57 protein-coding genes (2 of these 57 cut by a window edge) are annotated in these 55,841 nt (G+C 70.3%); 33 read left to right on the top strand and 24 right to left on the bottom strand.

Features of this window, described 5'->3' with window-relative positions; all coding sequences use genetic code 11:
• Positions 1–3,073, bottom strand: partial view of an efflux RND transporter permease subunit gene (locus FHX53_RS09830; protein ID WP_182491182.1) — the 5' portion only. Its footprint begins 17 nt before the window's first position; 3,073 of the gene's 3,090 nt are visible here — the first part of the coding sequence; the start codon lies at positions 3,071–3,073; the stop codon falls past the left edge of the window.
• A 219-nt stretch (positions 3,074–3,292) separates the two neighbouring features.
• Between FHX53_RS09830 and yczE the strand changes: the two genes are divergently transcribed.
• Together yczE and FHX53_RS13670 are read left to right on the top strand one after the other, a co-directional pair.
• The gene (gene yczE / locus FHX53_RS09835; RefSeq protein WP_182491183.1) at positions 3,293–3,976 is read left to right on the top strand and encodes a membrane protein YczE; all 684 of its coding nucleotides are present in this window, start codon (positions 3,293–3,295) and stop codon (positions 3,974–3,976) included.
• 20 nt (positions 3,977–3,996) lie between these two features.
• Positions 3,997–4,899 (top strand): PadR family transcriptional regulator, encoded by a 903-nt coding sequence (locus FHX53_RS13670; RefSeq protein ID WP_246335636.1) that lies wholly within the window; start codon positions 3,997–3,999, stop codon positions 4,897–4,899.
• A gap of 206 nt (positions 4,900–5,105) precedes the next feature.
• Here FHX53_RS13670 and FHX53_RS09845 read toward each other — a convergent pair whose 3' ends face one another.
• Genes FHX53_RS09845 through FHX53_RS09860 form a run of 4 tightly spaced genes read right to left on the bottom strand, consistent with a single transcriptional unit; the run spans position 5,106 to position 9,465 of the window.
• Entirely contained in the window at positions 5,106–6,026 is a 921-nt protein-coding gene (locus FHX53_RS09845) for a carbohydrate ABC transporter permease (protein WP_182491184.1), read from the bottom strand.
• Positions 6,023–7,138, bottom strand: a complete 1,116-nt coding sequence (locus FHX53_RS09850) for an ABC transporter permease subunit (protein WP_182491185.1) — start codon at positions 7,136–7,138, stop codon at positions 6,023–6,025. The genes FHX53_RS09845 and FHX53_RS09850 overlap by 4 nt, the downstream gene beginning before the upstream one ends.
• Positions 7,139–7,143: 5 nt before the next feature.
• Complete coding sequence (locus FHX53_RS09855) at positions 7,144–8,385, bottom strand: extracellular solute-binding protein (RefSeq protein ID WP_182491186.1); 1,242 nt, start codon at positions 8,383–8,385, stop codon at positions 7,144–7,146.
• 33 nt (positions 8,386–8,418) lie between these two features.
• Positions 8,419–9,465 (bottom strand): LacI family DNA-binding transcriptional regulator, encoded by a 1,047-nt coding sequence (locus FHX53_RS09860; protein ID WP_220476365.1) that lies wholly within the window; start codon positions 9,463–9,465, stop codon positions 8,419–8,421.
• A 175-nt stretch (positions 9,466–9,640) separates the two neighbouring features.
• Here FHX53_RS09860 and FHX53_RS09865 point away from each other — a divergent pair, with 175 nt between their 5' ends.
• Entirely contained in the window at positions 9,641–11,638 is a 1,998-nt protein-coding gene (locus tag FHX53_RS09865) for a glycogen debranching N-terminal domain-containing protein (protein ID WP_182491188.1), read from the top strand.
• Positions 11,639–12,170: 532 nt separating this feature from the next.
• On the opposite strand, the gene FHX53_RS13870 is transcribed toward FHX53_RS09865, so the two are convergent.
• The 3 genes from FHX53_RS13870 to FHX53_RS09875 all read right to left on the bottom strand — a co-directional run bounded on the left by FHX53_RS13870 (position 12,171) and on the right by FHX53_RS09875 (position 13,800).
• The gene (locus tag FHX53_RS13870; protein ID WP_281364394.1) at positions 12,171–12,305 is read right to left on the bottom strand and encodes a hypothetical protein; all 135 of its coding nucleotides are present in this window, start codon (positions 12,303–12,305) and stop codon (positions 12,171–12,173) included.
• 62 nt (positions 12,306–12,367) lie between these two features.
• The gene (locus FHX53_RS09870) at positions 12,368–12,664 is read right to left on the bottom strand and encodes a hypothetical protein (RefSeq protein ID WP_182491189.1); all 297 of its coding nucleotides are present in this window, start codon (positions 12,662–12,664) and stop codon (positions 12,368–12,370) included.
• 35 nt (positions 12,665–12,699) lie between these two features.
• On the bottom strand, positions 12,700–13,800 hold the full coding sequence (locus FHX53_RS09875; protein ID WP_182491190.1) for an NAD(P)-binding domain-containing protein: 1,101 nt from the start codon (positions 13,798–13,800) through the stop codon (positions 12,700–12,702).
• 158 nt (positions 13,801–13,958) lie between these two features.
• Between FHX53_RS09875 and FHX53_RS09880 the strand changes: the two genes are divergently transcribed.
• Both FHX53_RS09880 and FHX53_RS09885 read left to right on the top strand, forming a co-directional pair.
• Positions 13,959–14,177: a DUF3073 domain-containing protein gene (locus FHX53_RS09880; protein WP_182491191.1), complete on the top strand. Its 219-nt coding sequence runs from the start codon at positions 13,959–13,961 to the stop codon at positions 14,175–14,177.
• Positions 14,178–14,344: 167 nt separating this feature from the next.
• Positions 14,345–15,565, top strand: a complete 1,221-nt coding sequence (locus tag FHX53_RS09885) for an amidohydrolase (protein WP_182491192.1) — start codon at positions 14,345–14,347, stop codon at positions 15,563–15,565.
• On the opposite strand, the gene purM is transcribed toward FHX53_RS09885, so the two are convergent.
• Entirely contained in the window at positions 15,562–16,665 is a 1,104-nt protein-coding gene (purM, locus tag FHX53_RS09890) for a phosphoribosylformylglycinamidine cyclo-ligase (RefSeq protein ID WP_182491193.1), read from the bottom strand. The two genes, FHX53_RS09885 and purM, sit on opposite strands and share 4 nt — an antisense overlap.
• 103 nt (positions 16,666–16,768) lie before the next feature.
• Here purM and purF point away from each other — a divergent pair, with 103 nt between their 5' ends.
• Positions 16,769–18,226, top strand: coding sequence for an amidophosphoribosyltransferase (gene purF / locus FHX53_RS09895; protein ID WP_182491194.1), 1,458 nt, complete (start codon positions 16,769–16,771; stop codon positions 18,224–18,226).
• Between the two features lie 3 nt (positions 18,227–18,229).
• Here the strand turns inward: purF and FHX53_RS09900 are convergent, their stop codons facing one another.
• Together FHX53_RS09900 and FHX53_RS09905 are read right to left on the bottom strand one after the other, a co-directional pair.
• Positions 18,230–18,622, bottom strand: a complete 393-nt coding sequence (locus tag FHX53_RS09900; protein ID WP_182491195.1) for a hypothetical protein — start codon at positions 18,620–18,622, stop codon at positions 18,230–18,232.
• Between the two features lie 34 nt (positions 18,623–18,656).
• Complete coding sequence (locus tag FHX53_RS09905; RefSeq protein WP_182491196.1) at positions 18,657–19,046, bottom strand: sterol carrier family protein; 390 nt, start codon at positions 19,044–19,046, stop codon at positions 18,657–18,659.
• A gap of 248 nt (positions 19,047–19,294) precedes the next feature.
• On the opposite strand from FHX53_RS09905, the gene purD reads away from it, so the two are divergent.
• The 13 genes from purD to FHX53_RS09970 all read left to right on the top strand — a co-directional run bounded on the left by purD (position 19,295) and on the right by FHX53_RS09970 (position 30,702).
• A complete protein-coding gene (gene purD / locus FHX53_RS09910; RefSeq protein ID WP_182491197.1) occupies positions 19,295–20,548 on the top strand; it encodes a phosphoribosylamine--glycine ligase in 1,254 nt (417 codons plus the stop codon).
• Positions 20,545–21,465 carry a phosphoribosylaminoimidazolesuccinocarboxamide synthase gene (locus tag FHX53_RS09915; protein WP_220476378.1) on the top strand — a complete coding sequence of 307 codons (921 nt, stop codon included), beginning with the start codon at positions 20,545–20,547 and terminating at the stop codon, positions 21,463–21,465. The genes purD and FHX53_RS09915 overlap by 4 nt, the downstream gene beginning before the upstream one ends.
• Positions 21,466–21,505: 40 nt before the next feature.
• Positions 21,506–22,426 (top strand): VOC family protein, encoded by a 921-nt coding sequence (locus FHX53_RS09920; protein WP_246335637.1) that lies wholly within the window; start codon positions 21,506–21,508, stop codon positions 22,424–22,426.
• A 17-nt stretch (positions 22,427–22,443) separates the two neighbouring features.
• Positions 22,444–23,202, top strand: coding sequence for a GDSL-type esterase/lipase family protein (locus FHX53_RS09925; RefSeq protein ID WP_182491199.1), 759 nt, complete (start codon positions 22,444–22,446; stop codon positions 23,200–23,202).
• A complete protein-coding gene (locus FHX53_RS09930; protein WP_182491200.1) occupies positions 23,199–24,074 on the top strand; it encodes an alpha/beta fold hydrolase in 876 nt (291 codons plus the stop codon). Before FHX53_RS09925 ends, FHX53_RS09930 begins: the two co-directional genes overlap by 4 nt.
• A complete protein-coding gene (locus FHX53_RS09935) occupies positions 24,074–24,718 on the top strand; it encodes a nucleoside/nucleotide kinase family protein (protein ID WP_220476366.1) in 645 nt (214 codons plus the stop codon). The genes FHX53_RS09930 and FHX53_RS09935 overlap by 1 nt, the downstream gene beginning before the upstream one ends.
• 99 nt (positions 24,719–24,817) lie before the next feature.
• Positions 24,818–25,090: a phosphoribosylformylglycinamidine synthase subunit PurS gene (gene purS / locus FHX53_RS09940; RefSeq protein ID WP_182491201.1), complete on the top strand. Its 273-nt coding sequence runs from the start codon at positions 24,818–24,820 to the stop codon at positions 25,088–25,090.
• Positions 25,090–25,785, top strand: coding sequence for a phosphoribosylformylglycinamidine synthase subunit PurQ (gene purQ, locus FHX53_RS09945; protein ID WP_182491202.1), 696 nt, complete (start codon positions 25,090–25,092; stop codon positions 25,783–25,785). The genes purS and purQ overlap by 1 nt, the downstream gene beginning before the upstream one ends.
• Before the next feature lie 127 nt (positions 25,786–25,912).
• On the top strand, positions 25,913–27,031 hold the full coding sequence (locus FHX53_RS09950; RefSeq protein WP_220476367.1) for a DNA cytosine methyltransferase: 1,119 nt from the start codon (positions 25,913–25,915) through the stop codon (positions 27,029–27,031).
• Positions 27,028–28,104: a DNA cytosine methyltransferase gene (locus FHX53_RS09955; protein ID WP_182491204.1), complete on the top strand. Its 1,077-nt coding sequence runs from the start codon at positions 27,028–27,030 to the stop codon at positions 28,102–28,104. The genes FHX53_RS09950 and FHX53_RS09955 overlap by 4 nt, the downstream gene beginning before the upstream one ends.
• A 29-nt stretch (positions 28,105–28,133) precedes the next feature.
• Positions 28,134–29,138 (top strand): HNH endonuclease, encoded by a 1,005-nt coding sequence (locus FHX53_RS14070; protein ID WP_182491205.1) that lies wholly within the window; start codon positions 28,134–28,136, stop codon positions 29,136–29,138.
• A gap of 45 nt (positions 29,139–29,183) precedes the next feature.
• A protein-coding gene (locus FHX53_RS09965; RefSeq protein WP_425488290.1) for an IS5 family transposase occupies positions 29,184–30,081 on the top strand; the annotation gives its coding sequence in 2 pieces (ribosomal slippage) (positions 29,184–29,521 and positions 29,520–30,081; 900 coding nt in all).
• Between the two features lie 102 nt (positions 30,082–30,183).
• Positions 30,184–30,702, top strand: coding sequence for a DUF3817 domain-containing protein (locus FHX53_RS09970; RefSeq protein ID WP_343050954.1), 519 nt, complete (start codon positions 30,184–30,186; stop codon positions 30,700–30,702).
• Between the two features lie 226 nt (positions 30,703–30,928).
• On the opposite strand, the gene FHX53_RS09975 is transcribed toward FHX53_RS09970, so the two are convergent.
• Positions 30,929–31,960: an ImmA/IrrE family metallo-endopeptidase gene (locus FHX53_RS09975; protein ID WP_182491206.1), complete on the bottom strand. Its 1,032-nt coding sequence runs from the start codon at positions 31,958–31,960 to the stop codon at positions 30,929–30,931.
• A 105-nt stretch (positions 31,961–32,065) separates the two neighbouring features.
• Complete coding sequence (locus FHX53_RS09980) at positions 32,066–32,401, bottom strand: type II toxin-antitoxin system RelE/ParE family toxin (RefSeq protein WP_182491207.1); 336 nt, start codon at positions 32,399–32,401, stop codon at positions 32,066–32,068.
• A gap of 105 nt (positions 32,402–32,506) precedes the next feature.
• On the opposite strand from FHX53_RS09980, the gene FHX53_RS09985 reads away from it, so the two are divergent.
• The 4 genes from FHX53_RS09985 to purL all read left to right on the top strand — a co-directional run bounded on the left by FHX53_RS09985 (position 32,507) and on the right by purL (position 36,911).
• Complete coding sequence (locus FHX53_RS09985) at positions 32,507–32,806, top strand: multiubiquitin domain-containing protein (RefSeq protein WP_182491208.1); 300 nt, start codon at positions 32,507–32,509, stop codon at positions 32,804–32,806.
• Positions 32,781–33,956 (top strand): ThiF family adenylyltransferase, encoded by a 1,176-nt coding sequence (locus FHX53_RS09990; protein WP_182491209.1) that lies wholly within the window; start codon positions 32,781–32,783, stop codon positions 33,954–33,956. Before FHX53_RS09985 ends, FHX53_RS09990 begins: the two co-directional genes overlap by 26 nt.
• Positions 33,953–34,363 (top strand): ubiquitination-like system serine protease family protein, encoded by a 411-nt coding sequence (locus FHX53_RS09995; RefSeq protein ID WP_182491210.1) that lies wholly within the window; start codon positions 33,953–33,955, stop codon positions 34,361–34,363. Before FHX53_RS09990 ends, FHX53_RS09995 begins: the two co-directional genes overlap by 4 nt.
• Positions 34,364–34,646: 283 nt before the next feature.
• Complete coding sequence (purL, locus tag FHX53_RS10000; protein WP_343050971.1) at positions 34,647–36,911, top strand: phosphoribosylformylglycinamidine synthase subunit PurL; 2,265 nt, start codon at positions 34,647–34,649, stop codon at positions 36,909–36,911.
• 279 nt (positions 36,912–37,190) lie between these two features.
• Here the strand turns inward: purL and FHX53_RS10005 are convergent, their stop codons facing one another.
• Both FHX53_RS10005 and FHX53_RS10010 read right to left on the bottom strand, forming a co-directional pair.
• A complete protein-coding gene (locus FHX53_RS10005; protein WP_182491212.1) occupies positions 37,191–38,801 on the bottom strand; it encodes a solute symporter family protein in 1,611 nt (536 codons plus the stop codon).
• Positions 38,801–39,160 carry a DUF485 domain-containing protein gene (locus FHX53_RS10010; protein ID WP_182491213.1) on the bottom strand — a complete coding sequence of 120 codons (360 nt, stop codon included), beginning with the start codon at positions 39,158–39,160 and terminating at the stop codon, positions 38,801–38,803. Before FHX53_RS10010 ends, FHX53_RS10005 begins: the two co-directional genes overlap by 1 nt.
• A gap of 201 nt (positions 39,161–39,361) precedes the next feature.
• On the opposite strand from FHX53_RS10010, the gene FHX53_RS10015 reads away from it, so the two are divergent.
• The 4 genes from FHX53_RS10015 to FHX53_RS10030 are packed head-to-tail and all read left to right on the top strand — an operon-like array spanning position 39,362 to position 43,280.
• The gene (locus tag FHX53_RS10015; RefSeq protein ID WP_343050955.1) at positions 39,362–40,585 is read left to right on the top strand and encodes a histidine kinase; all 1,224 of its coding nucleotides are present in this window, start codon (positions 39,362–39,364) and stop codon (positions 40,583–40,585) included.
• A 51-nt stretch (positions 40,586–40,636) separates the two neighbouring features.
• On the top strand, positions 40,637–41,431 hold the full coding sequence (locus FHX53_RS10020; RefSeq protein ID WP_182491337.1) for a LytR/AlgR family response regulator transcription factor: 795 nt from the start codon (positions 40,637–40,639) through the stop codon (positions 41,429–41,431).
• Positions 41,428–41,808 carry a hypothetical protein gene (locus FHX53_RS10025; RefSeq protein WP_182491215.1) on the top strand — a complete coding sequence of 127 codons (381 nt, stop codon included), beginning with the start codon at positions 41,428–41,430 and terminating at the stop codon, positions 41,806–41,808. The genes FHX53_RS10020 and FHX53_RS10025 overlap by 4 nt, the downstream gene beginning before the upstream one ends.
• The gene (locus FHX53_RS10030) at positions 41,805–43,280 is read left to right on the top strand and encodes a sodium:solute symporter family transporter (RefSeq protein ID WP_182491216.1); all 1,476 of its coding nucleotides are present in this window, start codon (positions 41,805–41,807) and stop codon (positions 43,278–43,280) included. Before FHX53_RS10025 ends, FHX53_RS10030 begins: the two co-directional genes overlap by 4 nt.
• Positions 43,281–43,605: 325 nt before the next feature.
• Here the strand turns inward: FHX53_RS10030 and FHX53_RS10035 are convergent, their stop codons facing one another.
• Genes FHX53_RS10035 through FHX53_RS10050 form a run of 4 tightly spaced genes read right to left on the bottom strand, consistent with a single transcriptional unit; the run spans position 43,606 to position 46,023 of the window.
• Complete coding sequence (locus FHX53_RS10035) at positions 43,606–44,589, bottom strand: DMT family transporter (protein WP_343050957.1); 984 nt, start codon at positions 44,587–44,589, stop codon at positions 43,606–43,608.
• The gene (locus FHX53_RS10040) at positions 44,567–44,881 is read right to left on the bottom strand and encodes a chorismate mutase (protein WP_182491217.1); all 315 of its coding nucleotides are present in this window, start codon (positions 44,879–44,881) and stop codon (positions 44,567–44,569) included. Before FHX53_RS10040 ends, FHX53_RS10035 begins: the two co-directional genes overlap by 23 nt.
• A gap of 45 nt (positions 44,882–44,926) precedes the next feature.
• On the bottom strand, positions 44,927–45,229 hold the full coding sequence (locus FHX53_RS10045) for a hypothetical protein (protein ID WP_182491218.1): 303 nt from the start codon (positions 45,227–45,229) through the stop codon (positions 44,927–44,929).
• Positions 45,226–46,023: a hypothetical protein gene (locus FHX53_RS10050; RefSeq protein ID WP_182491219.1), complete on the bottom strand. Its 798-nt coding sequence runs from the start codon at positions 46,021–46,023 to the stop codon at positions 45,226–45,228. The genes FHX53_RS10045 and FHX53_RS10050 overlap by 4 nt, the downstream gene beginning before the upstream one ends.
• A 124-nt stretch (positions 46,024–46,147) precedes the next feature.
• On the opposite strand from FHX53_RS10050, the gene FHX53_RS10055 reads away from it, so the two are divergent.
• Entirely contained in the window at positions 46,148–46,591 is a 444-nt protein-coding gene (locus FHX53_RS10055) for a four-helix bundle copper-binding protein (protein WP_182491220.1), read from the top strand.
• A 106-nt stretch (positions 46,592–46,697) separates the two neighbouring features.
• On the opposite strand, the gene FHX53_RS10060 is transcribed toward FHX53_RS10055, so the two are convergent.
• Positions 46,698–47,654, bottom strand: coding sequence for a hypothetical protein (locus FHX53_RS10060; protein WP_182491221.1), 957 nt, complete (start codon positions 47,652–47,654; stop codon positions 46,698–46,700).
• Between the two features lie 125 nt (positions 47,655–47,779).
• On the opposite strand from FHX53_RS10060, the gene FHX53_RS10065 reads away from it, so the two are divergent.
• Positions 47,780–48,553 (top strand): glycosyltransferase family 2 protein, encoded by a 774-nt coding sequence (locus tag FHX53_RS10065; protein ID WP_182491222.1) that lies wholly within the window; start codon positions 47,780–47,782, stop codon positions 48,551–48,553.
• Between the two features lie 17 nt (positions 48,554–48,570).
• Here FHX53_RS10065 and FHX53_RS10070 read toward each other — a convergent pair whose 3' ends face one another.
• Positions 48,571–49,857: an adenylosuccinate synthase gene (locus tag FHX53_RS10070; protein WP_182491223.1), complete on the bottom strand. Its 1,287-nt coding sequence runs from the start codon at positions 49,855–49,857 to the stop codon at positions 48,571–48,573.
• Positions 49,858–49,930: 73 nt separating this feature from the next.
• Positions 49,931–50,557, bottom strand: coding sequence for a TetR family transcriptional regulator C-terminal domain-containing protein (locus FHX53_RS14075; protein WP_182491224.1), 627 nt, complete (start codon positions 50,555–50,557; stop codon positions 49,931–49,933).
• A gap of 91 nt (positions 50,558–50,648) precedes the next feature.
• Here FHX53_RS14075 and FHX53_RS10080 point away from each other — a divergent pair, with 91 nt between their 5' ends.
• A complete protein-coding gene (locus FHX53_RS10080; RefSeq protein WP_182491225.1) occupies positions 50,649–52,019 on the top strand; it encodes an MFS transporter in 1,371 nt (456 codons plus the stop codon).
• A 461-nt stretch (positions 52,020–52,480) separates the two neighbouring features.
• The gene (locus tag FHX53_RS10085; protein WP_182491226.1) at positions 52,481–52,942 is read left to right on the top strand and encodes a DUF3253 domain-containing protein; all 462 of its coding nucleotides are present in this window, start codon (positions 52,481–52,483) and stop codon (positions 52,940–52,942) included.
• 19 nt (positions 52,943–52,961) lie between these two features.
• Here FHX53_RS10085 and FHX53_RS10090 read toward each other — a convergent pair whose 3' ends face one another.
• Both FHX53_RS10090 and FHX53_RS10095 read right to left on the bottom strand, forming a co-directional pair.
• Positions 52,962–53,330 (bottom strand): nuclear transport factor 2 family protein, encoded by a 369-nt coding sequence (locus FHX53_RS10090; protein WP_182491227.1) that lies wholly within the window; start codon positions 53,328–53,330, stop codon positions 52,962–52,964.
• A gap of 9 nt (positions 53,331–53,339) precedes the next feature.
• Complete coding sequence (locus FHX53_RS10095; RefSeq protein ID WP_182491228.1) at positions 53,340–53,996, bottom strand: TrmH family RNA methyltransferase; 657 nt, start codon at positions 53,994–53,996, stop codon at positions 53,340–53,342.
• Positions 53,997–54,138: 142 nt separating this feature from the next.
• Between FHX53_RS10095 and FHX53_RS10100 the strand changes: the two genes are divergently transcribed.
• Both FHX53_RS10100 and FHX53_RS10105 read left to right on the top strand, forming a co-directional pair.
• Positions 54,139–54,396 (top strand): hypothetical protein, encoded by a 258-nt coding sequence (locus tag FHX53_RS10100; RefSeq protein WP_182491229.1) that lies wholly within the window; start codon positions 54,139–54,141, stop codon positions 54,394–54,396.
• A 2-nt stretch (positions 54,397–54,398) separates the two neighbouring features.
• A protein-coding gene (locus tag FHX53_RS10105; protein WP_182491230.1) for a class I SAM-dependent DNA methyltransferase crosses the window boundary here: on the top strand, positions 54,399–55,841 show its 5' portion. It continues 1,266 nt past the right edge of the window; only the first 1,443 of its 2,709 coding nucleotides appear in the window; its start codon is at positions 54,399–54,401; its stop codon lies beyond the right edge, outside the window.

The following is a 55,841-nucleotide window of genomic DNA, read 5'->3' on the forward strand; positions in this document are numbered from 1 at the left end:
TCGCCTCCCGTCGCTCCTTGGCGCCCTCGACCAGGTAGTAGAGCGCGGGCAGCACGACGAGCGTGAGCAGCGTCGACGACACGAGCCCGCCGATCACGATGATCGCGAGCGGCTGCGAGATGAACCCGCCGGAGCCGGTCAGGCCCAGGCCGAGCGGGAGCAGCGCGAAGATCGTCGCGGCGGCCGTCATCAGGATGGGTCGAAGACGTCGCGAGGAGCCCTCGATGACCGCCTCCCTGGCTCGCATCCCCCGCTCGCGGTACTGGTTCACGAGATCGACGAGCACGATCGCGTTCGTCACGACGATTCCGATGAGCATGAGCACGCCGATGAGCGACGGCACCCCCAGCGGGATGTCGGCGATGAGCTGCAGGGCGATCGCGCCCGTCGCGGCGAACGGGATCGAGACGAGCAGCAGCAGCGGCTGACGGAGCGACTTGAACGTCGCGACCATGACGACGTAGACGATGAGGATCGCCGCGAGCAGGGCCAGCCCGAGCTGGCCGAACGCGTCGGCCTGCTGCGAGGTGACGCCCCCGAGCGAGGCGCTGGCACTGTCGGGAAGCTCGAGCTCGTCGATGGCGGCCTGCACGACGGCCGACGCCGAGCCGACGTCGTCCGTGCCGGGCGTGATCGTGATGGTGGCGCTGCGGGTGCCGCGGATCGTCGTGATCGATGCTGGGCCATCCTCCTGCTCGACGCTCGCGAGCTCGCTGAGCGGGAGGGGCCCCTGCGCGGTCGGGATGGGGAAGTCGCGGAGCTCCTGGACGGTGGTCGGGGCATCCGGGTTCGGGATGAAGATCGAGAGGTTGCGCTCGTCGATGACGACCGACCCGACGGACGCGGGGAACATCGCGGCGGTGACGATGCCGCCCACCGCGACCTCGCTCAGGCCGAGCTCGGCGGCGCGCGCCCGGTCGACCTGGATCGCGAGGTACGGCTGGGTGTCGGAGAGGTTGCTGCGCGCCTCGGCGGTGACGTCGAGCTCGCGCACCTCGTCGAGGACGGTCTGGGCGGCCTCCTCGAGATCGCTCTGGCCGACGGCCGTGATATCGACCTCGATGTCGGAGGAGGCGAAGCCGCCGCCGGCCGCCTGCACGCTCAGCTCGCCGGCGCCCTCGAGGCCCTCGATCGCCTCGCGCACGTCGGCCTGCAGCTGCGTCTGGTCGACGTCGGGGTCGGTCGTGATCGAGTAGGTGATGTCGCTGCCGCCGCCGAACACCGCGCGGATCGACGTGCCGTCGGAGCCGATCGACGCCTGCACGGTCTCGACGCCGTCGACGTCGGCGAGCGCGTCCTCCACGAGCGATGCGGCGTCGTCGAGCGTCTCGAGGCTCGCGCCGTTGTCGAGCGCCTGAGTGACGGTGAGCGTGTTCTGGCCCGAGTCGCCGATGAAGTTGGTCTTGAGGCCCGTCGCGAGGGCGCCCGTGCCGACGAGCACGAGGACGGCGAGCAGGAGCGTCGCGACCGGGCGGCGGAGGGTCCATCGGATGACCGGCAGGTAGCCGCGCTGAAGGCGGGTCGGGCGCGCTGACTCCTCCTCGATCGACACGGGCCGGGCATCCGCCCCCTCGGCGACCGCCGCGACGCTCTTCGGGGCCCTCAGGAACCAGTACGCCAGCACCGGGACGATCGTGAGCGAGACGAAGAGCGACGCGGCGAGCGCGATCGCCGTCGTGAGGGCGAACGGGCGGAAGAGCTCGCCCGTGATGTCGCCCACGAGAGCGAGGGGCAGGAAGACGGCGATCGTCGTGACGGTGGATGCCGTGATCGCCGTCGCGACCTCCTTGACGCCGACGAGGATGGCGGTCTTCCTGTCCTCGCCGAGGCCGAGATGCCTCTTGATGTTCTCGACGACCACGATCGAGTCGTCGACGACGCGGCCGATAGAGATCGTGAGCGCGCCGAGCGTGAGGATGTTGAGCGTGTAGCCGGAGGCCTGCATCCCGATGAAGGTCAGCAGGACCGAGGTCGGGATGGAGATCGCCGTCACGAGCGTCGAACGGATCGACAGCAGGAAGACGAGGATGACGATGACGGCGAAGAACAGGCCCAGCAGGCCCTCGGTCGCGAGCGACTCGATCGACTTCTCGATGAACGGGGCCTGGTCGAAGACGATCGTGAACTCGGTGCCGCTGCCGATCGAGTCGGCGAGCGCCGGCAGCGCCCCCTGCACGGCGCGCGAGACGTCGACGGTGTTGCCGGCCGGGGTCTTGGTGACGCCGAGCGTCAGGGCGTCCTCGCCGTTGACGCGCGAGTAGCTCGTCAGGGGGTCGCTCACGATCGCGACATCGGCGACATCAGCGATCGTCGTGATCGCGCCATCGGTGGGGGGCTCCGCGGCGAGGAGGGGGAGGGCGGCGAGCTCATCCGTGCTACCGATGCGGACTCCGGACAGGACGGCGAGCGTGCGGGCGTCCTCGGTGATCGTCCCTGCGGGCAGGAGCACCCCGTTCGCGTCGAGGGCGTCGGTGATGTCGGCGTTCGTGAGCCCGCGCGCGGCAAGAGCAGCGGCATCCGGCGTGATCGTCACGCGATCGCCCACCGCGCCCTGGATCGAGACCTCGCGGACCCCCTCGAGGTCGGTGAGGTCTGTGACCGCCTGCTCTTCGAGCGCCTCGGCGAGCTCACCGGGCTCGAGGTCGCTCGTGACCGCGATCTGGAGGACGGGGAAGTCGTCGATCGTACCGGTGAGCACTTGCGGGTCGACGTCGGCGGGCAGGTCGAGGCGATTGACGGCGAGCTGCACGCGCTGCTCGGCGCGCGAGATGTCGGTGCCGAAGGCGAACTGCGCCGTGACGACGGAGAAGCCCGTGCTCGAGGTGGCGTTGGAGGCCTCGAGCCCCGCGACGCCCTGGATGGCGGTCTCGATGGGCGTCGAGACGTCCTGCTCGACGATCGCGGGCGCGGCGCCCTGGTACTGCGTCAGCACGATGACCTGCGGGAAGCTGACCGAGGGGATGAGCTCCTGCTTCAGGCTCGTCAGCGCGATGCCGCCGAAGAGGCCGACCACGATCGTGATGAGCGCGATGAGGGCTCGGTTGCGAAGGCTGAACACCGACAGCAGATGCACGGAGGACTCCGGTCAGGAAGGTTCGCCGAACGCCGGCGCAGGGTGAGAACGCTGGCCAGCATCCCAGCGTTCTCTGTACGTTGGCAAAGCGAGGGATGCACGCGACCCTCGAATGTGACCGATCGGTCAGGATGCTCGGGCGACATCGCGCGCGATGCTCGAGCGACGCCGCGCGTCCCCCGATTTGTCCCGCAGGGCGCTTCAGGATGGACTGGGCGCATGACCACCGCCCGCCCCGACTCGAGGCGCATCGCCGTCCGCCGCTGGGGTCAGCTGCTGCTCGGGCTCTTTCTGTTCGGCGTGGCCGTCTCGCTCATGATCCGCGCCGAGATCGGCCTCGACCCCTGGACGGTATTCGCGCAGGGCCTGGAGAAGCAGACCGGCGTCTCGATCGGCGTCGTCGTGGTCCTCCTGGGGGCCGGAGTGCTGCTCCTGTGGATCCCGCTGCGGCAGCGCCCCGGCATCGGGACCGTCCTCAACGTGCTGCTCATCGGCCCGGTGATGGATCTCGTGCTGCCGCTCATCGCGACGCCCGAGCCGCTGTGGGGGCGCATCCTGCTCTTCGGCGGCGGACTGCTGCTGCTCTCGATCGCGACGGGCCTCTACATCGGCGCGCGCTTCGGGCCGGGCCCGCGCGACGGCCTCATGACGGGCGCCCACGCGCGGTTCGGCTGGGCGATCTGGAAGGTGCGCACGGGCGTCGAGCTCACCGTGCTCGCGATCGGCTGGCTGCTCGGCGGCACGGTCGGCGTCGGGACGGTCGCGTTCGCGCTGCTCATCGGGCCGATGGTCGGGCAGACGCTTCCGCGCCTGCGCGTGCCGGAGGCGGTCGACCCCGCGGGTGCGGGAACGGCGCCCGGGGCGACGGATGCCGACACGGATGAGGCGCCGACGGGCGGGTAGGCGGGCGAGCAAGACGGGGTTTGGCCTTCGGCGTCGTCACCGCTGATGCCCTCCTCAGCGGCCTGCACGACGACGCGAGCATCAGCACCGTGAGGGGCGACATCGTCGTCGACGGCGTCGTCGGCGACCTCCGGCTGCAGAACGTCAGCGGCGAGATCTCGGTGCGCGGCCACCACGGCGACGTCACCGCGCGCACCGTCGGCGGCGACGTCAGAGCGGCGACCTCACCGTGCGCCTCGACGCGGGCGCCCCCGCGCAGTACACGGTCAGCACCGTCGTCGGCACGCTGCAGCTCGACGACGCGCGCGCCACGGGCATCAAGGGCAGTACTCGAGCCGCTACGGCGAGCTCGCCGGCTCGTTCACCGAGGTGCGCGCGAGCGGCATCGCCGGCGACGTCTCGGTCGTGCACACCGAGCGCGCCGCGGCGGGCGCCTCGTGACGCCCGCCGTCTTCGGCCACGGACACCTCCGTCTCTATCTGCTGCACGTGCTCGCCGTGCAGCCCATGCACGGGTACGAGATCATCCAGGCGCTCAGCGACCGGTTCGGGGGCACCTACGTGCCCTCCGCCGGCACGGTCTACCCGCGCCTCGGCAAGCTCGAGGCCGACGGGCTCGTCTCGCGGCTCCCCGACGGGCGGCGCACGACCTACGCGCTCACCCCGGAGAGGCGCGCCGAGCTCGCCGCCCGGTCGGCCGAGCTGGACGAGATCGAGGCGGGAGTCGGCGACTCGGTGCGCCGGCTCGCGGACGAGGTGCGGGCATCCGTCGGCGAGGCGATGACGTCGCTGCGAGCGGAACTCGCCGCGGCGACGCGGGAGGCCCGCGACGAGGCGCGCGCGACCGGCCGCCGCGTCGACGAGAACGTCTCGGTCGTGCGCGGGGAGGGGCGCGAGCGCCTGCACCGCGCCGATCGGCGCTAGCTGGCGCGCGCCTGGACCTGCGCACCGAGCTGCGGCGGGCGACGCCCGCCTGACCGAGGAGGTCGTGGCTCTGCTCGAGAAGCGGCTGCGCGCGCTCGTCGACGATGTGCGGGCGGAGCTGCAGTGCTAGGTCGAGACCGAGCGCCCACGACAGCGCGTCGCCGAACCGGCGCGCTGCACGCCGATCGTGGCGAGCCGGTCCGGCGCTATCCCTTCTCGGCCCCCGCGGTCGTGTTCATGATGCGGCGCTGGAAGATGAAGAAGAGCACGGCGACCGGGATCGTCATGAGCACCGCGGCGGCGAGCTGCAGCGGGAACTGGTTGCCCGAGCCCAACTGACCGGATACGAGTGAGGCGACACCGGTCGTGAGCGTGTTCAGCTCGGGGCTCTGCCTCGAGACGATGAAGTGACCGAGCTCGTTCCACGAGCCCTGGAACGACAGGATGAACAGCGTCACGAGCGCCGGTCGCGCCATGGGGAGCACGATCGTCCAGAACACCCGGAAGGTGCTCGCGCCGTCGATGCGCGCGGCCTCCTCGATGCTCACGGGGATCGAGTCGAAGAACTGCTTCATGATGAACACCCCGGCCGCGGTCGACAGCAGCGGGATGATCATGCCGCCGTACGTGTCGTAGAGGCCGAGCTGCTGGAGGATCAGGAAGCGCGGGATGAGCAGCACGACGCCCGGCACCGACAGGATCGCGATGAAGGCGACGAAGACGACCGTCCGGCCGCGGAACTGAAGGCGTGACAGCGCGTACCCGGCGAGCGAGTCGAAGAAGACGCGACCCGTCGTCACGACGACCGAGATGAGCAGCGTGTTGCCCGCCCACTGCGGGAAGGGCACGTCGCCGAACAGCCGCTCGTACGCCGCGTAGGTGATCGTGTCCGGGATGAGCGACAGCGCGTTCTGCGTCGCCTCGGCGTCGGTCTTGAGCGAGGCCGAGATCGAGATCAGGAACGGGTAGATGTAGATGAGCGCGAGTCCGATGAGGATCAGGTAGCCGAGCAGGATGTTCGCGCGCGCCCGACCGCCGATCTGCTTCTTGCGGCGGAAGGGGCGCTCGGGGGTGCGGATGCTCGACCCGCTCTTCGTCCCGGTGGCGGGTGTCACGGCGGCGGTCATCGGAGCCCTCCGGAGGTCGAGTCGTTCGCGGCGATCTTCTCGGTCGCCGCGACGCGATTGCGCTTGCGCGGCGTGCGCTCCTTCAGCACCCAGCGCTGCACGAGCGTCAGCAGGATGATGAAGACGAAGAGGATGAAGGCGATGGCCGCGCCCTGGCCCCACTGCAGGTCGACGAACGAGCTGCGGTAGGCGAGGAAGGCCGGGGTCGAGATCGTGCCGCCGGCGCTGCCGCCGCCGATCACGTAGATCTGGTCGAACACCTGCCACGAGCCGATGAGGCCGAGGGTCAGGACGGTGAAGAGCGTCGGGCGGAGCATCGGCACCGTCACGGAGAAGAACTTCCGGAACGGCCCCGCTCCGTCCATGAGGGTCGCCTCGTCGATCTCGGAGCCGATGCTCTGCAGCGCGGCGAGGAAGAGCAGCATGAACGTTCCCGAGGTCGTGAAGATCGCGAGGATGATGAGCGAGGTCATCGCGACCGAGGGGCCGGCGAGCCACTCCCAGCCCGAGATGCCGAGGAATCCGGGCTCGGCGAGGGCCGGCGACGGAGAGTCGATGCCGAACGCCGAGAGCGCGCCATGCACGAGCCCGGTCGAGTCGTTGAACCAGTCGGGCCCGCGGATGCCGAGCGCGCCGATCGCGGCGTTGACCGCGCCGGAGGCGGTGAAGAGGAACTGGAAGACGACGACGATCGCGACGGTGCTCGTGACCGACGGGAAGTAGAAGGCGGTGCGGAAGAACCCGCGCCCGCGGAGGGCCGCCCGGTTCACCTGGATGGCGAGGAGCAGCGAGATGATCGTCTGCAGAGGAACGACGAGCAGAACGTAGTAGAGGTTGTTGCGCACGGCCGTGCCGAAGTTGCGCTGATCGAGGCCGTCCTCGACCGTGATCGCCGCGTAGTTCTCGAGCCCGACGAAGTTGACGCGCGGGTTGAGCGGCGACTGGAAGCCGTTCCAGTCGCTCATGCTGACCCAGAGCGCGAGCGCGATCGGGATCACCAGGAAGACAGCGGTGATGAACACGGCGGGGGCGATGAAGAGCCACCCCGCGCGGGCCTCGCCGCGGCGGATTCCTCCGCCGCGGCGAGGCCGTGGTGCGGCGTTGACGGCCACGGTGGTTATCCGTTCACCTCGTCGTAGGCGGCCTCGAGGTTGCCCTGGAGGGTTCCGAGAAGGCTCGCCGGCTCAGCACTGCCGATCGACTCGAGCTGGGTGTTGAAGTCGGCGAAGGCCGCGGCGGCGCCCTGGAAGGCGACCGGGCTCTCGGCGTACTCGACACCGGCGACGAAGGCCGAGTTGTCCGGGAACTGCTCGGCGTAGGCCGCCGCGCCCGACTCGGTCGACGGGATGACGCCGAAGGCCTCGGCGAACGCGAGCTGCTGCTCGTCGCTCGTCAGGAACTCGATGAGATCCATCGTGGCATCCTTGGTCTCCGAGCCGACCGGCATGCCCCAGCAGTTGCTGAAGGCGTAGGTCGACGGGCCGGCGGGACCGGCGGGCAGCTCGACGGAGACGAAGCGGCGCTCGGGGAAGTCGTTCTTCATGGCGCCGTTGATCCACGGGCCCTCGATGACCATCGCGGCCTTGCCGAGACCGAAGGCCTCACCGCCCCATCCGGCTTCGAGCTCCTGCGGGAACTTGAGCGAACCCGCCTCGATGAGCTCCTGCAGGTAGGCGAGCCCCGCCTGGTTCTCCTCGCTGTCGGCGGCGATCGAGTCGCCGTCGACGAGCGTGCCGCCGGCCTGGTTCATGAACACGCCGACTCGCGCGTACTCGCGGCCCATCGACAGGCCGACCTGCTCACCCGTGGTGAGCGTCTGCGCGACGGACGCGAGCTGGTCCCAGTCGGTGGGGATGTCGGCGTCGGTCAGACCGGCGGCCTCCCACGCGTCGAGGTTGATCTGCAGGCCGAGCGTCGAGAAGTCCTTCGGCGCGCAGTAGAACTCGCCGTCGTAGCTGAACTGCTCGGCGAGCGCCGGCAGGAAGTCGCCGGAGTTCTCGAGCTCGGACGCGTAGGGCTCGATGAAGCCCTGCGCCGCGTAGGTCTGGAACTGGTCCCACGGCATATAGAAGATGTCAGGCGGGTTGTTGCCCGAGAAGCCCTGACCCAGCTGCTGCACCAGGTCGTTCGCGGCGATGACCTCGACGGTGTTGCCGGTCTCCCCGCCCCACGCGTCGGCAGCGGCCTGCACGGCCGACGTCTCGGCGTCACCGGACGAGCCGATGAGCATGGTGAGCTCGAGGCCCTCCTCGACGGCGCCGCCGTCTCCGCCGCCGCCTTCCGAGCCGGCGGAGCAAGCCGTTAGAGTGACGGCGAGCGCGCCGGCCAGCCCGAGCGCACTCCATTGTGATGTCCTCACGATGATTCCTTTCGATGTGTGATTGCCGGAGCCTCAGGCGCCGGGATTGCCGTCGAGCGCGAGGTGGCTAGACCTGCGCTCGACGAGTCGAGGCACGAGGAGCCGGTGACCCGGCTCCTCGTCGCTGTCCGGATTCGGCCGCACGTCGTCGCCGTGCTCGCCGAACAGGAGCGTCAGTGCCGCCGCGACGACCTCGTCGAGGGGCTGCTCGATGCTCGAGAGCCCGACGGCGGCGGCGACCGGGGTGTTGTCGAAGCCCACGATGGGCAGTCGGGCGAGGCCAGCGGCCTGCGCGGCCATCGTCGCGCCGAGGGCGAGCGAGTCGCTCGCGCACACGATCGCGTCGGGCGGCTCGGGCAGCTCGAGCAGGGCCGCGGCGGCACGGCGGCCCTCGCTCACGCCGTCCTCGGTCGCGACGGCGAGGGTGATGCGATCGGCACCCTCGAGCCCGCACGACTCCTCCCACCCGGCGCGGCGCTCGTCGCCGGTTCCCGACGGGCTCGGCCAGCCGATCCAGGCGACCCGGCCGGCGCCGTTGGCGCGCAGGTGCTGCACCGCATCCCGAACGCCGGCTCGCCCGTCGACGTCGACCCACCGGTGATGCGGGTCGGGCGTCTCCGCCCCCCACGGGCGGCCGAACGACACGAAGGGCACGCGGTTCTCGACGAGCCACGCGATGCGTGAATCGCCGTGATCGGTGCCGATGAGAACGAAGGCGTCGACGTCGCTGCCGTCGCGCAGGCGGCGGATGTGCGCGAGCTCGTCCGCGTGGCCGTCCGCGGTGAAGATCATGACGCGCAGGTCGCGCGCATCGGCCTGCTCGGCGAGCTTGTGCACGAAGCGGTCGAGCACTGCTCCGGAGATGCCGTCGCGCAGCGGATCGAGGCGCACGCCGATCGTCGACGACTTGCGAGTGCGCAGTCGCCGGGCGGATGCGTGCGGCCGGTACCCGAGGCGATCGATCGCCTCCTGCACGCGCTGCCGCGTCGTCTCGCGCACGATCTCGGGCGAGTTGATGACGTTCGACACCGTCTGGCGCGAGACCTGGGCGGCGAGGGCGACGTCGTCGACTGTCGGCATCCGTCCCACCCGTGCCTCCTTTGGCCAAGCGTGCTGCGCTGCTCCCCTGCCGTTCGGCGAGGAATTGGATCGTTCATTTTGAACGTTCGAATTATTCGGTAGTGTGTCCGACACCGACAGCGGTGTCAAGCCCCGACGACGCCGCCCAGCACCAGCGACGGGAAGCTCACAGGACATGACCGCACCGCTCCAGCCCCTCCTCCACGACGCGCTCGTCGTGCTGCGCGCGCCGACACAGGTCTGGTCGGGGGCCGACGGCTCGCTCGGCTCCTCCGCGATCCACGGCGTGTACTTCTCCGACGTGCGTCTTGTCCGCGGTCTCCGCGTCCGCATCGGCGGGGCGGATGCCGAGCACCTGTCGACCGCGACGCCCACCGCCGACCGCGCCCTCCTGCACTCCCTGCTCCGGCACCTCGACGACCCGACCCCCGACCCCGGCGTGCGGCTCGAGATCGAGCGCGTCGCGACCACCGCGGGCTGGAGCGAGCGACTCACGGTCGTCAACCGACGCGACGTCGCCCTCGAGACCGCCCTCGAGATCGACATCGACCTCGACGCCCGCTCGCTCGACGAGATCAAGCAGGGCCACGGCGACCCGGTGGCCCTCGAGCCCGAGCTCGGCGACGGCTCCGTGGCCTGGGAGGGCGAGGGCGTGAGCGCGCGCCTGCGCGCCGGCGGGTTCGACGTCGAGCGCACGGCGACCGGCGTCCGCCTGCAGGCGGCGCTCGCGGTGCCCGCGCGCGGCTCGGCCACGCGCACCCTCGGCCTCGAGGCGCACGACAGCATCGGCGTCATCGGCGGAGCCGCTCAGCCCGTGCCGTGGAGCACGCCCGAGGTCGTCGCCCCCGACAGCCGCCTGACGCGCTGGGTCGAGCGGTCGCTCGCCGACCTCGACTGCCTGCGCATGACGACGGCGCAGCATCCCGATCGCCAGTTCCTCGCCGCGGGAGCCCCCTGGTTCTTCACGCTCTTCGGGCGCGACTCGCTGTGGGCCGCGCGCTTCCTCCTGCCGCTCGGCACCGACCTCGCGCGCGACACCCTGCACGTGCTCGCCGGGCTCCAGGGCACGGCGATCGTCGACGACACGGCCGAGGAACCGGGCAAGATCATGCATGAGCTGCGGCGTCAGACGCTCGTGATCGACGACGGCACCTCACTGCCGCCGCTCTACTACGGCACCGTCGACGCGACCGCGCTGTGGGTGTGCCTGCTGCACGACGCGTGGCGCTGGGGCATGGCCGACGACGAGGTGCGCGCGCTGCTGCCGGCCCTTCGCGGCGCCCTCTCCTGGATGCGCGACCACGGCGACGCCGACGGCGACGGGCTGCTCGAGTACGTCGACCGCTCGGGGCACGGCCTCGCCAACCAGGGCTGGAAGGACTCGGGCGATAGCGTGCAGTGGCGCGACGGCTCGCTCGCCGATGGACCGATCGCGCTGTGCGAGGTGCAGGCCTACGCGTATGAGGCGGCCGTGCATGGGGCGGAGCTCCTCGAGGCGCTCGACGAGGGCGCCGACGCCGACGAAGCGACCGAGTGGCGGGCATGGGCCGAGCGGCTCAAGACCCGCTTCCACGAGAGCTTCTGGGTGCACGACCCGGCGGGCGCCTACCCGGCGATCGCCCTCGACGCCGCCAAGCGCCGCGTCGACACGGTGACCTCCAACCTCGGGCACCTGCTCGGCACGGGCCTGCTCGATGCCGAGCAGTCGGAGCTCGTCGCGCGTCGCCTCGGCTCGCCCGCGATGAGCTCGGGCTACGGTCTGCGCACCATGTCGACGGAGTCGAGCGGGTACTGGCCGCTGAGCTACCACGGCGGCTCGGTCTGGACCCACGACACGGCGATCGCCGTGCTCGGCCTCGCCCGCGACGGCCACGAGACCGTCGCCGCCCAGCTCATCGACGGGCTGCTCGCTGCCGCGGAGGGCTTCGACTACCGGGTGCCCGAGCTGCACAGCGGCGACGCGCGCGCCGAGGTCGGAGTGCCGGTGCCGTATCCGGCCGCGTGCCGCCCGCAGGCGTGGTCGGCGGCGTCGGCCGTCGCGGTGCTCTCGGCGGCGCTGCGCCTGAGCCCGGATGCCCGTGGCGGCGCGATCGCGCACGCCCCGCTCCCCGGCTTCGAGGGCCTCCGCGTCGCGGGACTCCGCCTCGGCACGGCCTCCCACGACGTCGGCTGACCGCGCGCTCCCCGCCCGCCGCCCCGCCACCCCGCCACGCGTCCCCCGCTCCCCGCGAAGTTCGTAAGGCGCGGGTTTGGCGACAGGGCGCCACATCGATCTCGCGCCCTGTCAGCGAACCTGCGCCTCCTCAGCGCGCGACACCTCCTCGCGCGGTGTCTCGGCGCACGTCGCTCCGAGGTGCGGCGTGCAATGGGAGTGCGGCTTGCTCCCTGCGGTGTTCACGCCCCGTCTGTCCCGCCCTCGGTGACCTCGACATCGACTTCCGCGGAAGCACGCGGGTCGCGCGTCCGATCGAGGGCGGCCAGGACTGGTCCGCCGCCGGCGGGCTCTCGTTCTGAGTGCGCAGCACGAAGGCCAACCAGCGCATCACGGTCGGCATCGCCGACAACGGTGCGCGGGACGCCGGACCGGACAGCTGGGGCGAGGTCTGGAGCGATGACTTCGACGGCGCCGCCGGCGAGTCCGCCGACCCCGACAACTGGACGTACGAGACCGGCGGTTGGGGCTGGGGCAACGACGAGCTCCAGTACTACACCGACTCGACCGACAACGCCGCGCTCGACGGCGAGGGCAACCTCGTCATCACGGTGAAGGAGATCGACCCGGCCACGACCGACCTCGAGTGCTGGTACGGCCAGTGCGAGTACAGCTCGGCCCGACTCATCGGAGCGGGGCAGCCTTCGGGTCGCCCCGCTTCGCTGTGCGCCTGCGGTGCGGATGCCCGCCTCAGTCGCCGTCGCCGCCGCGCGCGCCGCTCGCGCTGCCGCCCTCGCCTCCGGCACCGTTCGGCGCGTCCGCGTCGGCGTCGGTCGGGGTGGGATGCCCGCCGTCGTCGTCGGCGCCCGTCCAGCTGTCGCGTCCGCCGCTCAGCCGCTCGGCCTCCTGCTGCGCGCGGCGCTGCGCGAGAGCGTCGCGCGTGGGCTTGCGCAGCGCGCGGAAGAACAGCAGGCCGATGACGAGGATGATGACGGCCATCACGATCGGCGTCACGATCAGTACGAGCCACAGCAAGTCGATGTCCACGGCTCCACCCTGGCACCTGCGCGGTCCGTGCGCCGCTATCGACCCATGCGGCTGAGCACCGCGACCACCTGTCGCGCGATGTTGCGGCCGGCGCGCGCGGCGCCGATCGTCGAGGCCGAGGGGCCGTAGCCGGCGAAGAAGATCCGCGGGTCGCGCTCGGAGTGGTGGCTCGCGACCGTCACGCCGCCCTCGCGCTCGCGCAGCCGCAACGGGGCGAGGTGGCGCAGCTCGGGCCGGAATCCGGTCGCCCAGACGATCGCCGAGGCGGGACTGAACGAGTCGTCCTCCCAGCGCACGCCGTCGGGCTCGATGCGCTGGATGACCCCGCGCGAGCTGAGCACCCCGCGATCGAGCGCGGCCTGGATCCGGCGGGTGCGCGGCACGCCCGTTCCCGAGACGATGGAGGGGAGCGCACGGCCCGCCCTCGCGGCCTCGTCCTGCATTGCCACCGCCGCCACGGCATCCTCGAGATTGAGGCTCGGGCCGTCGATGAACTGCGTCTCGCGCCGCGTCGACCAGGCGATCGAGCGGGCGACGTTCTCGAGCTCGATGATGAATCCGATCGCGCTCGTGCCGCCGCCGACGACGATGACGTCCTGGTCGGCGAAGTCGCTCGCTGCCGCATAATCGGCCGTGTGCACGTGCCGACCGGCGAAGTCGCGCAGGCCCGGGTACCAGGGGACGAAGGGCGCGCCCCACGTGCCGGTCGCGTTGACGACGGTCGAGCCGAGCAGCTCGAGGTCGCCGCCCTCCGTGCTGATCCGGACGAGCAGAGGCCCGCCGGTGTCGGTCACGCGGGTGACGGTCGCCGGGCGCACGACCTTGAGGTCGTAGTGCTCCTCGTAGCGGCGGTAGTAATCCATGACGACCTCGCGCGCGGGGGTGTCACGATCGGCGGTGCCGAAGCTGATGCCGAGCTCGTCCATGCCGGGCAGATCGTTGACGCGGTGCGCCGAGCCGAGTCGCAGCGAGGCCCACCGATGCTGCCAGGCGCCGCCCGTCGCGGGGCCGCGATCGAGGAGCACGAACTCCTCGCCGGCCTCGAGCCCGAGCCGCTGCAGATAGTAGGCGGCCGAGAGCCCGGCCTGACCGGCGCCGATGACCACGCACTTCGTCGCGAGGGCGGATTCGGTCACGCATAGAGGCTAGTCGTTCGCTCCCAGCGAGCGGCTCGAGCGACGCTCGCGAAGGGGCCTGCATGGTAGACTGAGCTCCAGTTTTTCCACCGTTCCCGATTCGGCGTTCCCGGGATTTCCGACAGTCCTGAGTCGACACACTTGTGAGGGGGTCACGCATGGGGCGCGGTCGTCAGAAGGCGAAGCACACCAAGGTGGCACGCGAGCTGAAGTACTTCACTCCCGACACCAACCTGAGCGCTCTCGAGCGCGAGCTCGCAGCGAAGGCCGCGGCGGAGGATGCGTACGTCGACAAGTGGGCCGACGACGAGGACGACGACGAGGTGGACGAGGCCGACGCCTACGGTCTGCCGAGCGAGGCTCCGCGCACCGCGTAGCTCCTCCCCACTTCGACCGAGCCCGCCACCGCTGAGCCTGACCTCGCGAGGGCGGGCTCGTCGCATGTCCGGGCGGCGTGCGCCGCGATCGAGGGCCGCGGATGCGCGGTGCGCGCCGGCGCGCCCGCCCCTTCCGGGCATCCGCCCCCGGGTCTAGCGTGGGCGTCATGCCGTTCGATCTCGAGGATCTCTACCGCGACCTGCATTCCCACCCCGAGCTGTCGTTCGCCGAGACCCGCACCGCAGGTCTAGCCGCAGCGCGTCTGCGCGAGCTGGGCCTCGACGTCACGGAGGGCGTGGGCCGCACGGGCGTCGTCGGCGTGCTCGCCAACGGCGCCGGCCCGGTCGTGCATCTGCGCGCCGACATGGACGCGCTGCCCGTGACCGAGGCGACCGGCCTCGACTACGCGAGCACGCAGCGGGCCGTGGGGCCCGACGGCGTCGAGGTCGGCGTCATGCACGCGTGCGGCCACGACATGCACGTCACGTGGCTGCTCGGGGCGCTCGAGCGGCTCGTGGCGACGCGCGATCGGTGGTCGGGCACGGTCGTCGCGGTGTTCCAGCCGGCGGAGGAGACGATCGGCGGCGCGCGCGAGATGGTCGCCGACGGGCTCGTCGACCGGTTCCCGCACGCGGACGTCGTGCTCGGCCAGCACCTCGCGCCGCTGCCGGCGGGCGTCGCGAGCGTCACGAGCGGCCCCGCGATGGCGGGGGCCGACACCCTCACGATCACGATGCACGGTCGCGGCGGGCACGGATCGCGCCCGCAGTCGACGATCGACCCCGTGCTCGCCGCCGCCTCCGCGGTCGTGCGTCTGCAGTCGATCGTCTCGCGCGAGGTCGCGCCCGGCGCGCTCGCCGTCGTCACCGTCGGCTCACTGCACGCGGGTACGAAGAGCAACATCATCCCCGCCGAGGCGACGATGGGCGTGAGCGTGCGCTCGGTCGACGCGGATGTCCGCGCGACGCTGCTGGACGGCATCCGCCGCATCGTGGCGGCCGAGGCGACCGCGAGCGGCATGACGGAGCCTCCGACCGTGGTGGTCGACGAGACCGTCGCCGCGACCGTCAACGACCCCGAGGCGACCGCGCGCGTGCGGGCCGCGCTCGAGACTCGGTTCGGCGCCGAGCGCGTCATCGACATCGGAACGCTCACGGGCAGCGAGGACGTCCACGAGCTCGCGACCGCGGCCGGAGCGCCGCTCGTCTACTGGTTCGTCGGCGGCGTCGACCCGGAGACCTTCTCCCGGGCGGCCGCGGCGGGCCGCGTCGAGCAGGAGATCCCGACGAACCACTCCCCGTTCTTCGCGCCCGTGCTGCACCCGACGATCGAGCACGGCGTGGAGACGCTCGTGACGGCGGCGATGGAGTGGGTCGGGCGGCGCTAGTTCGCGTAGGCGCCGACGAGGCGCACTGCCCCGCCGTCGACGCCCTTTGCGCCCTGCTCGAAGCCTGCGAGATCGCGCGCGTGCGTCGACACCGCACCTGCCACCCACGACGGGATGCCCCGCGATTCGAGGGCGCGGATCACGGTCGACGCGCTGTCGTGCGCGACGACCGCGAGCATCCCGATGCCCAGATTCCACGTGCCCTCGGTCGATTCGAGGGTGTCGCCCGCGAGGTCGGCGAGCACGCGGAAGACGGGCGTCGGGCTCCAGGAGGCGCGATCGAGCTCGACCCAGCTGCCGACGGGGAGGACGCGCGCGAGGTTCGCGGCGATGCCGCCGCCCGTGACGTGGCTGAGGGCGTGGACGGCTCCGGGCAGCTCGGCGAGCACGTCGAGCAGGGGCGCGGTGTAGAGGCGGGTCGGCTCGAGCAGGGTCTTGCCGACTGTGCCGCCGAGCTCGGCGAGGTCGTCGTGGTAGCCGATGCCGCGCTTCGCGAGGATGTGCCGCACGAGCGAGAATCCGTTGGAGTGCAGGCCCGAGCTCGCCATCGCGATGACGAGGTCGCCGTGCTGCACGCGCTCCGGGCCGAGGACCTCGTCGGCCTCGACGACGCCCACCGCGGCGCCCGCCACGTCGTAGTCGTCGACGCCCAGAAGTCCCGGGTGCTCGGCGGTCTCGCCGCCGACGAGCGCGGTGCCGGTCGCGGTGCAGGCCTCGGCGATGCCGCGCACGATGTCAGCGATGCGCTGCGGGTGCACCTTGCCGCACGCGATGTAGTCGGTCATGAACAGGGGCTTCGCGCCGACGACGATGATGTCGTCGACGACCATCGCGACGAGATCCTGACCGATCGTGTCGTGGATGTCGAGGGCCTGCGCGATCGCGACCTTCGTCCCGACGCCGTCGGTGCTCGTCGCGAGCAGCGGCTTGCGGTAGGCGGTGAGGGCGGAGGCATCCCACAGGCCGGCGAATCCGCCGACACCGCCGAGCACCTGGGGCCCGTGGGTCGCGCCGACGGCGGACTTCATGAGCTCGACCGCCAGGTCGCCCGCGGCGGTGTCGACTCCGGCAGCGGCGTAGCTCGATGCGTTCCCTGTCACCCGCTCAGGCTACCGGCCGCGGCGCGCGCGGATGAGCACGTATGTCAGACTGGAACCGGCCCGATCGGGCCGTTCCACCACCCCTTTGGGAGCTCGCTCGCGCATGTGCGGCATCGTCGGAGTCGTCTCGTCCAGCCCCGTCAACCAGCAGGTCTACGACGCGCTGTCGCTGCTGCAGCACCGCGGACAGGACTCGACCGGCATCGCCACCGCCGAGGGCCGCGTGATGCACATCCAGAAGGCGAAGGGGCAGGTGCGCGAGGCGTACCGCACGCGCGACATGCGCTCGCTGCTCGGCACGATGGGCCTCGGCCACGTGCGCTACGCGACCCGCGGCTCGGCCTCGAGCGAGGAGGAGGCGCAGCCGTTCTACGTGAACGCGCCGTACGGCATCATCCTCGTCCACAACGGCAACCTCACGAACACGCGCGAGCTCACGCGCGAGCTGCACGAGATCGACCGCCGCCACCTCAACACGAACTCCGACACCGAGCTGCTCGTCAACGTGCTCGCCCACGAGCTGCAGCAGCAGGTCACGGGCGACGACCTCGACCCCGACCAGCTATTCGCGGCGATCACGCGCCTGCACGAGCGCGTCGAGGGCTCGTACGCGGCGATCGCCCTCATCGCCGGCCACGGCCTGCTGGCCTTCCGCGATCCGTTCGGCATCCGGCCGCTCGTGCTCGGCCGCCGATCGACGGGGCTCGTGGGCGACGAGTGGGTCGTCGCGAGCGAGTCGCTCGTGCTCGAGCACGGCGGCTACGAGATCGTCCGCGACCTCGCCCCCGGCGAGGCGGTCTTCATCTCGATGAGCGGCGAGATGGTCTCGAAGCAGTGCGCGGCGAACCCGCGCCTGATCCCGTGCTCGTTCGAGTACGTCTATCTCGCGCGCCCCGACTCGATCATGAACGGCATCTCGGTGTACGAGGCGCGACTGCGGCTCGGCGACCGGCTCGCGACGACCATCCAGCGTCACGCCCCCGCGGGCGACATCGACGTCGTCATGCCGATCCCCGACTCCTCCCGCCCCGCGGCGATGCAAGTCGCGCAGAAGCTCGGAATCGAGTACCGCGAGGGCTTCTACAAGAACCGTTACATCGGCCGGACGTTCATCATGCCGGGGCAGGCGGAGCGCAAGAAGAGCGTCAAGCAGAAGCTCAACGCGATGTCGAGCGAGTTCCAGGGCAAGAGCATCCTGATCGTCGACGACTCGATCGTGCGCGGCACAACGTCGAAGGAGATCGTCGAGATGGCGCGGCAGGCGGGCGCGGCGAAGGTCACGTTCACGTCGGCCGCTCCGCCGGTGCGCTACCCGCACGTGTACGGCATCAACATGCCGACCTCGCGCGAGCTCATCGCGCACGGTCGCAAGATCCCCGAGATCGCGCAGGAGCTCGCGGCGGACGCCCTCATCTACCAGGAGGTCGCCGACATGGAGTCGGCAATCCTCGAGGGCACCGACATCGAGGGGCTCGAGATGAGCTGCTTCACGGGCGAGTACGTCACCGGCACCGTGTCACCCGAGTACCTCGACTGGGTCGAGCGGAACCAGAACAGCTGAGCGCTACTGCTCGAGCTCGCCCTCTACGGGGGCCGGGTCGACCGTCTCGCGCTCGGCCTGCAGGGTGCGGGCGCGCTTGCGGGAGCGTCGGTCGAGCACGACGCCGAGGATCGCGCCGATCAGCACGCCGATCGTGATGCCGTAGATCGAGAAGTAGGCGACGAGAGTGGCGAAGCCGACGTTCTCGTCCGAGGGGAAGAGCCCCGTGACGATGAGGGTGGCGAAGAAGCCGAGCACGGCGCCAACGGCGATGAAGGCGGGGATCTTCGGCGCACGGCGCACGGTCACCTGCTCGGGCTGCGGTCGCGGTCGCGGCTGCTCGGGCTGGCGCGGGGCCGGGCGCTGCGCGGCGGGGCGCTGCGGGGCCGCGTCGCCGGCGGGGGTGCTGTCGCTCACGGTGCCATTCTCGCGCACGAGGGTGAGCGTCGGCTCACCACGCGACGGGCAGGAGCGACGACAGGTCGGAGCGCGCACCCGAGGCCTGGATGCGCCCCTCGGCGAGGGCCTCCCCCCACCGGCCGCCGCCCGTCGCGAGAGCGAGGAAGGTGGGCGCGTCGAGCTCGACGACGTTCGGCGGAGTGCCCCGCGTGTGCCGTGGGCCCTCGACGATCTGCACGGCCCCGAACGGCGGAACGCGCACCTCGACGCTCTTCCCGGGAGCCGCGTCGCTCAGGCATTGGAGCAGATAGCGTACGGCCGTCGCGAGCTCGTGGCGCGCCGGGGGCGGAGAGCTCGGGTCGTCGCCGCGGGCGGCGAGCGCCGCGGTCGCGGACCGCACGGCCGCTCGGCCGGCGGTCTCGTCTATGCGGGCGCGGGGCATCCCCCGAGCGTACGCCGACCGCCCCGGGACCGGCCCTCCGGTGCGCCCGCCTGGCAGGGTTCACGAGCGCCGCGCTCAGGATGCGGAGGAGTGACGTAATCCACTTTCGTCACTCCTCCACATCGCGAGTGCCGCGGGAGAGAGAAGGGAGCGCGCGCAGGGCAGGCAGGGCGGGCGGCCCACGCAGGGAGCGCGGGCGAGCGGGATGCCCGGACTGCGCATCCGCGCACGCTGGGTAGGCTGTGCGGGTGAGAATCCTCGTCCTCGGATCGGGCGCGCGCGAGCACGCCATCATCACGGCGCTCCTTCGCGAGAACGCGGGCCACGAGATCACCGCCGCCCCCGGCAACGCGGGAATCGCGCAGGCCGTCGAGACCGTCGCGCTCGACCCTACCAAGGCCGCGGTCGTCGCCGACTACGCCGTCGACAACGACATCGAGCTCGTCGTCATCGGCCCCGAGGCTCCGCTCGTCGAGGGCGTCGCCGACGCCCTGCGCTCGCGCGGCATCGCGACTTTCGGGCCGGGCAAGGCGGCCGCGCAGCTCGAGGGCTCGAAGACCTTCGCCAAGCGCATCATGGACGCAGCCTCGGTTCCGACCGGTCGCGCGGTGCGCGCCGGCACCCTCGCCGAGGCGGATGCCGCCCTCGACGACATGGGCGCCCCCTACGTCGTGAAGGCCGACGGCCTCGCCGCCGGCAAGGGCGTCATCGTCACCGACGACCGCGCCGCCGCTCGCGCGCACGCCGAGCACTACCTCCAGCAGGGCGGCGTGCTCATCGAGGAGTTCCTCGCCGGTCAGGAGGTCAGTCTCTTCCTGCTGAGCGACGGTCACACCGTCGTGCCGCTCAGCCCCGCGCAGGACTACAAGCGCATCGGCGACGGCGACACCGGCCCCAACACCGGCGGCATGGGCGCCTACTCGCCCCTCCCGTGGGCCCCGGTCGGCTTCGTCGACGAGGTCATCGAGACCATCGCGCAGCCGACCGTGCGTCAGCTCGCCGAGGAGGGCACGCCCTTCATCGGCCTCCTCTACTGCGGGCTCATCGTGACCGACGCGGGCATCCGCGTCATCGAGTTCAACGCGCGCTTCGGCGACCCCGAGACGCAGGTCGTGCTGCCGCGCCTCACCACTCCGCTCAGCGGCCTCCTCTTCGCCGCGTCGACCGGGCAGCTCGGCGGCGTCCCGCGCCCCGAGTTCAGCGACGAGGTCGCCGTGACCGTCGTCCTCGCGAGCGAGGGCTACCCCGACACCCCGCACACCGGCCGCGCGCTCACGGGCCTCGCCGAGGCCGAGCAGGTCGAGGGCGTCCACCTCTGCCACGCCGCGACCGCGCGCACGGGCGACGGCTTCGTGGCCACCGGCGGGCGCGTGCTCAGCGTCGTCGCGACGGGCGCCGACTTCACCGAGGCCCGCGCCCGCGCCTACGATGCGATCGGCCGCATCGGGCTCGAGGGCGGCCAGTACCGCTCCGACATCGCCGCGCGCGTCGTCGAGGCCTGAGCGACGTGAGCGAGCAGGCCGCCGGGCTCGACGTCGACGCGCAGCACCTGCCGGGATGGCGGCGCGCGTACTCGGGAAAGGTGCGCGACCTCTACGTCCCGCAGGACGCATCCGACCTCGCGAGCGCCCACAGCGTGCTCATGGTCGCGAGCGACCGCGTGAGCGCGTTCGACCATGTTCTCGAGCCGGGTATCCCGGGCAAGGGGGCCCTCCTCACGCAGCTCACGCGCTGGTGGTTCGACCGGCTCGGGTTCCCGACGCACCTCGACCCCGTGCAGGACGTCCCCGCCGAGGTCGCCGACCGCGCGGTCATCGCCCGCCGGCTCGACATGCACCCGATCGAGTGCGTCGTGCGCGGGTACCTCTCCGGCTCCGGCTGGGCCGAGTACCAGCAGTCGCAGAGCGTGTGCGGCATCCCGCTGCCCGCCGGCCTCACCGACGGCGACCGGCTCCCCGAGCCGATCTACACGCCCGCGTACAAGGCTCCGCTCGGCGAGCACGACGAGAACGTCACCTTCGAGCGGACCGTCGAGCTCGTCGGCGAGCCGACCGCGACGGCGCTGCGGGATGCTTCGCTCGACCTCTTCCGCCGCGCGAGCGCGATCGCCGAGGAGCGCGGGGTGATCCTCGCCGACACCAAGTTCGAGTTCGGCGACGACCCTGCCACGGGCGTGCTGACCCTCGCCGACGAGGTGCTCACCTCCGACAGCTCGCGATACTGGGATGCGGAGCTCTACGCCGCGGGCGGCCCCGACCGGCTCGCGAGCTTCGACAAGCAGATCGTGCGCGACTGGCTCGCCGCGCACTGGGACAGGCACGGCACGCCCCCGTCCCTGCCGGACGAGATCGTCGAGCGCACCGCGGCGCGCTACCGCGAGCTCATCGAGCGGCTGACCGGCGGCGCCGGCGGCGCCTGAGCCGCGGAATGCCGCCCGGCCCGTGTCGGTTGAGAGTCGCATGACCGCCGCCCCGCGCCTCGCCCCCGACACATCGATGGGGGCCGTGACGCTCGACGTCGCCGACCTCGACGCGATGACCGCGTACTACCGCGACGGCGTCGGCCTCGAGGTGCTCACGACCCAGCACGCGCGCGACGGCGAGCCCCCGATGGCGACGCTCGGGCGCACGCGGCGCGACGCCGACGGCGGAGCGGCCGCGGGCATCCCCCTCGTCGTTCTGCGGCACGCGCCGACACTGCGCCATGCCGGGCCGCGCGAGGCGGGGCTGTTCCACACGGCGATCCTGTTCGAGACGCAGGCGGCGCTCGCCGCCGCCGTCGCGACCGTCGCCCAACGGCACCCGGGCACCTTCACCGGATCGAGCGACCACCTCGTGAGCCAGGCGTTCTACTTCGACGACCCCGAGGGCAACGGCGTCGAGCTGTACTGGGATCGCGACCGCACCGAGTGGAGCTGGACCCACGGCCAGGTCGAGATGTCGACCCTCTACCTCGACCCGAACGCGTTCCTGCAGCAGCACCTCACCGAGGCCGCGCTCGCCGAGCACTCCTCCGCCCCCGCCGTCATCGGGCACGTGCACCTCTCGGTCGGCGATGTCGCCACCGCGAGGCGCTTCTACGTCGACGAGCTCGGCTTCGACCTCACGACGAGCTACGGCGGGCAGGCGATCTTCGTGAGCGCGGGCGGCTACCACCACCACATGGCGATGAACGTGTGGCGCAGCCAGGGCGCGGGCCGCCGGCAGCCGGCGCTCGGGCTCGGGCGCGTCGACATCGTGCTGCCGCACGCCGACGAGATCGGCGCACTCGGCGAGCGCCTCGGGCACTTCGGTCACGAGGTGCGCGACGACGGGCGGACGGTGCACGTCGACGACCCGTGGGGGAACCTGCTGCGGGTGACCGTGGCCCCCACGGCGTAGCGACCTAGGCTGAACGGGTGACCGAGACCCGCCGCCCGCGCGCGCTGCGGCTGAGTCGCGCGATCGCGGTCGCGCAGGCGCCGGTCATCCTGCGTCAGGGGCGGCGTCTGCGCCGCGAGACGCCGCGCCTGCCCGACGCGCCGACGCCGTGGGAGGGCGTGACCGGCGACGGCGAGCGCCCCCTGCACCTGCTCGTCCTGGGCGACTCGACCGCCGCGGGCGTCGGGGTCGACCATGCCGAGCTCGGGCTCGCTGGCCGACTGGCCGAGGCGCTCTCCGCTCGCACGGGCCGCCCGGTGCACTGGCGCGCCCGCGGTCGCAACGGCGCGACGGCGCGCGATGTGGTCCGCCACCACCTCGGCGAGGCGCTCGACGCCGAAGTCGATCTCCTCTTCCTCACCGTAGGAGCGAACGATGCGCTCGCCCTGCGGTCGGCGAGAGCCTTCGAACGGGATGTCCGGCGCATCCTCGATCGCACCGAGCGCGCTCATCCGCACGCGGTCGTGCTCATGTCGTCCCTTCCGGCGTTCTTCCGGTTCCGACTGCTGCCCGAGCCCCTGCGCGGGACCCTCTACCGTCACTCGCAGGCGCTCGAGTCGGCGGCCCGCCAGCACGTGCTCCGTCGCGAGCGGGCCCACATGTCGCCGCCCCCGCCCCCGTACACGGAGGGCTTCTTCGCGAGCGACGACTTCCACCCCAGTGCGCTCGGATACCGCGATTGGGCCGACTTCGCCATCGAGGATGCCGCGCTCGCGGGCATGATGGAGCTCCTATGACGTCCTCCGCCCCCTCCGCTCCGGCCCCGGGCGACGCCGTCCCCGCCGGAAAGCTCCACGTCGACGAGTCCGGCCCGCGCGGCGCGGAGACGGTCGTGTTCCTGCACGGCGGGAACGTCTCCGGGTGGATGTGGGGCCCGCAGCGCGACGCGATGCCCGACCACCACCAGCTCGTGCCCGACATGCCGGGCTTCGGACTCTCGAACGCCGTGCCGTGGCGCTCCATGGCCGAGACGGCCGACCGCATCGCGAGCATCATCCGCGAGCGCGCGCACGGCGGCCACGCTCACGTCGTCGGCCTCTCTCTGGGCGCGCTCGTCGGAGCGATGCTCGTCGCCCGCCACCCCGGCGTCGTGCGCAGCGCGGTGCTCAGCGGCGCCCCGCTGCGCGGCCTCGGGCCGTTCATGTCGTGGCTCGCGCGCGTGCAGCTGAAGCTCTGGCAGAGCGCCGCGTACTGGTCGACGATGGGCAGGGGCTACCACCTCGACCCCGACGCGTTGAAGGCGTTCGTGGAGGGCGGCGTCGGCATCAACCCGCGCAGCGCACGCCGCATGACCGAGCAGGTCAACGCCGGCATCCTCGGCGAGCTGGGCGGCTTCGACGGCAACCCCGTCGCCATCCTCGGCGTCGCGGGAGGCGCCGAGTCGCGCGTCGTGACGGGCGCGCTCCGCCACTTCCTCCGCGCGCCGAACGCCGAGGTGCGCCTCGCCCCCGGTATGCACCACGTGTGGAACGTCGAGAATCCGGACCTGTTCACCGACATGGTGCGGGCGTGGATCGTCGAGGGCCGCGCGCACGAGGAGCTCGAAGCCGTGCCGCCTCACCTGCTCGCCGCGCCTCGTCGTGAGCGCCGGCAGGAGCAGCGCGGCTGATGCCTCGCCCCACCGTCACCGATATCGAGGCTCTCGCCGAGACGATCGGGGGGATGCGCGGGGCGGCGACCGCCGCATCCGGTCGCCTTCTCGTCGGCATCGCCGGCGCTCCCGGCGCGGGCAAGTCGACGGTCGCCGCCGCGCTAACCGCCTCGCTGCCCGGGTCGGTCGTGCTGCCGATGGACGGATTCCACCTGCCGCAGGCGCAGCTCGTCGCGCTCGGCCGACGCGGCCGCATGGGCGCGCCCGACACGTTCGACGTCGACGGGTTCGTCGCTCTGCTGCGGCGGCTGCGCGAGCCCGCGAGCGCCGGGGAGGTCGTGCTCGCCCCCGGGTTCGATCGCACGATCGAGGAGCCGATCCCCGACGCGATCGCGCTCGCGCCCGAGCACCCGATCGTGATCGTCGAGGGCAACTACCTCCTGCTCGAGAGCGACGGCTGGGCGCCGATCGTCGGTCTGCTCGACCTGCGCGTCGGTCTCGTGGTCGACGACGCCGTCCGCCGGGAGCGGCTCATCGCTCGACACATCGCCTTCGGCAAGAGCGCGGATGCGGCGACGGCTTGGACCCTCGGGCCCGACGAGCGCAACGCCGTCGCGATCGCGGCGACGCTCGATCGCGCCGACGTGGTGCTCGTCCTCTGAGAGCGGCGCTCCCTCCGCTGCGGCTCGCCCGAGGCCGGGTGCGCGCATGAGCACGCGTAGACTGGAGGCAATCCACCCCTGAGCCGAACGGGAGTCGCCGTGCCCACCATCGTCGTCGAGGTCATGCCCAAGGCTGAGCTGCTCGACCCTGCGGGCAAGGCCGTCGCGGGCGCCCTGCACCGTCTGGGCCACACCCGCATCAGCGACGTCCGCCTCGGCAAGCGCTTCGAGCTGCACGTGGACGGCGACGTCGACGCCGAGCTGCTCGCCGACGTCGAGAAGGTCGCCTCCGACATGCTCGCCAACACCGTCATCGAGGACGTTGTGACGGTCGAAGTGCAGGGCTCGAGCGTCGCGGGCGAGACCCACTGATGCGCGTCGGCGTCATCACCTTCCCCGGCTCGCTCGACGACCGGGACGCCATGCGGGCGATCCGCCTCGCGGGCGCCGAGCCCGTCGCCCTCTGGCACGGCGAGCACGACCTCCACGGTGTCGACGCGATCGTGCTGCCGGGCGGCTTCAGCTACGGCGACTACCTGCGGTGCGGCGCGATCGCGGCCCGCTCGCCGATCATGGCTGAGGTGGTCGACGCCGCGAACGGCGGGATGCCCGTGCTCGGCATCTGCAACGGCTTCCAGATCCTCGTCGAGACGCACCTGCTGCCGGGCGGGCTGATCCGCAACGATCACGGCGACTTCATCCGCCGCGACCAGCGCCTGCGCGTGGAATCGACCGATTCCGCCTGGACGAACGGCTTCACCGCCGGCCAGGAGATCACCATCCCGCTGAAGAACGGCGAGGGCGGGTACATCGCCGACGAGTCCACGCTCGACCGCCTCGAGGGCGAGGGCCTCGTCGCCTTCCGCTACCTCGACGTGAACCCCAACGGCTCGCTGCGCGACATCGCGGGTCTGCGCAACGAGCGCGGCAACGTCGTCGGCCTCATGCCGCACCCCGAGCACGCCGTCGAGCCGGGCTTCGGCCCCGACACCCGCGACGCGATGCGCTCGGGCGTGGACGGCCTGACGTTCTTCACATCGGTGCTGAAGTCGAGCGTGCTGAGCTAGCTCACTGGGCCGGCAGCGCGTGGGCTAACCCGAATGTCTGTTCGAGCTGTTAGCCTCGCCTCGTGGTCGCTACCGTGACCGTCAGATCTCGACTCGTTGCACCCGCGGCGCTGAAATGGATGGAACCTTGGGCAGCCAGATCCCCATCATTGACCTTTTTTCCGGGGCAGGAGGCCTCGGACTCGGTGCCAAGCAGGCGGGCGGAAGCCTCGTCCTCTCCATGGACAATGACCGGTTCGCGCATTCCACGATGGTCGCGAATCCATCACTTCATGGTGGGATCGCGACGCTTGCCGACGTGACCGCCGTCCGCGGCAGCGACCTCCGGGCTATGGCCGGTATCGGTCGAGGGGACGATCTGATTGTGGTGGGCGGTGCCCCCTGCCAACCCTTCAGCAAGGCGGCCTACTGGCTCGATGAGGGAAAGGATGCCGCTTACCGTCGCGCCAGGGCTCGGGGAGAAGTAGCCGCCCGGCCGGACGAGCCCACTGAGGCTCGTCCAGACGAGCGCCGCACTCTCGTGTCGGAGTACTGGAGGCTCGTTTCTGAGTCCAACGCGAGTGGATTTATTTTCGAGAATGTCCCGAGCATTCTCCATCCCAGAAATCGTCCGGTTTTCGACGCACTGTATGCGCAAGCACAGGCCTCCGGCTATCACCTCACGCGCGTAGTTGCGAAAGCAACTGAGTTCGGGGTCGCCCAGTCAAGACAGCGGGTTTTCCTGCTCGGTTCGCGGTACGCGCAGCCAGTCCCCCCGTCTCCAACTCACTCGAACACTGATCCAACTCTCCCGAGTTTCGTAACGGCGGGACAGGCCATCGGCCATCTGGACACAATCGATCGACACGAGCCAGAAGAGGTGGTCAAGGGGACCTGGGCAGAACATCTTGCAGAAATCCCGCCGGGGATGAACTACAAGCATCACACCGCCTGGGCTGGCCACCCGCACCCGACCTTCGTGACCGAAACGCGGTACTGGAACTTTCTTCTCAAGCTGTCGCCCGATAAGCCGTCCTGGACCATTCCAGCGAGCCCCGGCCCCTGGACCGGACCCTTCCACTGGACAGGACGGCGACTGCGTACCGTCGAATTAGCTGTATTACAGGGCTTCCCCGAAGACTACGTATTCAGCGGTTCTCGTCGGGAACGCGTTCGGCAGATTGGAAACGCCGTGCCCGCACCAATGGCACGTGCAATGGCGCAGTCAGTGTTGCGTACGTTCACGACTAGCGCCCTCGCAGCATGACGCCGCGACTGAAGGCCGTCAGCCTCTTCTCTGGTTGCGGCGGTCTCGACCTCGGTATCGAAGACGCGGGCTTTGAGATGGCGCTTGGAACCGACTCCGATCCCTGGGCCGCGAAGAGTCACCAGGCGAACTTTCCGGGCAGCAAGTTCTTCACTGGATCGATAGAAGACTTCAGTCAGGAACGAGCAGCCGAGACCGCTGGCCAGGACCTGAAAGACATTGATCTGCTTGTTGGTGGTCCTCCCTGTCCGCCATTCTCGAAAAGCCGTTTCTATCGGACCGAGATGCCCAGAGCGATGGAAGATCCAGTCGGGGAAGTGACGATCAACGGCTACCTTCGCACTCTTTCTTGGCTCCTGCCCCGGGCTTTTCTTCTGGAGAACGTTGCAGGGATGGCCTTCAATGTGCACCGTCCAACGCTGGATTACATCAAATCCACAGCGGAGGGTCTTGGTTACACATGCGAGTGGCGCGTGCTTAATGCCGCAGATTTTGGTGTTCCGCAGATTCGCCAGCGCTTCTTCCTAGTTGGTATCCGGGACGGCTCGTTCAGTTGGCCCGAACCTACCCATGTCGATCCGAAGAAGGAGGCCGACGGCCTTTTGCCCTGGGCGACAGCTGGAGAGGCCATCAGCGATCTGGACACGGAAGAGAACGCAAACGACGCAGGGCATGTTGCTGGAGGAAAATACAACCACCTCCTCCGACAAATCCCCCCGGGCGACAATTACCTGTTCTTCACCAAGGAAAGAGGCCACCCGAGCCCTGAGTTTGGCTGGCGCAAGAGGTACTGGTCGTTCCTTCTGAAGCTCAGCCCCGATCTTCCGTCATGGACCATCCAAGCTCGCCGCTCCAACAACATGGGTCCTTTGCATTGGCGAAGCCGGATTCTTCGCATCGACGAGGTCAAACGTCTCCAGACTTTCCCTGACGATTGGCATCTCGAAGGCACGATCGAGAGGCAGTGGAGGCAAATCGGCAACGCGGTCCCGCCTCGGCTGGCGCTCGCTCTCGGCTCTCAGTTGCGCGACGCCCTAGCAATACGTGAAGATGACTTAAGTCGGGTCGCATAGGCGCATCCGGCTTCCGACGGAAGGCGCATGTGGTTGACCGATTGAGCTCACGCGAGCTGCGCGAAAGATTCTTCTCGGCCCTAGAGAATTCCGGCGTTGAGATCGTGCATCTCACTGCTCCCTCGGAAAAGCCCATCCGCGTCGCACTCTCCGCTGGAACCTTCGGGGAGCCCGTTGTCTTTCGCGTCTTCCTGTGGAATATCACACATGGCGGAGCGACCCGCAGCGAAGATGAGTTCCGAATTCAGTTGACAGGCAGCCTTCCAGATGACGTCGCCGGCGAGACGACGATCGTACTCGGCTGGAGTCCAGCATTTGAGGTTTTTGCGGGTTGGTCGGCCAGGGATCATCAAAACCGCGTCTCGCGGTCTCCTTCCTTGCAGGTTAAGAAGACCACCCTTGTGGCGGCGTACGACCTGGGCCTAGCAGCGGCCTCACGGGGCGGAGGCGACGTCGTTGTTGCTTTGAAACCTGAGCTCCTCGCGGCCTACCTCGTGAACGCAGACAAACTGCACATGGCCGATCCAGAGGAAGTCTTGGCCGAGATCGAACTCATCACGCCGGCTTCCAATGTGCCTGAGCCAGGTGCGCCGATGACTCCGTCGCCGTGGGTCCGGCCGACACACGTGCGGGAGATAGCCGTCCAACTGAGGGCATGGGATTTCTCGAAGCGAGTGCTAGACGCCTACGATCACGGCTGCTGTATCTGCGGTATCGAACTGATGGTCATCGAAGCTGCTCACATTGTGCCCGTCGCCTGGCCGGGAAGCACCGATGAGACTTCGAATGGCCTGGCACTTTGCGCCGTTCACCACAAGGCGTACGACAAGAAGTTAATCAGCGTGAATCCTGACTACACCGTTGCCGTCTCTGCTAACCGCCTTTCCCAATTACGGGCGCTCAACAGATCCGCAGGGGAAGACGAGTTGATACAACTCGACGGCGCTCCGTTGCTTCGCATTCCCGCCGCAACCGAGGATCGGCCAACTCCTGCAAACCTTCTGCTAGGTCAGGTGGCGCGGAACTGGGACTAGGGCGTGTCTCGTAACCTCTGCGGGATGTTGCGGCAGGCTGGGAGCGTGACGCGTACTCGTACTTTGTCGGATTCTGCTTGGGCTCGGATCGAGCCTTTGATGCCGATCGCTTCCCGCAAGGGCGGGCGACCGTTTCAGGAGCATCGTCGGGTGCTGGAGGGGATCGTGTGGCGGTATCGGACGGGTTCGCCGTGGCGTGATCTGCCCGCCGAGTTCGGGCCGTGGCAGACCGCGTGGAAGCGTCATCGCCGGTTCAGCGGAGACGGCACTTGGGATCGTATCTACGCCGAGATCCTCGCTGACGCGGACGCAGCGGGCGAGATCGAATGGGCCGTCAGCGTGGACTCCACCATCAACCGTGCGCATCAGCACGCAACGAACCTCCCGCGCGACACAGGGGGCTCTATCGAGTTACAAGAATTTGCGGGAGGAGCCGCCTGACCACGCGATTGGCAGGTCACGCGGAGGGTTGAGCACGAAGATCCACCACCTCGTCGACGGCCGCGGGCTACCGCTGGTCGTGCTGGTCGGCCCCGGGCAGGCCGGCGATGCCCCGATGTTCCCCGTGCTCATGGACCACCTCAAAGTTGGCCGGCGTGGCCCGGGCAGGCCCCGCTCGAGACCGGACCGCGTCCGCGGCGACAAGGCGTATTCCTCGCGTGCCATCCGCACCCGCCTGCGCGAACGCGGGATCGTCGCCGTGATCCCCGAGCCCTCCGACCAGCAGGGACACCGGCAGCGTCGCGGCTCCCGTGGCGGGCGACCAGTCAGCTACGACGTCGAGGACTACAAGGGTCGCAACGTTGTCGAACGCGGCTTCAACGAAGACAAGCAATGGCGTGGGCTCGCCACCAGATACGACAAACTCGCGCTCACCTACCGCGGCGGCGCGGTCCTGCGAGCCATCACACTCTGGCTCAAACGCTTAGGAGACACGCCCTAGCTCCAACTTCTCACCGATTTCGGCACGACGCGATGCGCTCGGGCGTGGACGGCCTGACCTTCTTCACATCGGTGCTGAAGGCGAGCGTGCTGAGCTAGCCGCGTGACCGCACAACCCGAGACGCCGAACTCCGCCGCCGCTCCCGCCCGAACCGTGACCCCGAAGCGACTCTACCGCGTCGTCGCGATCGCTGAGGCGATCACCTGGACTCTCCTGATCGGCGGCCTCATCACGCGCGCCGTCGTCGGCGGCGAGACCGGCGACCTCGCCGTGCGGGTCGGCGGGAGCATCCACGGATTCGTTTTCCTCGCCTACGGGGCGACTGCCGTGCTGACGGCGATTAATCAGCGCTGGGGAGTCGACCTCGGCCTCCTCGCGGTCGTCACCGCGGTCATCCCCTACGCGACCGTGCCCTTCGACATCTGGGCGCACCGCTCGGGCCGCCTCGAGGGCGACTGGCGTCGCGAGGCGACGGACGACCCGAGGGACGCCGTCTGGTTCGACCGCCTGGTGCGGTGGATGCTTCGCCACCCGTACCTCCTGGGTGCACTGCTGCTCGCCGCCGTCGTCGTGATTTTCGTCGTGCTGCTGCAGCTCGGCCCGCCGGTGCCGAAGGGCTGAGGCTCTGACTCAGACGCCGCCGTCGACGGCGAAGCCCAGGAGGGCCGCCCCGGCGAAGACCAGCAGGGCGAAGCCGAGGAATAGGAGGAGCTGCCGCTTGGCCATGCTGCGAGCCTCAACGAGCAGTGACTCGGGGCAGTTTCGGGCCCGCGCTCTCCCGATCGGGGGCGGGGAGTTGGCGCGTCGAAGGTTCGGCGCGCGCCTTACCGCTCCTCCCGCGTATCGGCTAACTCTCGGTTTCGTTGACTCGAAGCGATACAAAGAGGTCGGGTACGCCAAAGGTGTGCTGTGCCCGGTCATGTTGGATTCGCCCAGCGATGATCCCAGGGTGCACACCCAATTCCGTAGCTAGCTTCTTCGCGTCCGAATAGTTGCTCACCGCTTCCAGCTTCGAGTGAGCGGACGGAGGGATCAGCGTGTTCCCTGCGAAGTCGTTTGCTTCTTTTTCCTGTTTCGCTCTACCACCGTCGGCGCCGAGCCTATTCTCAACGAAAACTTCCTTCTTCCCGTGGAGCAGAACGTGTCCAAGCTCGTGGAACAGCGCAAACCACAGGTGGTCGTTGCGCTTATGCCGAACACTCAATTGAACAAGGGCTTTCGTGGGAGACAGCCAGCGTGTTGCTCCGTGCGCTCGAGCCCCTGTAACTTCCGGCACGAGCACGACCGCCACACCAGCGTTGGCGCAGATCTCCACAACTCTTGGCCAGAATTCCACTGGGGCTAGCACAGTGAGTTCTCGGAGCTCCGGGATCGCAGCCCTCAGTCGCGCCTTGTCGAAGGGCGCGGTTTCTACTTCCTTTGCAGCTTGCTCGCCAAGACGCAACCAGGCCGCAACCGCGCCTGGATCTGCCTTGAAAGCTGATGATTGCAAGAACGCCGCCGAGGGCTTCGCCCAAGCTTCCTCCCATGCATCGATCGAGGACACACCGAAGAATTGGAGAATCTCCTGAAGCAGCGTGCCGGGATCGTGCAGAGTCGCGGTCACTACCCCCCTCTTTCGGAGTGCTGCGACGGGCATGTGTCGCAGCCATTCCTTGGAAGCAGACAGCGACTCGCGTTCGGAGGTTCGCGAGAGGGCATCACGGTAGTTCGCTTCGAGCGTGTTCCACACTTTCGCGGGTACGCCAGTTGCCCGCTCGAGTTTGATGGCGGTTTCATGGGTCAACGCGGCGGCGCCGCTGACAATCTGGTTTATGTGCTTGATCGATAGTCCTGTCCGCGTGGCGAGATCGGTCTGTGACAGGGGGAGGGCGTCCAAGGTTTCTCGCAACGTGGCCCCTGGTGAGCTCACCTGGTCTGGCGCGTATGGCGTCCAATTTGCGTCGGTTCGAGATGCGGTAGTCATCGTGTATCCCAGCTCCGTCTAGTGGGTGTCTGCGATCTCGAGCACGCGTACGCGCGTGACGAGGGTGAGGTCAATGCCGCCGTCGGCTAGACGAGGCATCGGGGTTGTGGCTGCTTCAAAGATCAGCCGGTACGGGCCGTCGAGGTCAGCCGAGAACTGTTCATCCCTGTCTCCGGTGAGTTGGTGACATCGGGCCTGCGGCAGCTTGTGGAACTCCGCGAGATTGTCCGAGGCGACCAGCTGATCCAGTCGCATCAGAACCTTGTCGGCTCGTTCCTGCCCAAGCTTCCGGGCTCGCAAGGAGGCGCTGTTGCACATGCGTGCGAGTCGTGAGTTGGCGAAGCCGACGTCCATGTCGACCTCCAATAATCATACACCAAGTAGGTGTGCTAGAATGTTTGATGTACCAAGTCGGTCTGAAAAATACTTCCGGCTTCGCCCGGAGAAGGGTTGCACCTCATGAGTAACACTATTTCAGCAGACCAGGCTGACTCCCGCGCCGCGTCGGCGGGCAAGCCTCAGAGGAGCTACGAGATCGCTGTCAACGGAGAGCTGTCCGAGGTTCAGAACGAGCGCATGACTTTCGATCAGGTCGTGGCGATCGCCTACCCGGTTCCGCCTGGCCCTGACACCGTCTACACCGTCACCTTCCGTGGCGCTAAGGGGCGCCATCACGAAGGAGAACTGGCGGCCGGCGAATCCGTGATCGTGAAGAAGAAGGGCACGGCGTTCGATGTCACGCCTACGGGAAAGTCCTAGCCCCGATCTCGCGAGGCTCGTCGCGGACGGATACGAAGTATCGATTCGCCATGGGCACCTCGTGATCAGCAATGTTCCCTACCTGACTGCAGCGGGCGATATCGCGAAGGGTGAGGTGGTTTCCGAGCTCAACGTCAGCGGTGACACCACCGTGCCGCCCGAACCTCATACCGTCTACTTCACCGGAGTGCCACACAAGGCAGCAAGCGTTCCGGTGGACGAAATACTCGCCGGTACGGGCACCCAGGAGCCAATCCCGGGGCTCTTCGCCGAATCATATTTATCGACGAAGCCGGCCAGTGGCCATTATGCCGACTACTACGAGAAGATCTCTCAGTATGTTCGGGTGATCGCCGGGTATGCCAGAACGGTAGATCCCCGAGCTACCGCCCGCACATTTCGCCCTATCGAGACGGAAGACGACGAGTCCCCGTTCGTGTACCTGGACTCGGCCTCAGCACGCGCCGGCATCAGCGCGCTCAGCATGCGACTGGCCGCTGGGCCGATCGGCATCATCGGCCTCGGGGGGAGTGGTTCCTACATCCTCGACCTCGTGTCCAAGACACCCGTCCCAGAAATCCACCTCTGGGATCCCGACGACTTCCTCACGCACAACGCATTCAGGGCGCCGGGTGCCGCTAGCCTGGCTCAGTTGAGCGAGAGGCCGACCAAGGTTGAGTACTTTGCCTCGCAATACTCCGCCGTGCACCGCGGAATCGTGGCTCACCCGGAGATGATCGATAACAGCACGCTGGAGCGCCTCGACGGACTGCACTTCGTATTCGTAGCGATCGATACAAGCCCTCTCAAGCGGGAGATCATTCTGTGGCTGACGAAACACGGCATCCCGATCATCGACGTGGGAATGGGTGTCATTCGGCAGCAGGACGCGCTCGGCGGGATCGTGCGCACCACCACTGTCACCCCGGCCGACCACGCGCACGTGGAGCGAAGGATTTCATTCACTGACGAACGCGAAGACGAGTACGAGCGGAACATCCAGCTGGCTGATCTGAACGCACTGAATGCTGCCATCGCCGTGATCAAGTGGAAGAAGCTCATGGGGTTCTACCGCGACGACCTCAAGGAGCTTCACACGACCTATACGATCGCCACCGGACAGCTGATCCATTCGGAAAAACCCTCATGAGTCAGCATCACTTCGACGCGGAAATCGTCGAGACGATCCCGGCAGTCCGCGACCCCGGCGTGTTGTACATCTCGTTCGCACATCGAACGGCTGTGCACACCTGCGCCTGCGGGTGCGGGAATAAGGTCGTGACCCCATTGAATCCATCCGCATGGAGTGTCCGGATGGCCGGCTCCGCAGCAACACTTCACCCTTCGATCGGCAACTGGGGATTCACCTGCCGCTCTCACTACTTGATTCAGAACGGTCAAGTTGTGTGGGCAAAGGACTGGACGAGCGATGAGGTGAGCCACGGCGCAAACCGTGACCAGCGCGACCGACGCGAATACTTCACCTCCCGGACGTTGCGCGGGCGGGTCTCAAAGTTCCTCCGAGCTATGCGCGACCTGATTTGGCTGCGTAGGTGACCTAACAGCAGTCATCTTTCAGCGCTCGATCATCCGATTCTGTTGGGCTCTGTCGTGCACAGATCGAGCGCCGCAGGCCAGCGCGTACGACTCCACGCCGCGGCTCGCTCATCCGCGCGGGTAGGCTGAGAGCATCCGGCACGCCCTCGACACAGGAGCCCTCGCCACCGTGACCCACCCCGCCCCGCACGCCGCCGCGACCGACGACTCCGGGGAGCAGCACCCCGCGCACGACGAGGTCGATCACGACCGCCGGCACCTCCCTGACACCGTCGAGAACGCCATCGCGACGCCCGACAGGCACCAGCCGTTCGAGGCGCTCGGCCTCAAGGCCGACGAGTACGAGGCCATCACGCAGCTGCTCGGCCGCCGCCCCACGAGCGGCGAGCTCGCCATGTACTCGGTCATGTGGAGCGAGCACTGCTCGTACAAGTCGAGCAAGGTGCACCTGCGCCAGTTCGGCCAGAAGGTCTCGGATGAGATGCGGAAGCACCTCATGGTGGGCATGGGCGAGAACGCGGGCGTCGTCGACATCGGCGAGGGCTGGGCGGTCACCTTCAAGATCGAGAGCCACAACCACCCGAGCTACATCGAGCCGTTCCAGGGCGCCGCGACGGGCGTCGGCGGCATCGTGCGCGACATCATCTCGATGGGCGCGCGCCCCGTCGCCGTCATGGATGCTCTGCGCTTCGGCGCCATCGATCACCCCGACACGGCGCGCGTCGTCCCCGGCGTCGTCAGCGGCATCAGCCACTACGGCAACTGCCTCGGCCTTCCCAACATCGGCGGCGAGACCGTCTTCGACGCGGTTTATCAGGCCAACCCGCTCGTCAACGCGCTCGCCGTCGGCGTGCTGCGGCACGAGGATCTGCACCTCGCGAACGCCCGCGGCGTCGGCAACAAGGTCGTGCTGTTCGGCGCGCGCACCGGCGGCGACGGCATCGGCGGCGCATCCATCCTCGCCTCCGACACGTTCAGCGAGGGCGGGCCGACCAAGCGCCCCGCCGTGCAGGTCGGCGACCCGTTCGCCGAGAAGGTGCTCATCGAGTGCTGCCTCGAGCTGTACCGCGGCGACCTCGTGGAGGGCATCCAGGATCTCGGCGCCGCCGGCATCTCGTGCGCGACCTCCGAGCTCGCGAGCAACGGCGACGGCGGCATGGTCATCGACCTCGACGCCGTGCTGCTGCGCGACCCGTCGCTCACGGCTGAGGAGATCCTCATGTCGGAGAGCCAGGAGCGCATGATGGCGATCGTGCAGCCGTCGAAGCTCGACGCGTTCCTCGCCGTGACCGCCAAGTGGGATGTCGAAACGAGCGTGCTCGGCGAGGTCACCGACACCGGGCGGCTGGTCATCCACTGGCGCGGCGAGACCATCGTCGACGTCGACCCGACCACCGTCGCCGTCGACGGCCCCGTCTACAACCGGCCGTACCACCGCCCCGAATGGCTGGATGCCCTGCAGGCCGACAGCGCCGCCCGGCTCGCCCGCCCCGCCGACGACGCCGAGCTGCGCGCGCAGGCGCTGCAGGTGCTCGGCGGCCCGAACCTCGCCGACACGGCCTGGATCACCAACCAGTACGACTACTACGTCATGGGCAACACCGCCCTGGCGACACCCGACGACGCGGGCATGATCCGCGTCGACGAGGAGAGCGGCCTCGGCGTCGCCCTCGCGACCGACGCGAACGGCCGCTACTGCCAGCTCGACCCGTACGTGGGCGCGCAGCTCGCGCTCGCCGAGGCGTACCGGAACGTCGCGACCTCGGGCGCTACTCCGCTCGCCGTCTCCGACTGCCTCAACTTCGGCAGCCCCGAGAACCCCGAGGTGATGTGGCAGTTCGAGCGGGCCGTCACGGGTCTCGCCGACGCGTGCCTCGAGCTGGGCATCCCCGTCACCGGCGGAAACGTGTCGTTCTACAACCAGACCGGCGACGTCCCCATCCACCCGACGCCCGTCGTCGCCGTCCTGGGCGTCATCGACCACGTCGACCGCCGCCTGCCGTCGGGCTGGCAGGACGAGGGCGAGAACCTCTACCTGCTCGGCATCACGCGCGACGAGCTCGACGGATCGGTGTGGGCCGACGTCGTGCACGGCCACCTCGGCGGCGTGCCGCCGCGCGTCGACCTTCCCGCCGAGAAGAACCTCGCCGGCCTCATGTCGGCCGCCGCCGAGGAGGGGCTCGTCACGTCGGCGCACGACCTCTCGGAGGGCGGCCTGCTCGCGACCCTCGCCGAGGGCGTTCTGCGCTTCGGCGTCGGCGCGCGCGTCTGGCTCACCGAGCTCATCGAGCGCGATGGGGTGGATGCTCTCGCCGCTCTGCTATCGGAGTCGCAGGCCCGCGTGCTCGTGTCGGTGGCTCGCGAGGACGACGTGAAGTTCCGCGGCCTGTGCGAGGGGCGCGACGTGCCCGTGCTGCGCATCGGCGTCACGGATGCCGAGGTCGACGGTCTCGAGATCCAGGACCGTTTCACGCTCACGCACGCCGAGTTGCGGCACGCGCACCGCGCGACGCTGCCGGAGCGCTTCGGAGCCGTCGTCGGCGGGTAGGTCTTCCGACCCTTCAGGGCGCCAGTTCAATGTCATGGCGTCACATTGATGTGCCGCCCTCACACCAAACCGCAGCCCCAGCGACGCGCGACCCGCTCCGCCGGCCGCACGAACCGCGCCGAGCATCCGCGCATGACGGACGGCCCCCGCCTCCACCCGACGAGGGCCGTCCGTGTCGTTCCGGGGCGGGCGGACCAGGCTTCCGTCCGCCCCGAACCTTCAGCCGGGATGCCGCGCGGCGGGCGACGAGCCCGGCGCGCGGCCATCCGATGCCGCGTTCTAGTGCGCGACCGACTTCTCGGCGCCGACGCCCGTGAGCGACCGCACCTCCATCTCGGTCTGCTTCTCGAGGCTCTCCTTCTGCCTGTCGAGCACCGACCCGAGCCAGCCGAGGAAGAACGCGAGCGGGATCGAGACGATGCCGGGGTTCGACAGCGGGAAGATGGCGAAGTCGACCCCCTGCAGCATCGACTTCTCGCCTCCCGAGACGACGGGCGAGAGCGAGATGAGGATGATCGCCGAGATGAGACCGCCGTACATGCTCCACAGCGCGCCCTGGGTGGTGAAGTTGCGCCAGAACAGCGAGTAGACGATCGTCGGCAGGTTCGCCGACGCCGCGACCGCGAAGGCGAGCGCCACGAGGAAGGCGACGTTCTGCCCGTTCGCGCCGATGCCGCCGAGGATCGCGACGATGCCGATGACGAGCACCGTGCGGCGCGCGACCTTGACCTCGGCCCCGGGAGCCGGGTTCCCCTTCTTGACGACGCTCGCGTAGATGTCGTGCGAGAAGGATGCCGCGGCCGTGATCGTGAGGCCGGCGACGACCGCGAGGATCGTCGCGAACGCGACCGCCGCGATGATGCCGAGAAGCACCGACCCGCCGAGCTCGAACGCGAGCAGCGGGGCCGCCGAGTTCGCGCCCCCGGGCGCCGCGGCGATGCGCTCGGCGCCGATGAGCGCGGCCGCTCCGTAGCCGAGCACGAGCGTGAAGACGTAGAAGATTCCGATGAGCCAGATCGCCCAGACGACGCTCTTCCGGGCCTCCTTCGCGGTCGGCACCGTGTAGAAGCGCATGAGCACGTGCGGCAGAGCCGCCGTTCCGAGCACGAGCGCGAGGCCGAGCGACAGGAAGTCGAGGCGCGTGATGTCGCTCAAGCCGTACTGCAGGCCGGGGGCGAGGATCGCGGGGTTGCCCGAGGTTTCGACCGCGCTGTCGAGCAGCGTCGAGAGGTTGAAGCCGTTGATCGCGAGCACCCAGACCGTCATGACGCCGGCTCCGGCGATGAGCAGGCCGGCCTTGATGATCTGCACCCACGTGGTGCCCTTCATGCCGCCGACGAGCACGTAGAGGATCATGAGGGCGCCCACGACGGCGATGACGATCGACTGGCCGACGCGGTCGTTGATGCCGAGGAGCAGCGCGACGAGGCCGCCCGCTCCCGCCATCTGCGCGAGCAGGTAGAAGAAGCAGACCACGAGCGTCGAGATCGCCGCGGCGATCCGCACGGGGCGCTGCTTCAAGCGGAAGGCCAGCACGTCGGCCATCGTGAACTTGCCCGTGTTGCGCAGCAGCTCGGCGACGAGCAGCAGGGCGACGACCCACGCGACGAGGAAGCCGATCGAGAACAGGAAGCCGTCGTAGCCGTTGATCGCGATCGCGCCGACGATGCCGAGGAAGGACGCGGCTGAGAGATAGTCTCCGGCGATCGCCGCGCCGTTCTGCCCGCCCGAGAACGAGCGGCCGGCGGCGTAGTAGTCGGCGGCGGTCTTGTTGTTCCGCGAGGCGCGGAACACGATCACCATCGTGATGGCGACGAAGATGCCGAAGATCGCGATGTTGAGGATGGGGTCACCCGGGGCGGCCGGGGCGGTGACAGCGAGGTGCAGCATCAGCGCACGCCCTCCTTGGTCTCGAGACGGTCGCGGATGGCCGCCGCGTCGGGGTCGAGGTGCTTATTGGCGTACGAGACGTAGCTCATCGTCACCGCGAAGGTCGTGACGACCTGCGACAGCCCGAGAAGGATCCCGACGTTGACGCTGCCGAACACGGGCGTGGCCATGAACTCGGGCGCGTAGCCGGCGAGGAGCACGTAGGTGAAGTACCAGAGCAGGCAGGCCGCGGTCACGGGGAGCACGAAGCTGCGGTGCTTGCGCTTGAGCCGACGGAACTGCTCCGACTCCTGTGTCTCTCGGAACACCGCGGCCGAATGGCCGGACGAGTGCTCCACGTTCAGGGCGTCATTGCCCATGGGATCTCCTCGGGAGGTCGCGGCAGCGACGACGGCGACGCTGCCGATTGGTGGCGGAACGCCCGCCAGCATCCCCCGTTCCAGGGGGCGCGTCACGAGGATGCGCGCTCATCGTCGGCGGGCGGCGTCGCCCGTGCGACGAACGGCGATCCCGTGCCGCTGAGCGCGCTCGCCGGGCCCCGCATCGCCTACCGTGGTGCCGTGACCGAGTCCGTGCTGCTCGCCCTCGCCATCGGCGTGCTCGTCGGCGTCGCCGCCGCGGTGCTGCTCGTCGTCGCCTGGCGCGTCGTCCGGCTCTCGCGCGAGATGGGCACGGCAGCCGAGCGCGCGACCTACTCGACCCTCCACCTCGCGAGCCAGGCCGCGACGCACGTGCGCGGCGGACTCGACACGGGCGACCCGCAGCGCGCCGTCCGCCCCCTCCGCCAGCTGCTCGACTGCCGCGTGCTCGCGCTCGCCGACGACCACGGAATCCTCGCGATCGACGCCGGCCCCGCCGACCAGCGCCTCGCCGACCAGCTGCGCGCGACGGCCGAGCGGCTCGCCGCCGAGGTGCGCGCGGGCGACCGGCCGCAGGTGTTCCGCGGCATCGACCCGACCGGCCGCGGCACCCAGGCGACGGATGCCGTGGCCGCCCCGATCATCGCGGGCGACCGCACCGCGGGCGCGATCGTCGCCTTCTCTCCCACGGTCCGTCCGGGGCTCGTGCGCGCGACGGGCGAGGTGGCCGAGTGGCTCGCGGCGCAGCTCGAGCTCGCCGAGCTCGACGCGAGCCGCGCCGCGCTCGCCGAGGCCGAGGTGAAGGCGCTGCGCAGCCAGATCAGCCCGCACTTCATCTACAACGCCCTCACGGCGATCGCGTCGACGATCACGACGAACCCGCCGCGGGCGCGCGACCTCGTGCTCGAGTTCGCCGACTTCACACGGTACTCCTTCCGCCGGCAGGGCGACTTCACGACCCTCGCCGACGAGCTCCGCAGCGTCGACAGCTACCTGCAGCTCGAGCGGGCGCGCTTCGGCGAGCGCCTGACCCTCACGCTGCAGGTCGCGCCCGAGGTGCTCAGCACGGTCATCCCGTTCCTCAGCGTGCAGCCGCTCGTCGAGAACGCCGTGCGGCACGGGCTCGAGCCCAAGCCCGACGGCGGGCGCATCACCATTCGCGCGAGCGACGCGGGCGCGTTCGCGCTCATCGAGGTCGAGGATGACGGGGTCGGCATCGATCCCGAGCGCCTGCGGGGCATCCTCGCCGGGCGGCCGTCGGCCGATCACGTGGGGGTGCGCAACGTGGATGCCCGCCTCAGGCAGCTCTACGGCGACGAGCACGGCCTCGTGGTCGAGACGAACCTCGATGCGGGCACGCTCGTGCGCATGCGCGTGCCGAAGTCGCAGCCCCAGAACACGACCGCCCCGCTCTCGAGGAATTGACGCCGTGCGTCGACCCGCCGCAGTGCGAGGATGTGACCCGTGACCGACCCGATGACCGTGCTCGTCGCGGACGACGAGCAGCCGGCGCTCGACGAGCTCGCGTTCCTGCTCGGGCACGACGAGCGCATCGGCACGATCCATCGCGCGTCGAACGGGGCCGATGCGCTGCGCATCCTCACGCAGGAGGCGATCGACGCCGTCTTCCTCGACATCCACATGCCGGGCCTCAGCGGCATCGACCTCGCCCGGGCGCTCGGCCACTTCGACCGTCGCCCCCCGTTCGTCTTCGTCACCGCCGACGAGGAGCGCGCCATCGAGGCCTTCGACCTCTCGGCGGTCGACTACGTGCTCAAACCCGTCCGGGCCGAGCGGCTCGCCCGCGCGGTGGGGCGCCTGCTCGAGGCACGGGCGGCCGGCGGCGCCGACGCCACGAGCGCACCGCCGGTCGCCGCGGCGCCCGCCGCCGCTCCGGCCGCGTCAGCCGCACCGCCCACCGCGAGCACCCCCGCGCTCGTCGCCGTGAGCCTCGGCGGCACGACGCGCATGATCCGGCAGGACTCGATCCAGTTCGTGCAGGCGCAGGGCGATTACGCGCGCCTGCACACCGAGGACGGCAGCTACCTCGTGCGCGTGCCGATGAGCGACCTCGAGCGGCAGTGGTCGGCCGCCGGCTTCGTCCGCATCCACCGCTCGTACCTCGTCTCGCTCGCGCACGTGTCGCGCCTGCGCCTGAGCGCGAGCAGCCCCACCGTGCTCGTCGGCGCGACGGAGCTGCCCGTGAGCCGCCGCCTCCTCCCCGCGCTGCGCGACCGCGTCGCCGCCAACCGCATCCGGCCCCGGGCGTGAGCGAGGAGGCTCGCCCGCAGCGCGTGCGGGTGACGGCGCCGAGACCCGGTGAGCCCATCGCGGCCCCGGCCGAGCATCCGTCCATCGAGCGCACCGACACCGCGACCGTCTACGTGCGGTCGCTCATCCGATCGCAGCTGCGTCTCGCGATCATCTGCGCGAGCGGCTTCGTCGTGAGCCTCGGGATGCTCTGGCTCGTCCTCGCCGCCGCCCCCGACCTCGACGCCATCGTCATCGCCGGCGCACCCGTGTCGTGGTTGCTGCTCGCGTTCGGCGCCTACCCGGCGATCCTCGCGTTCGCGGTCATCTTCGTCGTCGCGAGCAGGCGGAACGAAGCCGGCTACCGCTCGCTCATGAGCGCTGGGGGCGAGTCGTGAACCCCGTGCTCGGGTACATCGCGATCGCCGCGGTCACCCTCGCGACGGCGCTCATCGGCTTCTTCGGCCTGCGGATCTCACGCACCACGCAGGACTTCTACGTCGCCTCGCGCACCGTCCGCCCGTGGTGGAACGCCTCGGCGATCGGCGGCGAGTACCTGTCGGCGGCGAGCGTGCTCGGCATCGCGGGGCTGATCCTGCTGCAGGGGGCGGGCGGGCTGTGGTTCCCGATCGGGTACACGGCCGGGTACCTCATGCTGCTGCTGTTCGTCGCGGCGCCGCTGCGGCGATCGGGCGCCTACACGATCCCCGACTTCACGGGGGCGCGTCTCGAGTCGCGGCTCGTGCGGCGGCTCACGACCGTGCTCGTCATCCTCATCGGCTGGTTCTACATCGTCCCGCAGCTGCAGGGCGCGGCGCTCACGATCCGCATCACGACGGGGCTGCCGTCGTGGATGGGCGCCGCCGCCGTGTCGATCATCGTCGGCCTCATCGTCGCCGCGGGCGGCATGCGCTCCATCACGTTCGTGCAGGCGTTCCAGTTCTGGCTCAAGCTCACGGCGATCGCCGTGCCGGCCGTCCTGCTGCTCATCACCGTGGGGCGCGATGGCGGGCCGAGCGTCGACCCGGCGGTCGCGTTCCCGGCGGCGCTGGGCCCCGCATCCCTCGACGTGTACTCGACCGTGTCGCTCGTCATCGCACTGCTGCTCGGAACGATGGGCCTGCCGCACGTGCTCGTGCGCTTCTACACGAACCCCGACGGCGCGGCCGCGCGGCGCACGACGCTCATCGTGCTCGGGCTGCTGTCGGTGTTCTACATCTTCCCGACGGTCATCGGGCTCCTCGGCCGGGCGCTCGCCCCCGAGCTCGCGAGCCCCGGCGAGGCCGACGCGCTCGTGCTGCTGCTGCCCGGCATGGTCATCGGCGGGCTGCTCGGCGACGTGCTCACCGCCCTCGTCATCGCCGGAGCCTTCGGCGCCTTCCTCTCGACCTCCTCCGGCCTCGTCGTCTCGCTCGCTGGCGTCATCTCGCAGGAGCTCGCCGGCGGCTCGGTGCGCGGATTCCGCATCGCGGCGATCGCCTCCTCGCTCGTGCCGCTCGCCGTCGCGCTCGTGCTCGAGCCGGGCGGGCTGGCCGGCAGCGTCGGGCTCGTGTTCGCCTTCACGGCGTCGACCCTGTGCCCGGTCCTCGTGCTCGGCATCTGGTGGCGGGGGCTGACGGCGCGCGGGGCGGTGGCGGGGATGCTCGGCGGCGGCCTCTTCTGCGGAGCGGCCATCCTGCTCGGGCCGCTCCTGGCGGCCGCCGGGGGCTGGCCGTCCTGGCTGCAGGCCGCGCTCGCTCAGCCCGCGGCGTGGACGGTGCCTCTCGCGTTCGCCCTCACCGTGGTCGTGTCGCGCCTCGACCGGCGCCGCGCGCCCCGCGGAGCCGACCGCGTGCTCGCGCGCCTGCACGCGCCCGAGGCTCGCGCCTAGTCGGTGCACCGCACGCCTGCACGCGCCCGAGACTCGCGCGTAGTCGGTGCACCGCACGCCCCGGCCTGTCACACTCAGCTCCGCCCTCCCCCGTCCGGCCGCGCGCGGCGCCCACGTCGAGCCGTTTCGGGCGCGGGCGGCTGGCGGGGGATCGGGCGCTCGAGTCGCCCGGAAGGATGCGAGTCGACGGTGGAACGCGAGCCGCGGCGCCCCCCGAGCGGCAACTCGTCCTGTTCGGGGCAGCCCGGATGCCCCCGGGCGCACGGATTGCCCGGATCAGTGCGGAGTGCGAGGCAACGCGGCTCGGCGACGCCGCTCGGCCCCCTCAGCCGGTGCGGCTCAGGTGGTGCGGCTCCGCCTGCGCGGCTCCGCCTGCGCGGCGCGGCCAGCGCAGGCGCCGCTGCGCGAGCAGCACGCCCACGATGACGAGCGCAGCCCCGACCGGCTCGTTCCAGACGAGCACCTCTCCGAGCACGAGAATGCCGAGCACGACACCGACGACCGGCGTGATGTAGGTGACCGTGGCGGCCCTGGTCGCCCCCCACGCGCGCACGACGTTCTGGTTCCAGACGTAGGCGAAGCCCGTGCCGAAGGCGCCGAGCAACACGACCGCGACGATCACCGTCGCGTCGAGCCGCAGCGGCGTCGGGCTCGCGAGCGGCGCGAGCACGAGCAGCAGCACGGCCGCGATGGCGATGTAGACGAACGTGAACGACACCGCCGAAACGCCCGAGCTCGCGAGGAAGCGACGCATGTACGACAGGCTGAACCCGTAGCAGGCGGTCGCGCCGAGCATCGCGAACTGCGGCACGAGGTCGCCGCCGAGCTCGACGCCCTGCCACGGCCCGATGATGACGATCACCCCGACGATGCCGATCGCGATGCCGACCACCTGCGCGCGCGTGAGCCTCTCGACCCGCAGCACGAGCGCGGCGATGATCGCCGTCATGATCGGCGTCGTCGCGTTGTAGACGCTCGCGAGCCCCGAGGCGACGTGCTGCTGCGCCCACGCGAATAGCAGGTACGGCAGCACGCAGAAGGTTACGCCGACGACGGCGAGGTGCGCGTAGATGCGGCCCCACGCTGGCAGCCGGTCGCGCGTGACGAGCACGATGAGGCCGAGCGTGACGGCCCCGAGCGTCGCGCGGCCCGCGGCGACCTGCACAGGAGTCATCCCCGTGAGCGCGATCGCGATGAACAGGAAGCTCGCACCCCACACGAGCCCGCTGAGTGCGAACTGCGTCGCGACCCAGCCGTCGCGCGACGTCGTCCCGGCGGATGCGGCCTCAGGCGTCACGGTCGCGAGCACACCCCGTCGAGGCGATCTGCTCGTGGTGGTGGATCACCTCGGCGACGATGAAGGTCAGGAACTTCTCCGCGAACGCCGGATCGAGCTCGGCCTCCTCCGCGAGGGTCCGCAGTCGCGCGATCTGGATGCGCTCGCGGTCGGGGTCGGACGCCGGCAGCCCGACGGCGGCCTTGAGGCGTCCGACGGTCTGCGTGCATTTGAACCGCTCGGCGAGCAGATGCACGAGCGCCGCGTCGATGTTGTCGATGCTCTTGCGCAGCGAGTTCAGCTCGTCGAGTGCCGCATCATCCATGCTCCGAGCGTAACCCGCGAGACGCGCGACCGCGCCAGCGGGGGCTCAGTCGTCGGCGAGCTCACGCTCGGAGCGCTGCACCCACACATCGAGCTCGTCGCGCTCGATCGCTCGGATCGCCTCGTCGACCTCTGCCGGCGTGACGAGCCCGTCAGCGACGCCGCGCTCGACGTCGCCCTCGCTCAGCAGCACGGCGGCGATCAGCACGCCGCGCGCCGTCAGATCGCTCGGCAGCTCGCGCTCGAGCGTCGGGTGGGGGCTGGGCGCGGCCTCGGTCGCGCTCGCGCAGCCGGCGAGAGCGACGAGCAGCGCGATCGGTGCGGCGAAGGATGCCCTCGCCCGCATCACCGTCCGCCGGGCTTGCCGGCGTGGTCGGGCTTGCCTCCCCCGCCGCCGTTGCCCGATCCGAGGGGCTTCCCGGCCGTGTCCGGCTTGCCGATGCCCTCGGGCTTGCCGGCCTTCTCGGGCTTGCCGTCGTCCGTCGGCTCGACGTCGGCCGACTCCTCGTCGCCGCCCTCGAGCTTCGCCATAGCGCGCTCCAGTCGGCCCGCGTCGCGGGTGGCGACGCGCTCCTCCGTGCGCTCGAGCTGGTCGAGCGCCTTCTCCAGGCGCCGGTCGAGCTCCTCCTGGGCTGCCGCGCGCTCCTCCTCGGGAAGCGCGGCGACGGCCTCGCTCTGCGACTCGAGGAACTCCACGAGCGTCTCGGCGAAGGCGACCTGCAGTCGGCCGGAGAACGCGACGGCGCAGTCGCCCTTCCCGCCCTCGGTCTCGGCCCGGCACGCGTCGAACTCCGTCTTGACCTCGGCGAACGCGGTGCGCCACAGGTCGGCGCGCTCGTTCCAGGCGAGGAAGGACTCCTCGAGCACCTCGTCGGTCGCTCCTTCGACGTCGTCGGCTGCGGACTCGTCCTCGGCGCCATCCTCCGAGCCGTCGTCGTCGGGCTGCTCGAGGGCGTCGTCGAGGAGCTCGTCCTCGACCAGGTCATCGACGAGCTCGTCGCTCGCGTCGACGCCCAACGATTCGAGTGCGGTCGCGACGGTGGTCCGCACGTCGGATGCGAATGCAGCGGTGCCGATGCCGCCGATGACGAGCACGGCCGCAGCGGTGCCCGCGGCGAGCGCAGTGAGTCCCCGATTCCCCATGGCCGAACTGTACGCCCGTCGGTGCGAGGCGCGCGGTCCCGCGAACGGGGGGGCACGGTAGTCGCGGGTGGCGGCTTCGGCAACGGGGTGGGGGCGGCGGATGCCCGGGGTTACGGTTCCGCGCATGACTGATCACGCCGAATCCCCCGACCCGTCCACCGGCTCGACCCTCATCGAGCGCATCTCCCTCAGCCACCCGCGCTCCGGCGCAGAAGGACGCCTCTACGCCGAGGCGTTGCAGGCCCTCGCCGACTGCGCGACCGCGTGCACGGTGTGCGCCGACGCGTGCCTGAGCGAGGAGGATCCGCGCACGATGCTCGAGTGCGTGCGCGTCGACCTGCTGTGCGCGGCCGTGTGCGTCGCGACGACGCAGGCGGTCGCGGGCGCGCCGGAGTCGCACTCCTCGATCATGCGCGCGCAGCTGCAGGCCTGCATCGAGGCCTGTCGCTCGTGCGCGGAGGAGTGCGAGCAGCACGCCGGGCACCACGAGCACTGCAAGCTGTGCGCCGAGGCGTGCCGCCGCTGCGAGCAGGCCTGCGAGGCGCTGCTCGCCGTCATCGGGCGTTGACCGACCTCGGCGCGCGGCACGATGACGTCGGCCGCCGCCTCCCGCAGCACAAACGGCGCGGACCCCGGGCGATCGGGGTCCGCGCCGTTCGCGGTGGGGGCCGGTCTCAGTGGGCGTTCTCGAGCTCGCGCGCGCCGGTCGGGGCGACAGCCTCGGCCTCCGAGCGCGCGCCGCGCTCGTCCTCCTGCACGTCGACGTCGCGCAGAGCGAGGGCCGCGGCGCTCAGCACGCGGTCCTGCTCGATCACGTCGCACGCCCGCAGCGCGCTCTCGGCGTGCATCCACGCATCGAGCGTTTGGGCAGCCGCGAGGTGGTCGACGAGGCGCCGGGCGTCGCGGGCGAAGCGGCGGGCATCGGTGCGCACGGGACCGCTCGCGTCATCGAGGGGAACCTCGACGTCGAAGCGGGCGGCCGCGGAGGCGATGCACCCCGCGAGCGGAGGTAGCTGCGCGACGACGGCCGCGCGGCCGCGAGGCGCCGTGGCGGCGAGCATCGTGGCGGTCGTCCGCGCCGTGATGACACGGACGTCGACGGCGTCGAGGTAGTGGCCGGGTGCGCAGTCGAGGCCCGCGCGCTCGAGCGCGGTCGCGAGCTCCGGGGTCGAGGCGCAGCTCGCGGAGACCGCGGAGATCGCGAGGAACTCGTCGAGCTCGGCGGTCGTCGCCTCCTCGGCCAGGAAGGCCGCGAGCCGGTCCGTTGCGTCGGAGACGATGGGCGCCCGCGAGAGCCGCTCGCGCAGCGCCTCATCCAGAGCGGTCTCGAGCGTTCGCCGCACCTCGGCGAGGATGCCGTCGGCGGCCCAGCGCGAGTCGACGCCGACGATGCCGCCGTCGGCGAGGGCGTGCAGGAAGAACAGCGCGAGCTGCAGATCGTCGTCGGTGAGGATGTCGCGGCTGTTGATCACGGCGCGCTCGACCTGGGCATCCAGCGACGAGACGATCGGGGGGAGGTCGATCGGTCCGGTGACGACGGCGACGACCGCGGCGCTCACGGGACCGCGAGGAGTGGGGATGGCCATAGGGGCGCGCTCGGAGCGAGCGGTGGTGGCGATGCGGGTGGTCATGTTAGCGACCGTAGGCGCGAGCAGGAATCGCGGACAGGGGATTGACAGGCATGCACCGGTTCGATGAGGTCGTGGGTGCGCGCGAGCGAGAACCGACGCCCGCGCCCCGATTGGAAGGACGCTGGATGCCCGAGCCCGCCGCGCGAGCGGAGCCCACCGTCTCGGTCGTCATCCCCGTCCGCGACGACGCCGAGTACCTCGAGCGATGCCTGCGGGCGCTCGACGAGCAGTCGTCGCCTCCGCTCGAGGTGATCGTCGTCGACAACGGCAGCTCCGATGCGAGCGCGGCCGTCGCGCGCCGGTACGGGGCGCGCGTCGTCGAGCAGCACGAGGTGGGCATCCCCATCGCGAGCGCGACCGGCTACGACGCGGCGCGCGGCGACATCATCGCGCGCCTCGACTCCGACAGTCGGCCAGGGCCGGAATGGGTCGCCACGGTGCAGCGGCTCTTCGCCGAGCATCCGGAGGCGGATGCGCTCACCGGCAGCGGGCTCCTCGAGACCGACGACGGCGAGACGCAGCCCGTCAGGTCGCGCCTCTACCTCGGGCCGTACTTCACGCTCGTGCGGTGGGCGCTCGCGAACCGCCCCGTCTTCGGGTCGGCGATGGCGCTGCGGCGCTCGACGTGGGAGCGCGTCGGCGACGATGTATGCCGCCACGACCCCGACGTGCACGACGACATGGATCTCAGCGTGCACCTCGGGCCCGACGCGGTCGTGCTGTTCGACGACCGGCTCACGCTACCGGTGTCGGCGCGGCCCCTGCAGCACGTGCCGTCGATGCTGCGCCGCGGCTGGCGCGGCATGTACACGCTCGCCCGCCACTGGCCGCGCGAGCACCCCCTCGGTCGGCACGCCCGGCGCCTGCGGGCGCGACGGATCGCGGCCCGTTCGGACTGAGCCGGCGGCTCGCCGCTCTAGTCGAGCAGGTCGTGCCGCGCGATGATCGCGTCGCGGCCGGGCCCGACGCCGATCGCCGAGATGCGCGCGCCGCTCATCGCCTCGATCGCGAGCACGTACTCCCGAGCGGTCCTCGGCAGCTCCTCGAACGTGCGGGCGCCCGAGATGTCCTCCGACCAGCCGGGGAACTCCTCGTAGATCGGCGTCGCGTGGTGGAAGTCGCTCTGCGACACCGGCACCTCGTCGACCCGCACGCCCTCGATGTCGTAAGCGACGCAGACCGGGATCGTCTCGAGGCCCGTGAGCACGTCGAGCTTCGTCATGACGTAGTCGGTGACGCCGTTGATGCGCGCCGAGTATCGCGCGATCGGCGCGTCGTACCAGCCGCACCGGCGCGGGCGCCCCGTGGTCGTGCCGAACTCGTGGCCGTTCTCGCGCAGGAAGTCGCCCGAGGCGTCGAAGAGCTCGGTCGGGAAGGGGCCGGAGCCGACGCGCGTCGTGTACGCCTTGACGATGCCGATCACACGGTCGATGCGGTTCGGCGCGATGCCCGAGCCGGTCGCGGCGCCGCCGGAGGTCGAGCTCGACGACGTCACGAAGGGGTACGTGCCGTGATCGACGTCGAGCATGGTCGCCTGCCCGCCCTCGAAGAGCACTGTCTCGCCCCGCTCGAGCGCCTCGTGCAGCTCGAGGGCCGTGTCGACGACCATCGGGCGCAGGCGGTCGGCGTACGACAGCAGCTCGGTGACGATCTCGTCGACGGCGATCGCACGGCGGTTGTAGACCTTCACGAGCAGGTGGTTCTTCTGGTCGAGGGCGCCCTCGACCTTCTGCCGCAGGATGTTCTCGTCGAAGAGATCCTGCATGCGGATGCCCACGCGGTTGATCTTGTCGGCGTACGTCGGGCCGATTCCGCGCCCGGTGGTGCCGATCTGCCGCTTGCCGAGGAAGCGCTCGGTCACCTTGTCGAGCGTGCGGTGATACGCGGTGATGACGTGCGCATTGGCGCTGATGCGCAGCCGCGACACGTCGACGCCGCGCGCCGAGAGCGCGTCGAGCTCCTGGAAGAGCACCTCGATGTCGATGACGACGCCGTTGGAGATGACGGGCGTGACGCCGGGGGTCAGGATCCCGCTCGGGAGGAGGTGCAGCGCGTACTTCTCGTCGCCGATGACGACCGTGTGGCCGGCGTTGTTGCCGCCGTTGAACTTCACGACGTAGTCGATGCGGCCGGCGAGGAGGTCGGTCGCCTTGCCCTTGCCCTCGTCGCCCCACTGGGCGCCGATGATGACGGCGGCTGGCATGCTGGTCCCTTCGATGGAATGGGGATTACACCCCACCCTATCGGGCGGGCGCGAGGTGCGGAGGGGGCGCGGCTCAGCCGAGCCACTGGCCGCGCGCGGGCGCGCGGTCGGCCGCCGCGAGCGTGCCCGGCGCGATCGCGAGGCGGGCCTCGACGGCGCCGAAGACGACCTCGTCGGCGGCCGCGGCATCCACCATGCCCATCGCGTGGTGCTGCACCGCCATGCCGTCGGCGAGCGCCGTGAGCATGCGCGAGTCGGCGTCGACGTCGACGCTGGATGCGGCTCCCGCGGCGACCGCGCGCCGGATCACGGCGGCGAGGATCCGCTCGCAATCGCGATGGTGACGCGCCACGGCCGCGGCGAGCGCCGGGTTGCGCGGAGCCTCGCTCCACGCGTCGATCCAGACGAGGTAGTGATCCTCCGGCGTGGTCTTGAACCAGGCGGCGAGGGCGGCGATCGGGTCGACGCCGGAGAGCATCGCCTCGTCGCTCGCGAGCTCGGCGGTCACGGCGTGGTCGAAGGCCGCGGCGACGAGCTCGTCGCGGCTCACGAAGTAGTGGCGGATGAGCCCGTGCACGATACCCACCTCGGCCGCGACGTCGCGTAGCGTCACGCTCGCGAAGCCCTTACGGGCGACGAGGCGCATCGTCGCGCCGATGATCTGCTCGCGACGCTCCTCGGAACTCTTCCGTTCGGCCACGCGACGAGCATAGGCGGTCGTTGTCCGCGCGGATAAGGCGTGCTAGCGTCGTTGTCCAGTTGGATAACATTGGAGCGGGAGAATGGCGACCATGGAGCGGGCACGCGGAGGAGCGAGCGTGAGCGGCGACGCCGGCGGCGACCCCGACCGGCGCCTCGTGCCGAGCGTCGTCGCGGCGATGGCGCTGCTGTCGTCGGCGTCGTTCGTGATCTTCCCGCTCATCCCCGAGCTGCAGGGCTCGCTCGGCGTCAGCACCGCCGAGATCGGCTACCTCGCCGCGGCCGGATTCGCCGCGGCCCTCGTCGCCGAGCTGCTCGTCGCGCCCGCCGCCGATCGCGGGCACGCGCGCCTCATGGCCGTCGTCGGCGTCTTGCTGGTCGCCGGGTCGCTCGGGCTCAGCGCCGCCGCCACCGACGGCTGGCAGCTCATCGCGGGTCGCGCCGTCGGCGGATTCGGCTTCGGCATCTTCGTCATCGCCGCGAGCGCCCTCATCGTGCGCCACGACCATCGCCGAAGCGGCGAGCTGCTCGGCCGCCTCGGTGCCGCCGAGCTCGCCGGCATCGCCATCGGGCCGCTCGGCTCGGGCCTCGCGCTGTCGTTCGCCGGGCCGTCGGCGATCCTCGCCGTGTCGGCCGCCGTCGTGCTCGTCGCCCTCGTGCCGGTTCTGGTCGGGTTCCGCGAGGCGACCGCCTCAGGGGGCGGCGCTCGCGGCCTCGGGGCGGGCGGACATCCACGCGCCATCGACGCTGACGGCGACGCGATCGGCTCAGACGGTGACGACGCATCGCTCGGCGACGACCCGCACCCGCGCACCGGCGGCATCGCCGCGGGCGTGCTCGGCTTCGACGGCACCGACGCCGACCGGTCGCTGCGGTTCGGTTCGAGTGCCCCGCGCACGAGCATCGACCTGCTGCGCAGCCCCCGCATCGTCGGAATCGTGCTGCTATACGCGGCCGTCATGGTGCCGACCGGCGCCTACGACGGCGTCTGGCCCCGCTTCATGGCCGACATCGGTGCGGGCCCCGTGCTGACGGCGCTCAGCTACGCGCTCTTCGCCGTGCCCTACGTGCTCGTCGCCGGCTGGGCCGGACGCCTTGCCGACCGCCGCGGAGGCGTCTCGGCGTACGCGCGCGGGATGCTGATCCTCCTGCCGATCGTGACCCTCTACGGGTTCGTGACGAACCCCTTCATCGCCACCGGAATGGGCTTCGTCGAGTCGACGGGGCAGGCGCTCGCCTTCATCGGAGCCGCCGCCGCGATGGCGCACGCCGTCGACCCGGCCCGTGCGGGCTCGGCGCAGGGGCTGCTGCGCGGCATCGGCCTCGCGGCAGCGACCGTGGCAGCCGCCGTGTCCGGGCTCGCGTACGAGGCGGGCGGGGCGCTGCTACTCTTCGGCGGCACGGCCGTAGCCGTGTCGGCGATCGCCGCGGTCGGGCTGCTGCTCGCACGTACGCGTCGCTGAGTGCCGCTGCTCGCCCGCCGCCGCCACTGAGCCGCGCAGCTGTGAGCTGGAGGGCGCGGGCGGTTGCGGCGCCCTCGGCCGGCACCCGCGGCTCCAGCATGCGCAACTCAGGAACATCGCCCGTGGACGCCGTCCGCAGTCCTCCTGCGGCCGGCGATTCCGGGGAGCACGCGCTGCGGGCGGCGGCTGCTCACTGAGTTGCGGACGTCGCCGTCGAGCGATCGCCGCCCGCGCGCTCCGACGACGACCGGCAAGGCCCTCGGCGCAGCCGTCCGTTGCCAAATGCAGGCACCAGCCGGCCCCGGCGACGTTTTACCGGTCGCAGCGCGGGAGATCCGGCCGTGCTGCCTGCATTTGGCACAGCCCTCGGCCGAGAGACGGGCAGCGGGCAGCGGGCAGCGGGCAGCGGGCAGCGGCGGATGCTGGGCGCGCGTTCGGCCGCGCCGCCGAGAATGGCGGGCATGGGCCGACAGCGCGAGCCGCGCGACTCCGGGCACGACCCGCGCCACCCCGGCGGGCGGCGCCACCCCGCCCGCGAGCGCGCCGACAAGGTGTGCCGCTCGTGCGGGCGCCGCATCGAGTGGCGCGCGGCGTGGGCGAGGAACTGGGACGACGTGGCCCACTGCAGCGACGCCTGCCGGGCTCGCAAGGTGCGACCGGTCGATCGCGAGCTTGAGGAGAGCATCCGAAGCCTGCTCGGAGAGCGCACAGCGACCGCGACGATCTGCCCGAGCGAGGCGGCGCGTGCCGTCGCCGCGCAGCGAGGCGACGCGGGCGACGACGGGTGGCGCGCGCTCATGGAGCCCGCCCGCCGCGCCGCCCGACGACTCGTCGCCGGGGGCGAGGTCGAGATCACGCAGGGCGGTCGGGTCGTCGATCCGTCGACGGCGAAGGGGCCGGTCCGCATCCGGCGCGCGCGCTGAACGCGCGGCTGGGAACCGTCTACCGGATGCGCGTCTGCTGGTGCGCCGCGACCCGCCAGCGGCCCTCGACGTACGTGTAGGTCGTCGCCATGCGCCGCTCGAAGACCTGGCTGCCGCGGTGCGCGACGACCCGGTAGACGAGCACCGCGGCGCGCTCGCCGAGGCGCACGATGCGGTGCTCGCTCATCGTGTACGAATCCCATGTCTGGCCCTCGAGAGCGGCGATCGCGGCGTCGCGCTCGATGATGCCGTCCTCGACGATGAGCACGCCGTCGGGGGTCATCGCGTGGTGGTAGAAGGTTCCGCCGTCGCCTCGACAGACTGCATCCCACCCCTCGTGCTCCTGGTGGATGAGCTGGGCGGGCAGATCGTCGGTGATCGCGGTCATGCCGACAGGCTACGGCTCGACGCGACCCGCGTGCTCCCCAACCGCCGCGTGCACCCGCACCCACTCGTGCATGACGACCGCGGCGGCGGCGCTCGCGTTGATCGACCGCGTCGACCCGAACTGCCGAATCTCGATGACTCGGTCGGCGGCCGCCAGCGCCTCGACGCTGAGTCCCGGGCCCTCCTGCCCGAACAGCAGCACGCACGCTCGCGGCAGGGGCGCGGCATCCACCGGATGCGAACCGGCCACGTTGTCGACCGCGACGATCGGCAGAGAGGATGCCCGGGCGAAGGCCACGAGGTCGGCGATCGTCTCGTGGTGGGTCACGTGCTGGTAGCGGTCGGTGACCATCGCGCCGCGCTTGTTCCAGCGGCGGCGTCCGACGATGTGCACCTCCGCGGCGAGGAACGCGTTGGCGCTCCGCACGATCGAGCCGATGTTCATGTCGTGCTGCCAGTTCTCGATCGCGACGTGGAAGGGGTGCCGGCGGGCGTCGAGGTCGGCGACGATCGCGGCCATGCTCCAGTAGCGGTAGCGGTCGATGACGTTGCGTGTATCGCCGTCGCGCAGGAGCTCGGGGTCGAACTCGGGGCCGGTCGGCCACGGCTCGGGGTGCGGGCCGACGCCGTGCGTCGTGCGCTCGGGGTGCGGCTCGGGGTCGGTCACGGCTCCAGGCTAGAGCCGTGCGAGCCGCACGCTCGCTCCTCCCCATCTCGAAGCGGGAGCAGGTTGTAAGTGGGTCGCGCCGGTCCAGGGGCAGTGTCGCCGCTCAGCCGTACACTGACAGCACGTCGATCGAGGAGTGGGCATGAGCACGTCGGCAGCAGATGACCGTTCAGAAGCTGAGGTCTCGCGCGAACGCGCTCTCGGCGAGATCAGCGACGTTCTTCTGAACCTCGAGCACACCCTCGCTCGCGCCAAGAAGGCACTCGTGCGTGTGAAGAAGTCCGGTGGCGACCACAACGTCGAGCTCGCCCTTACCGAGCTGATCGCCGACCTCGAGCGCAACCACAAGCGGTTCATGCACGACACCTACTACGCCGGCGACACGCTGCGACTCATCTGACCGTGCGCAGCGGTCTCGAGATTCAGGCGGCTCTCGCTGCCTTCGTGAAGAAGTGGTCGGGGTTCTCCGGCACAGAGAAGGCCGAAGCGCAGACCTTCCTCAACGAGCTCTTCGCCTGCTACGGCAGCGACCGCGGTGAGGTCGGTGCGCTGTTCGAAGACTTCGCCACGTCGGCCGGCTTCATGGATCTGCACTGGCCCGGGGTGCTGATCGTCGAGATGAAGGCGCCGACGGTCGACCTCGAGAAAGCTCGAGACCAGCGCCAGCGCTACTGGCTCGAGTCGTCCAATCCCGCGACTGACACGCCCGCCGCTCGGTGGGTGATCGCCTGCAACTTCCGTGAGTTCGAGATCTGGGAACCGGGGCGCTACCCCGGTGAAGCCCGTGCACGATTCGCCCTGCACGAGTTGCCCGACCGCTACGACGCTCTGCTCTTCCTGCAGAGCGAGACGATCGAACCCGTCTTCGCCGAGCACCGGCGAGAGCTCACGACCGACGCCGCTCGTCATATCGCCGACCTCTACACCGCGCTGGCCGACCGCGCCGCGGCACCGATCGACGAGATTCAGCGCTTCACGATGCAGCTCGTCTGGTGCCTCTTCGCCGAAGACCTCGGCATGCTCGAGGGCTACCCCCTGCAGGCGACGATCCTCGACCTTCTCGCGTCGCCCGACCCCGATAGCGCTCGCGACATCGGGTATCTGTTCGAACTGCTCAATCAGAAGGGAAACCACAACCGCCACGGACGCTACGAGGGCACGCGGTATGTGAACGGCGAGCTCTTCGCGCGCCCGGCGAAGGTCTACATGACCAAGCCCGAGCTCGAGCACCTGCGGCGGGCGTCGGAGTTCGACTGGCGCGCCGTCGACCCGACCATCTTCGGCTCGTTGATGGAGGGCATTCTCGGCGACGAGCGCCGTGAGCGACTGGGAGCGCACTACACGCACGAGGCCGACATCATGAAGATCGTCGCGCCGACGATCGTGCGTCCGTGGCGCGAGCGCATCGATGCGACTTCGACCCCCGCCGAGGTGCGCGCCCTGCTCGACGAGCTCGTAGCCTTCCGCGTGCTCGACCCTGCGTGCGGGTGTGGCAACTTCCTCTACGTCTCGTACCGCGAGCTCCGCGGTCTCGAGCACGAGCTCAAGCAGCGCTACGCGCGCCTCTGCGCCGAGCACGGCGAACCTGCGACCTCCGACCTGCCCTACTACCCGCTGAGCAACATCAAGGGCATCGACATCGAGCAGGTCGCGGTCATGGTGGCTCGCGTCACGCTGTGGATGGGCCATCGGCAAATGGTGGAGCGCTACGGGCCCGCCGAGCCGGTGCTGCCCCTCACCGACCTGTCGGGAGTTCGCGCCGCCGATGCGCTCCAGGCGGCGTGGCCAGAGGTCGACGCGATCGTCGGCAATCCGCCGTTCCTCGGGTCGCAGCTGCTGCGCGCG

The organism is Microcella alkalica, assembly GCF_014137945.1.
Classification (GTDB): domain Bacteria; phylum Actinomycetota; class Actinomycetes; order Actinomycetales; family Microbacteriaceae; genus Microcella; species Microcella alkalica.

Bases quoted from the DNA above. Each gene is read 5' to 3' on its own strand.
- yczE (WP_182491183.1), top strand. From the start codon at position 3,293: ATGACCACCGCCCGCCCCGACTCGAGGCGCATCGCCGTCCGCCGCTGG.
- FHX53_RS09845 (WP_182491184.1), bottom strand. From the start codon at position 6,026: ATGACCGCCGCCGTGACACCCGCCACCGGGACGAAGAGCGGGTCGAGC.
- FHX53_RS09860 (WP_220476365.1), bottom strand. From the start codon at position 9,465: ATGCCGACAGTCGACGACGTCGCCCTCGCCGCCCAGGTCTCGCGCCAG.
- FHX53_RS09865 (WP_182491188.1), top strand. From the start codon at position 9,641: ATGACCGCACCGCTCCAGCCCCTCCTCCACGACGCGCTCGTCGTGCTG.
- FHX53_RS13870 (WP_281364394.1), bottom strand. From the start codon at position 12,305: ATGAGTCGGGCCGAGCTGTACTCGCACTGGCCGTACCAGCACTCGAGG.
- FHX53_RS09880 (WP_182491191.1), top strand. From the start codon at position 13,959: ATGGGGCGCGGTCGTCAGAAGGCGAAGCACACCAAGGTGGCACGCGAG.
- FHX53_RS09885 (WP_182491192.1), top strand. From the start codon at position 14,345: ATGCCGTTCGATCTCGAGGATCTCTACCGCGACCTGCATTCCCACCCC.
- purF (WP_182491194.1), top strand. From the start codon at position 16,769: ATGTGCGGCATCGTCGGAGTCGTCTCGTCCAGCCCCGTCAACCAGCAG.
- FHX53_RS09905 (WP_182491196.1), bottom strand. From the start codon at position 19,046: ATGCCCCGCGCCCGCATAGACGAGACCGCCGGCCGAGCGGCCGTGCGG.
- FHX53_RS09920 (WP_246335637.1), top strand. From the start codon at position 21,506: ATGACCGCCGCCCCGCGCCTCGCCCCCGACACATCGATGGGGGCCGTG.
- FHX53_RS09930 (WP_182491200.1), top strand. From the start codon at position 23,199: ATGACGTCCTCCGCCCCCTCCGCTCCGGCCCCGGGCGACGCCGTCCCC.
- FHX53_RS09935 (WP_220476366.1), top strand. From the start codon at position 24,074: ATGCCTCGCCCCACCGTCACCGATATCGAGGCTCTCGCCGAGACGATC.
- purQ (WP_182491202.1), top strand. From the start codon at position 25,090: ATGCGCGTCGGCGTCATCACCTTCCCCGGCTCGCTCGACGACCGGGAC.
- FHX53_RS09955 (WP_182491204.1), top strand. From the start codon at position 27,028: ATGACGCCGCGACTGAAGGCCGTCAGCCTCTTCTCTGGTTGCGGCGGT.
- FHX53_RS09980 (WP_182491207.1), bottom strand. From the start codon at position 32,401: ATGGACGTCGGCTTCGCCAACTCACGACTCGCACGCATGTGCAACAGC.
- FHX53_RS09985 (WP_182491208.1), top strand. From the start codon at position 32,507: ATGAGTAACACTATTTCAGCAGACCAGGCTGACTCCCGCGCCGCGTCG.
- FHX53_RS09990 (WP_182491209.1), top strand. From the start codon at position 32,781: ATGTCACGCCTACGGGAAAGTCCTAGCCCCGATCTCGCGAGGCTCGTC.
- FHX53_RS09995 (WP_182491210.1), top strand. From the start codon at position 33,953: ATGAGTCAGCATCACTTCGACGCGGAAATCGTCGAGACGATCCCGGCA.
- FHX53_RS10005 (WP_182491212.1), bottom strand. From the start codon at position 38,801: ATGCTGCACCTCGCTGTCACCGCCCCGGCCGCCCCGGGTGACCCCATC.
- FHX53_RS10010 (WP_182491213.1), bottom strand. From the start codon at position 39,160: ATGGGCAATGACGCCCTGAACGTGGAGCACTCGTCCGGCCATTCGGCC.
- FHX53_RS10020 (WP_182491337.1), top strand. From the start codon at position 40,637: ATGACCGTGCTCGTCGCGGACGACGAGCAGCCGGCGCTCGACGAGCTC.
- FHX53_RS10040 (WP_182491217.1), bottom strand. From the start codon at position 44,881: ATGGATGATGCGGCACTCGACGAGCTGAACTCGCTGCGCAAGAGCATC.
- FHX53_RS10050 (WP_182491219.1), bottom strand. From the start codon at position 46,023: ATGGGGAATCGGGGACTCACTGCGCTCGCCGCGGGCACCGCTGCGGCC.
- FHX53_RS10055 (WP_182491220.1), top strand. From the start codon at position 46,148: ATGACTGATCACGCCGAATCCCCCGACCCGTCCACCGGCTCGACCCTC.
- FHX53_RS10060 (WP_182491221.1), bottom strand. From the start codon at position 47,654: ATGACCACCCGCATCGCCACCACCGCTCGCTCCGAGCGCGCCCCTATG.
- FHX53_RS10065 (WP_182491222.1), top strand. From the start codon at position 47,780: ATGCCCGAGCCCGCCGCGCGAGCGGAGCCCACCGTCTCGGTCGTCATC.
- FHX53_RS10070 (WP_182491223.1), bottom strand. From the start codon at position 49,857: ATGCCAGCCGCCGTCATCATCGGCGCCCAGTGGGGCGACGAGGGCAAG.
- FHX53_RS10080 (WP_182491225.1), top strand. From the start codon at position 50,649: ATGGAGCGGGCACGCGGAGGAGCGAGCGTGAGCGGCGACGCCGGCGGC.
- FHX53_RS10085 (WP_182491226.1), top strand. From the start codon at position 52,481: ATGGGCCGACAGCGCGAGCCGCGCGACTCCGGGCACGACCCGCGCCAC.
- FHX53_RS10090 (WP_182491227.1), bottom strand. From the start codon at position 53,330: ATGACCGCGATCACCGACGATCTGCCCGCCCAGCTCATCCACCAGGAG.
- FHX53_RS10100 (WP_182491229.1), top strand. From the start codon at position 54,139: ATGAGCACGTCGGCAGCAGATGACCGTTCAGAAGCTGAGGTCTCGCGC.